Raw genomic sequence first — 57,671 nt, 5'->3', positions numbered from 1 at the left:
CAGCGTTTGACGGACCTCGACGCGCACCGCGAGATGCGCGGCGATGCCGTACGCCTGACGCGCGAGCGTGTCCGCGCTCTGCACGAGGGCAACGACTTCGTTCGGAATTCGCCGGTGGAGCGAGACGTACTCCTCGAAGAGGGCCAGCACGCGGCGCGACAGGACCTGAAGCGCCTCCGGGTCGTTCGTTTCGTCTCCGGCGTCGTCGTCGAACGCCGCGCGGAGGTAGCCGGCCGCGGGTATGTACCGCGTCACCCTGGCGCGGCGAACGCCTTCGACGAGAATGCGGGCGGTGCCGTTCGCCTGTCGCGTCGCCTGAACGATGCGCGCGACGACGCCGACGCGATGGAGATCGCTCGCCGCCGGTTCCTCGGTGTCGGCGCTCTTCTGCGCCACGAGGAAGAGCGTCCCGCCGTCGGCCGCCGCCGCCTCAATCGCGTTGAGCGATGCCTGCCGGCCGACGAGCAGCGGCATGGCGACGTACGGAAAGACGACGACGTCGCGCAACGGGAGCACCGCGGCCCGCTGTGCTTCGGCGGGATTTCCGGGACCCGTCGGATTGCTCGCGGAGGACGACGACGGCTTCGCTGACGTGCCGGTCGGAGAGGGAGGCGGGGGCAAAGCCATGTCGAAAAAATAGTGTGAGGCGATTGGCTTCGCCTCACACTTTTCGAGCGCCTCGCGGCACCGGGTCTAGGCGCCGTCCAAACGGCGCGTCAGGCTTCCTTCTTCTTTCGCTGCGGCGAGATCTCGAGGAGCGGCGCGGTGCCGTTCATTACCGAGCTTTCCGTCACCTTGACCTCTTCGACGTCTTCGCGCGTCGGCAGGTCGAACATGACCTCGGTGAGCAGCTCCTCGAGGATAGCCCGCAGGCCTCGCGCGCCGGTGCCGCGCTTGAGCGCCTTCTGGGCTACGGCGCGGAGCGACGAGTCCTCGAACGTGAGCTTCACTTCCTCGAGCTCGAAGAGCTTGGCGTACTGCTTGGTCAGCGCGTTCTTGGGCTCCTTGAGGATGCGGACCAATGCATCCTCGTCGAGCGCTTCGAGAGCGACCGCGACCGGAAGGCGGCCGACGAGCTCTGGTATGAGACCGAAGCGGAGCAGATCGTCTGGCTCGACCTCGGAGAAGGGGTTCTTGGCCTGGTGCGGCGTGCGAGCGTCGTCGCCCTTGTTGAAGCCGATCTGCCGGCGGCCGGTGCGCGCCTCGATGATCTTCTCCAGCCCGTCGAAGGCACCGCCGCAGATGAACAGAATGTCCTTCGTGTTGATCTGGATGTATTCCTGCTGCGGGTGCTTGCGGCCGCCCTGGGGCGGCACCGAAGCGACCGTGCCCTCGAGGATCTTCAGCAGCGCCTGCTGCACGCCTTCGCCCGAGACGTCGCGGGTGATACTCGGGTTTTCAGACTTACGCGCGATCTTATCGATTTCGTCGATGTAGACGATGCCCCGCTCGCACTCGGCGACGTTGAAGTCGCCCGCCTGGAGCAGCCGCACGAGGATGTTCTCGACGTCCTCGCCGACGTAGCCGGCTTCGGTGAGCGTCGTCGCGTCGGCGATCGTGAACGGCACGTCGAGGATGCGGGCCAGCGTCTGCGCGAGGAGCGTCTTGCCCACGCCCGTCGGGCCGATGAGCAGGATATTCGACTTGTCGAGCTCGACATCGTCGTCGCGGACGGACGACGAGTTGATGCGCTTGTAGTGATTGTAGACGGCGACCGACAACGCCTTTTTGGCCTTCTCCTGGCCGATCACGTACTGATCGAGGGTGTCCTTGATTTCCTGGGGCGTCGGGACCTGAGTGATCGCTTCGGCAACTTCGCGCTCTTCATCCTCGGCGAGGATCTCGTTGCAGAGCGCGATGCACTCGTTGCAGATGTAGACCGACGGTCCGGAAATGAACTTGCGGACCGAATCCTTCGACTTTCCGCAAAACGAGCAGCGAAGGTGTTTGTCGTGCGACATGACATCTCACTCAGCGGGTGACTTCAGGTGGTCGCGGGGCCCGGGGGTAGGGTGCCGCGCGACCGGCGGGAGAATGAACGGAAAGTCTAGCTGAGAGTTAAGGGCCGAACACGGGACAAGCAAGAGACGACTCAGCGAGACGAACGTTTTGTGACAGCCGCCGCCACGGCGGCTGCGGCTACTTCGTGACGGCGGCCAGCGCGCTCGGTTCCACCACCTCGCCGCGCTGCGTGATGACGTGGTCCACGATGCCGTAGTCCTTGGCCTCTTCGGCCGAGAGGTACCGGTCGCGGTCCGTGTCCCGTTCGATGCGCTCGAGCGACTGTCCCGTGTGCTTCGTCCAGAGCTGGTTCAGCTTGCCGCGGAGGTAGAGGATCTCCTTCGCCTGGATCTCGATGTCCGACGCCGACCCGCCGCCGCCCTGCTGTGAGGGTTGGTGAATCATGATTCGCGAATGCGGCAGCGTCGACCGTTTGCCCTTGCGGCCTCCGGCGAGCAGAAACGCGCCCATGCTCGCGGCGAGGCCCATGCAGATCGTATTCACCGGCGACTTCATGAACTGCATCGTGTCGTAGATCGCGAGGCCCGCCGACACGCTGCCGCCCGGGGAGTTGATGTACAGGAAGATGTCGCGGTCCGGATTGTCGGCCTCGAGGAACAGCATCTGGGCGATGACGATGTTCGCGACGTCGTCGTTGACCGGCGTGCCGAGGAAGATGATGCGATCCATCAGCAGACGGCTGAAGATGTCGTAGCTCCGCTCGCCGCGCGGCGAGCGCTCGATCACATACGGCGGATAGATGGTGGCCATGAGGCGATGTTTGGTATCGGGTGAGGACTAGGCGACTTCGTTTCGTTCCAGGAGCCACGCGAACACTTTGTCTTCCGTGATGCTCTGCTCGATCTCGCGCAGCCGGCCGGCCTTCTGCAGCGACGCGTACACCTGTCCCGGATCGGCGCCGCGCTTGGACGCCACGTCCGCGACGCGTTCGTCGATGTCGGCTTCGGTCGCCTTGAGCCCTTCCGTCTCGGCGATCGCGTCGATGATCAGGTCGCGCCGCACCTGACGCTCGGCCACGGGGCGGAATTCGGAACGGAACTTGTCGCGGTCCGACTCCGGCACCTGGTACGCCTGGGCGTAGCCGTCGATGAGCTGCGCCACCCAGCTGGGAGGCACGTCGAACGGGTTCGCGGCCGACAGCTGGTCGACGAGCTGCTGGCGCACGCCGGCGTCGGCGTCGCGATTTGCGTGATCCTCGAGATCCTTGCGCACGGTGCTCTGAAGCGCGGCGAGCGACTCGAAATCGCCGACTCCGCGGGCGAACGAGTCGTCGAGCGGCGGCAGCGTCTTTCGCTTGACCTCGAGCAGGTGCAGGCGCACCGGCTTCGTCTTGCCGCGCTGCGCTTCGTCGGGGAAGTCATCGGGCCACCGCACGGACTTCTCGAGCGTCTCGCCGGCGTTGAGCTCCATGATCACCTCTTCGACGCCGGGGATCGCCTGACCTGCGCCGAGCACGAGGGGGTATTCGCGCGGCTCGGGGAAGGCGCCCGTTTCATCGGCGGTGCTGAGCTCTACGCGGACCATGTCCCCGGGCGCGGGGCGCCCTTCGACCGGACTCCACGTGGCCTTCTGCTCGCGAATCTGCTCGACTTGATCGCGCACCGCGTCGTCGCCGACCTCGGGGCGTGTGCGCGTCACGCGGAAACCTTGCGTGCGCGCGAGCGAAACCTCGGGCCGCACTTCGACGTGAAGCTCGAAGCTGAGCGGCTGCCCGTCCTCGAACTTGAGGTCGTGCACGTGCGGCTGCGACGCGACCTTGAACTTCTCGCGGTCGAGCACTTCCTGGAACGCTTCCTGGACGAGCGACTCGATCACCTGCTGCCGGATTGCGTCCTTGAAACGCTTCTTGATCATCGCGGGGGGCGCCTTTCCGGGGCGGAACCCGGGGAGCCGTGCGCTCGACGCGTAGCGACGCGCCGCCTGGTCTTCGGCATCGCGGACGGTTTCGATCGGCACCCGAACCTCGATCAGCCGCTCCAGGCCATCGGTCTTTTTCGGGGTGATCTCGATGTTCATGCGCGAAAGCTAGCGGGGGCGTGCCGCGAGATGGGAGGCGGTTGACACGCGTGATGCGCGACACGGAACCCGCCCCGTGCAAGCGGTACCGATTGCGCCGTCCAACTCGTTACCGTTGAGGTCAGCACGACGCTTCGTCTTCAACTCCCATCTCTGATGCGACTCGTTTGATGCGATTCACCGCCGTCGTCGCCGCCGCGCTCGCCGCTGCCCTCGCCGCTCCTTTCGCGACCGCCCGTCTGGGCGCCCAGGCTCCGGCTTCGCGCGTCCGCGTGCCGATTCCGACACAGACGTACATCGGGTTCAATCCGCTCGGGCTTCCCGCGAACGTGTTCACCCTCGAGCTCGAAAACGCCGTGTCGTCCGGAATCACCGTCGGGGCGGTGGGGTCGTACATAGACTTCGATGACAAGCGTTTCACGACGGCCGACTTCAAAGTGCGATACTATCCGAGTGAAGCGGTGCTGCGCGGCTTCGCGATTGGGATCAGCGCCGGGGCCACTCGATACTCGAAGGTGGTGACCGCCACTCGGCAATCACTCTCCGCCCCGACCGCCGGAATCCTGCTCGACTACAACTGGCTGCTGGGACGAAGCGAACGGTTCCTCGTCGGCACCGGGATCGGCGCCAAGCGGATTCTCGCCTCGGAGAGCGAACGCCAGCGCGTTCGCGTGGATTATGCAACGGTGACCACACGCCTGATCCTCGGTTTCGCGTTCTAGAGTCCGGGTCAATTATCTTCCACTCGTCGGCGAGGGTGGCGGAACTGGCAGACGCACCAGACTTAGGATCTGGCGCCGAAAGGCTTGGGGGTTCGAGTCCCCCCCTTCGCATCCACCTCTACGCGGAGCGGTTCGTGCGGCGCATTGCGATGCTGCTGGTCCCCCTGTTGGTGGCTGCGTGCCTCTCGACGGAAGACTCTTCCCTGAGCCTCGATCCGACGGACACGAACGTCGCCGGATCCTTCGCGCTGTCGACGATCAACGGCGGGCCCCTGCCGGTGATCGCGACGGTCACGACGACGCAGGAGTTCGACCTGGCCTCGGACACCATTGCCATCGGATCGGACGGCACGTGGTCAGAGATCAGCGTCTACACGGTCACTCTGCTCGCCGACGGCACGAAGTCCACGACCGTGACCACGATCGCCGGCACGTACACGATCGCGCAGCAGCAGATCAACTTCGTCCAGACGACCGGCGGCGGGACGGTCTCCTTCGCCGGATCTGTAAAGGGAACGCGCCTGACGGTCGTGTTCGGGGGCAGCCAGTTCATATACAACCGCTCCACGTAGCGGTTCTCGGGGCCCGGCGGTCCCGGTATTCTGCTAGGTTCGCCGCAGATTGCGCGGGTCAGCAACCGATCATGAACGAAACGGGAGCCGAGACATAGGCTCCCGTTTTTTTCTTCTCGCCGATTCCCGTCGTAGAACCCCCTGGAGGGCAACGACATACAGAACTGTAAGATTTTGAGTATCTCCGCTTGGTGCGCGCGCGTCCACTAGCGAGCCCGGTGGTCAGTGTTTTGCCCCTAGGCCACATCACGAAAACCTGGTCGAGAAGCGGCAAGTAGCGCGGGGGCAACCGCAGCGAGGCCGCAGGTTAGCGACGCAGCTAAACACTTCACCGGAGTTGAACATGCGGAAGTTGGCCTTTGCAGGCGCTGCTGCCTGCGCAGTTGCCATCAGTGCACAGATCGCGGCGGCCCAGACGGGTAGCTGCTCGATCAATTCGACGGCGGCCTCCCCGGCGCCTTGCGTCGTGACCTCGACGCACTCGTTCACGATTCCGTCGTTGCTCACGCTGAACATGAGCGGCTTCACGGGCGCGGGAACGGCCATGAGCTTGAACGCGCCGACGACGATGGCGGACTACACGTCGAGCACGATTCAGATGCCGACGAACGGTCCGACGTACACCGTTTCGGCGAACCGCAATTACAAGGTGCAGATCAGCGCGGCGACCGCCGCGTTCACCGGCCCGTACGCCAAGCCGGCGAGCGACCTGCTTTGGTCGAACACGAACGGTAGCGGTTACGTGGGGCTCACGACGACGCCGACCGACATGACCTCGGGCGGCCCGACCACGGCCAGCGCGCCGGTCGGTGTGTTCTACAAGACGTCGTACAACATCGCGACTGACGTCCCCGGCTCGTATCAGATCGACGTCAAGTTCACGCTCGTCGCTCCGTAATCAGTTCAGGAGCGCGGGAATGGATTCTCGCATGTCACGCATAGCGCGCCGGCCTGGGCGGTTCATCGCCCTCGCCGGCGCGCTCGTTGCGCTCTCCAACGTCGCCGGCGCGCAGATCGCCGTCGACGAGCTCGAGCTGCACGTACCGCTCAAGCCCGGCGGGTCAGTCACCACGACCTTTCACGCGGCGAACCGCGGCATCACGCCGGCCAACGCGACGGTCACCATCCAGGATTGGGACCGCAGCGAGGTCGGCGAGAATCGGTATTATCCCACAGGAACGCTCCCGACGTCGTGCGGCGCGCATGTGACGGTGTTCCCGTCGGTGCTGCAGCTCGCGCCGCGCTCGGTTCAAACGCTTCGCGTTTCCGTGGACAGCGCGGCCGCGATCGGTCATGGCTGCTATGCCATTCTATTCATCGACAATCCTCCACCGCCGCGGACCGCGCAGTCGTCCGCCGTGCAATACAGCGTGCGGTACGGCGTGAAGGTGTACGTCGAGCCGGAAACTCCGCTCATCGCGGAGGTGACGGACGTCGGGGTCGTCGATGCGAAGCCCGCGATCTCGAGCGGCAAATTGAGCGCGCGGTCCAACGTGCGGTCTCGCCAGCTCGACATCACGTACAAGAACACCGGCGCACGGCAGACGATGGCCCACGGCGCCGTCGAGATTCGACGGCCGGACAATTCGGTCGTCTCGAAGATCGACATTCCCGAATTCCCCACGCTTCCCGGCGCGACGAGGCGCCTCGGCGTCGCACTTCCAAGTCTTCCTTCGGGGAGATACGTGCTACTTGCACTCCTCGATTACGAGGGGGCCGAGATCGCCGCTGGGCAGGTGGAACTGGATATCCCGTGACCCGGAGCGCCGCACGCGCGGCGGTCCTCGGCCTTGGACTTCTGGCCGCGATCGGCGTTCAAGCGCCGGCGCTTCGCGCGCAGACACAGACGACGACCCTCAGCGTCACTGGCGGCTCGACCACGACGTTCGCCCAGCCCGGCTTCGCTGACTATATCGCGGGCTACATCGATGGTCCGACGATCTCGTTCAACGTGTCGCTCGCGAATGGGCCGTCGGGCAAGAGTCACACGGTCACGGTCGAGATTTGCGCCGCGACCGCGACGCTCGGCGGTGCGAAGGCGATCTCGAAATTGATGTGGCAGCCGAGCGACGCGTCGAAGCCCTGGCAGTCGATGACCAGCAGTTGTGCGGGCGCGGTGGATCCGGCGCGCACCATCGTCGCGGCGACGATGAACAGGGGCGACTCGTTCTCGTCCGGCGTCAAGCTCCGCATGATCCTCGACTGGACCGACACCGCGCCGTCGTACGGGACGACGATCGCGATGACGGTCAACGTGAGCACGCCATGAGCCGGCGTCCGCGTTTCGTGCAGATCGCTCTCGCGGTGGCGGCTCTCGGAGCCGGTACGGCGAACGCGCAACAGCCGCGCGCGACGCTCGCCGCGAGCGTCGACCGAAGAACCGTGATGCGCGTCGACTCGACGCCTCGCGATCCGGGCGACGAACGCGAAGTGAGCGCGGTCGTCGTCGCCGCCGCGGCGCCGCGATCGTACCGAATCGTGAACGTGCCGGTGCCCGCGGAGCTGGCGGGCGCGGGAAAGGTCAGCTACGAAGTCGTCGCCAGCGGCAACGTTCCGCTGCTCGGCACGCGCACCGGCTCCCTCGCGCGCGGGGCGGCGGTCGTGCTCACCGTCGGCGTGCCCACGTCGGCCAACGCGGGGCTGACGCGAGCCGGATACGTTCGCTTCGTCGCCGCCGGCGGAGCAGTCGTGCGCGCGCCGATCGACGTCGCCATCGCGCGCATCGCGCGCATCGACGTCACGCCCACTCGTCCGATGCGCGGCGCCCACGCCGGCGATCGGCTGGAGCTCTCGTTCACGATTCTCAACGCCGGCAATCTTCAGGACACGCTCGACCTCGAGATCGACGCGCCGCGCACGTGGAACGCGCGATTGGAAGGCGCACCGGCTCTCGTGTTGGCGCGCGGCGAATCAATCGAACGGTCGGTGACCGCCACCATCCCGCTGCTCGCCGATCTCGGCGACGTCGCGGTGACGATGATCGCGCGCACCCGCTCCGGCCAGCGCGCCGTCGCGTCGGCGATCGTCGAGGTGACCGACCCTCTGAGAAGCGGCCGGCGCCCCGGTCCGGTCGTCACGCTCGGCGCGGGTTCGGTGATGAGCGCCGGTCTTCCGAGCCGGTCCGTCGAATCGGTCGCGATCGACGGTCCGTTGACGGACGAGCTCAGTGTCACCGGTCGCTTTTCGACGCCCACGCCGAACGATCTGGTGAACGGCCGCGCTCTGTCGTCGCTCGGCTACAACTCACAATCGAATTTCCTGACCGTCGGCACCCCGGGCTGGGGAACGACGATCGGAACGACCGGCCTGAGTCTCAGCGACCTCGCCGGTCAGAATGTGTTCGGGCGCGGCGCCTCGCTTCGGCTTGGCGCCGCCGAGGAGCGGCTGGACTTCCTGGCCGCGGGGCCTCTCGTCTCGCAAGGCACGTGGAACAAGCCCACGCTCTTCGCCGCGGGAGCGCACCAGCAACTCGGTTCCAGCATGTTCACGGCGTTCTTCTCGCATCTTCGCGATTCGACGTACCTCGTTCGCAGCGTCGACGCCGGCGGCGTCATGCTCGAGACGCAGCCGTGGACGAACGCGTTCGCGTCGGGAGCGGTTGCGAGCCGCTCGTACAGCGAGGGAAGCGGCATCGGCGCCGAAGCGGATTTCAGGGGACCGATGGCGGGAGGCGATTTCGCGTTTCGAGCCGTGCACGCGCCGGGTGGAACGCTCGCGTTCGCCCCGGCGCGCGACGCGATCTCGCTCGGAGCGGACCGCGCGCTGGGACGCGTGCGCACGAACGTCACGTACTGGTCGACGCATGACGGCGAATCGGGGCGTACGTCGATCGGTTCGACGGGTTGGTCGCTCTCGCCGACGTACGACCTCTTCTCGATGTTTTCGCTGGGCGCCGACGTAATGCGCTCCGGCATCACGTCGCGCGATTCGCTCGGCGGGTTCGGGTCGACCCAGCTCGACTACGGTCTACGAGCGCGTTTCCTGGCGGCCGGCTTCGACATCGCCGCCGACACGCGACTGACGAACGTGTCGCAGAGCATCGCCGACTCGGTCGTCTCGGTCGAAGACGGCCGCTCGAACCGCGTGGTCAACAGGCTGCGCATCGACCATGTCGGAGCGCGGGGCGTCGTCGGCGTCGGCGGTTCGATCGAGACGGCGAGCTTCGGCACGATGTCGAGTCCGCCGCAGTCGAGTTGGAGCGCGCACGTCGAGCGATTTCAGTTCTGGCCGCGGTTTCCGCGGTGGACGATGAGTGCCGCCGCGCAGCATCTACAGTTCGGCCCAGCGACCACGATGACGTCGCGCGCGGAGCTCGACGTCGACGTCTTCAGCTCACTGCGAATCGCGCTCGGCGCGGAGCGCGGCACGGCGCGCGACCAGTTCGGCGCGCTGCACACCATTATCACGCTCAAGGTCGAGCGCTCGTCGAACATCAGTGCCTTCGACCGGCGTCAGGAAACCGGCGTGGTCTACCAGGACCGCAACGCGAACGGCGTCCGCGATCCGGGCGAACCGGGCGTGCCCGGCATCGTCGTGCATCGTGGCTCCGAGACGGCCGTCACCGACGCCAACGGCGTCTTCCGTATGACGAGCGGGACTTCGACGCGCGCCGAGGTGGACGAGCGATCGCTGCCGAAAGCCTGGGAGCAAAGTCCCCGGCTTCTCGACCGCGAGAGCGACCCGCTCGTTCTCGGGGTCGTTCCGATCACCGCGCTCGACGTACGCATCGACGTCGCGAAGCTGGCCGACGGCACGGTGCCGTCGGTGCGCGTCGGAGTGGCGACGTTCTCACTGCGCGACTCGACGGGCCGCGAGTGGATCGCGCGCGCCGACGGCTCGCAACACGCGTCCTTCGACGCGCTGCCCGCCGGCCGCTACACGCTCACGATGGAGCTCGAGGGCTCGAGTGAGCCGCTGCTGATCGACGACATCCCGCCGGTCGAGATCGGAGCGACCCCGGGACGCCAGCGTTTCGTCGTGACGGTCAGGACGCGACCGATTCGGATCTTCAAGACGAAACAGCAAACGGAACAGCGCGACAAAGATCGGGGGATTCCATGAGCGCCGGTGGCCGCCTCTCGGGGCTGGTGCGTTTCGTGATCGCTTCGCTCGCGATCTGGGCGGCGCTCGCGCTGTCGACGCCAGCCGTCGCCGCGCAGACCGTTCTGACCTGCAGCGTCTCGGGCCAATCGGGGAAGTGTTCGCCCACGGTGACGCTCGACCAGCCGGCGACGATGGTGAATCCGGCGCTGCTGCAGCTTTCCGTCTCGCCCACTTCCTCGACGTACACCGCAGCCACGACCGACATGGACCAGGCCACGGGCGTCGCGACCTTCACGCCGGTTTCGCTCAGCGTAATGGCGAATCGCTCCTGGACGCTTCAAGTGAACGCCAACTTCGCGTTCTGGACGGCAAGCGCCGGCGCGTGGGGCAGCAAGCCGGCGAGTGACTTGATCTGGAGTCTCACGCCGGCCGGGCCGACGACGTCGGTCACCACGACCGCCACGACGCTCACAACGGGTTCCGCGGGCCCCGGTTCACCGACCGTACCGATCTACATTCGTCCTGTCGCTCACTGGCTGACCGACAAGCCGGGGAACTACTCGATCACCGTAACGTTCACCATGACGACCCCGTAAAAACGGGTTACCGGATGACCGGGCACCGAGATACCGGAACGGCGCGACGCGACGACTATTTTTCCGCAGTCGCGGTATCCCGGTTTCCCGGTATCCCGAACGAATGAAAAAGAGGAGCCGCTTTTCGCGGCTCCTCTTTTTTCGTTCGTCCAAAGTCTCTTACTGGATCTGAATGCTGACGATGCGGGTTTGGCAGGACCCGGTGCGCGGGTCAGGGTTCGCGCACACCTTGAACTGCACGACCTCGCCGGGCTTGAGCGAGCCGACGGCCGCCTGAAGGTCCTCGGCCGTGTGAATGTCGCGCTGCGCCGGCGCCATTTCTTTGAGGATGATGTCGTTCGGGAACAGGCTGCGGAACGCGGGGCCGCGGCCGCTGACCGCCGCCACGAATAGGCCGCTGCGATACTGCTGCTGCAGCTTGCTCTCCTGAAGGAAGTCCTGCGGAATCGCGTCCACGGTGACGCCGAGCTTGTCGTTCGACCGACCAGTGTTTCCGGTTGGGCGAACGGGGGCCGAGTTCTCTTCCTCGTCGGCCGCGACCTTCGTGTCAGAAGGCGGCTCGGCGAGCTTGACCTTGAAGTCCTTCTTTTCGCCGTAACGAACGACTTCCAGATCGACCACGTCGCCGGGCTTGTGGCCGCGGATGATGCGCTGAAGCGTGCTCACCTGATCGACCAACTTGCCGTCGGCGGCGATGATGACGTCACCGATCTGGATGCCGGCTTTCTCGGCGGGGCTGTCCTTCGCCGGGTTGAAATCGCCGACGAGCGCGCCACCGACCTGGGTCAGGCGGGCCGCCTTCGCGTCGGCCGGGCTCACTTCGCCGAGCACGACGCCGACGACCGCGCGGCGCACTTTGCCGAACTTCACGAGGTCATCCATCACCTGCTTGGCCAGCGTGATCGGAATCGCGAAGCCGTAGCCCTCGTAGCGGCCCGTTCCGCTCGCGATCGCGCTGTTGATGCCGATCACTTCGCCGCGGATGTTGAGCAGCGGACCGCCGGAGTTGCCGGGGTTGATCGCCGCGTCAGTCTGGATGTAGTCGGTGATCGCGTACGGATTCTGTCCGTTCGGGTTGAGCAAACCGGTCGCCTTGCGGCCCTTGGCGCTCACGATGCCCGCGGTGACGGTGAAGTCGAGCGTCAACGGATTGCCGATCGCCAGCACCCACTGTCCGACGCGCGCCTTCGAATCGTCGCCGAGCGACACATACGGAAGGCTGTTGCCCGCGTCGATCTTGATCACCGCGACGTCGGTCGTCGAGTCGCGGCCGATCACCTTGGCCGGGAATACGCGCTTGTCGAACAGCGTGACGTTCACGCGGTCCGCGTCGGCGACGACGTGGTTGTTGGTGAGGATGTATCCGTCTTCCGAAACGATGAAGCCGGAACCGCTCGCCTCTTCCGGCGTGTCATCCGGCGGCGCGTTCGGGTCGCTGAACTGACGGAAGAACTGCTCCATGCCCGGCGGGAGCTGTCCCTGTCCGCGCGGCCGCGTTTGGCGAACCGCGGGCTTCGCTTTCGCGAACTTCTCTATGTCGATCGAAACCACCGCCGGTCGCGCGTGGTCGGCGACCGCCTCGAACGCCGACTCGAGGTCGACGGCGGGGGCGACCTGCGACGCACTCGGCTTCGCAGCCGCGCCCGACGAACCGGCGCGCCCCTGCGCCCAACTGAAGTGCGTGAGGTCGAAACCCGACGCAAAGATCAGCCCGCAGAAAAACGCCACCACGACGGCGGCACTGAAGCGTGCGCGAGAGACGCGACTTGTCATAAGTCAGATCTACCTGCGAGAAAAGAGTGTGATATGGGTCCTACCCGCCGAGGTCGTGCAAGTTTCGAGCGCCCTCGGCTGCTCTGGTCGGCCCTTCGTCCTAATGACACGCGTGACCGGCTCGCGGTTTCTCCGCGAGCCGGTTCACCACAAAAACTTTACGGATGAAAGCTACTTTTTGCTCTCGTCCACGATCTCGTAGTCCGCTTCGACGACGTCTTCCTGCGGTTTCCCACCTGTCGAAGTTGAGCCGGTCGGTCCCGGCTCGCCACCCTGACCGCCTTCGCCGCCCGGTGGGCCCCCCGGGGGCGCCTGGTTCTGAGCATAGAACGACTGGCCAGCCTCGCTGTACGCGCGGCTCAACTCCTCCTGCGCCGCGCGGATCTCGTTCGCATCATCCCCGCGGATCGCCTTGCGCGCCCGCTCGACCGCCGCGTCGAGCTTCGTTTTGAGCTCGGCCGGCAGCCGCTCCGACCACTCCTTGGCGTTCTTCTCGACTTCGTACGTCATGCTGTCGAGACGATTGCGGGCGTCGATCTCCTCGCGGCGCTTCTTGTCCTCGGTCGCGTTCTTTTCGGCGTCCTTCACCATGCGATCGATGTCGTTGTCGGAGAGACCGCTCGACGCCTCGATGCGAATCTTCTGCTCCTTGCTCGTCGCTTTGTCCTTGGCCGACACGTGCAAGATGCCGTTCGCGTCGATGTCGAACGTGACCTCGATCTGCGGCATGCCGCGCGGAGCGGGTGGAATACCGGTGAGCTGGAACTTGCCGATGGTGCGGTTGTCCCGCGCCATGTCGCGCTCGCCCTGCAGCACGTGGATCTCGACCGTCGTCTGGTTGTCGTCGGCGGTGGAGAACGTCTCCGACTTTTTCGTCGGGATCGTCGTGTTGCGCGGAATGAGCACGGTCGTGACGCCGCCCAGCGTTTCGATGCCGAGCGAAAGCGGCGTGACGTCGAGCAGCAGCACGTCCTTCTGCTCGCCGGTGAGCACCGCGCCCTGAATCGCCGCGCCGATCGCCACGACTTCGTCCGGGTTCACCGAACGGTTCGGCTCCTTGCCGAAATAGTCCTTGACGACCTGCTGGATTTTGGGCATGCGCGTCGAACCGCCGACGAGAATGACCTCGTCGATGTCCTTGGGCTCGAGGCCGGCGTCCTTGAGCGCCTTCTTCATCGGCTCGATCGTGCGCTGGACGAGGTCGTCGACCAGCTGCTCGAGCTTGGCGCGGGTGAGCGTATAGTTGAGATGCTTAGGTCCCGACTGATCCGCCGTTATGAAGGGCAGATTGATGTCGGTCGACATCGTGGAGGAAAGCTCCATCTTGGCCTTCTCGGCGGCCTCCTTCAGGCGCTGGAGCGCCATCGGGTCCTTCGAGAGGTCGATCCCCTGATCACGCTTGAACTCGCCGACGATCCAGTCGATCACGCGCTGGTCGAAGTCGTCGCCGCCGAGGTGCGTGTCGCCGTTCGTGGATTTCACCTCGAATTGGCGGGAGCCCTCGACGTCGTAGAGCTCGAGAACGGAGATGTCGTACGTGCCGCCGCCCAAATCGAACACGGCGACCTTCTCGTCTTTCTTTTTGTCGAGGCCGTAGGCAAGCGCGGCCGCCGTCGGCTCGTTGATGATGCGAAGGACGTCGAGACCGGCGATCTTGCCGGCGTCCTTCGTCGCCTGCCGCTGCGCGTCATTGAAGTACGCGGGGACCGTCACGACAGCCTTGGAGACCGAGTGTCCAAGGTAGTCCTCGGCGGTCTGCTTCATCTTTTGCAGAATCATGGCGGAGATCTCGGGCGGCGTGTATCGCTTGCCCTGGACTTCGACGACGGCGAGATCACCGGGACCCGATACCACTTTGTACGGGACACGCTTGATCTCGTCGGGGACCTCGGCCATCCTGCGGCCCATGAAGCGCTTGATCGAAAAAACGGTGTTCTGCGGGTTGGTAACCGCCTGACGCTTGGCGACCTGGCCGACGAGACGTTCGCCGTCCTTCGTGAAGCCGACGACCGATGGCGTGGTCCGACCGCCTTCGGCGTTCGGAATCACGATCGGATCTCCGCCTTCCATGACCGCGACGACGGAGTTCGTCGTACCGAGATCGATTCCAATGACTTTGTCGGCCATTGCTTCCTCTTCGAGTACCGGGTTGTGGCAGACCAGATTTCGCCTGCCGTGAACGCCGTGGTTGAAGGCAAATGCGGGACCCAGTTCCTACGCCAACTTGGCAGGTCTCTGGCAATAGCGATTGAGCGGGGAGGGCAGCGGGCTGTCAGAGCGTCGTGCCATCTCGCTTCGCGACTCAACTCAGGCACATGATCCCGATCTCAGACGACAACCCGACCCTCCGAACGCCGGTGATGACCTGGCTCATCCTGGGCACCATGTTCGCGGTCTGGTTCCTGGTGCAGGGAGGGGGACTTCCGGGGAACGAGCTTGCCCTGGCGAAGAGCGTTTGCAACTACGGAATGGTCCCCGGGGAGCTGACTCACCGTGTGCCCGTGGGCACCGGATTCTGGATCATTCCCGGCCAACTCTCGTGCGTGGTCGACAACGACCGCATCAACATTCTCACGCCTCTCACGTCGATGTTCCTGCACGGCGGCTGGGGCCACATCCTCGGCAACGCGATCTTCTTTTGGGTCTTCGGCAACAACGTCGAAGACAGCATGGGCCCCGGCCGATTTCTGGCGTTCTACCTGATCTGTGGTTTGGTCGCCGCCGCGACTCAAGTTCTCTTGAACCCGACCTCGGCCGCGCCGACCGTGGGCGCGTCGGGCGCGATCTCCGGCGTGCTGGGAGCGTACCTGCTCCTCTATCCCCGCGTTCGTGTCCACATGCTGTTCATCTTCATCATCTTCTTCAAAGTCTTCCGGATTCCTGCCTGGATCGTCCTGCTGTACTGGTTCGGTATCCAGGTCGCGACCGCGTACATGACGCCGCTCCAGCCGGACGTGTCGGGCGGAGTGGCGGTTTGGGCTCACATCGGCGGCTTCATTGCAGGGATGCTCCTGATCAAGCTCTTCGAGAACCCGGACCTCGTGGCCGAGCGGAATCGCATCCGGAGCGAGGAACAGTGGACCCTGCGGAGCGCTTGACGCGGCCGACCCCGGCATGGGTTTCCGGGGTTTCCCGGCCGCGGTAAGTTCGGGGCGGAACAGACTCGGCGTGACGCGTCCGCTACACGTCCGCCTGGGCCGGCCGCTTCTCACCGGTCCACCCATCCACCCCGTCCACCCGTCCACCCATGCTCGGCCGGCTGCTTCCGCGAGACGACGAGTTCTTCGAGCTGTTCGATCAACTCGCTGCTCACCTCGTTACGACGGCGCGCATGCTCGACACGTTGTTCGGCGACGTGGTTCACGTGCACGACCACGTGAGGGCGATCAAAGACGTCGAGCATAAGGCCGACCTCCTGACCGCGACGGTGAATCAGCGGATCGACAAGAGCTTCATTACGCCGATCGACCGCGAAGACATTCATATGCTGGCGACCCGGCTGGACGACGTAATCGACCTGATCGACGGAACCGCGCGGCGATTCGAGATGCTCCACATCGCCGACGTGTTGCCGCCGGCCCGCCAGCTGAGCGGCGTGCTCGTCCGCGCCACCACTGAAATCCAAGCGGCAGTCGCCGAGATGCGTCGTCCGCCGACGGTGAATCAGCACGTCGCCCTGATCAAGCACCTCGAGGAGGAAGGTGACTCCGTGTACCACGAGGCGATGGGCGCGTTGTTCTCGGGAGAACCGAATCCGCTCGACGTACTCAAGTGGAAGGACATGTACGACACGCTCGAGGGTGCCATCGACAGCTGCATGGGCGTGGCGCAGGTGCTTCAGAGCATCTCGCTGAAAAACGGATGACGCGCCGCTCTCCCCGCGAGACCCCGTGATCGCCTACGTCGTCGCGATCATTTTGATCGCGTTCATTTTCGATTTCAGCAACGGCTTCCACGACTCGGCGAACTCGATCGCCACGATCGTCGGGACGCGAGTCCTCAGCCCGCTCGCCGCCGTCGTCTGGGCGGCCATCTTCAATTTCGCCGCCGCGTTCACGGGATCGCTCGCCGTCGCCAAAGCGGTCGGCGGCGGAATGATCGAGCAGAGCATCGTCAACCCGAACGTGATTCTCGCCGGGCTGCTCGGCGCGATCGCCTGGAACCTCATCACCTGGTACTTCGGGATTCCATCGAGCTCGTCGCACGCGCTCATCGGCGGTTACGCCGGAGCCGCGGTGGCACGCGCCGGCGCGGGGGCGATCACCTGGGGCACGAAGTGGGTGCAGACGCTGTCGTTCATCGTCGTGTCCCCGCTGCTCGGCATGCTCGCCGGCTACGTGTTCATGGTACTCATATTCTGGATTTTCCATCGCGTGTCGGCGTCGCGCGTCGATCGGTTCTTTCGCGCGGCGCAGCTCGCCAGCTCGGCGCTGCTGTCGTACTCGCACGGCGGGAACGACGCGCAGAAGACGATGGGAGTCGTCGTCGGGCTCCTCGTCTCGGTCCACGCGAGCTTCGCCACGCAGACGGGTTGGCTCCATGCGCTCTATCTGCCGAACAACAATACGATCCCGCACTGGCTCGAGCTCGGTGCCTACACGGCGATCTCGCTCGGCACGCTCTTCGGCGGCTGGCGCATCGTGCACACGATGGGGCAGCGGATCACCAAGCTCCGTCCGGTGAGCGGCTTCTGCGCCGAGACCGGAGGCGCTACCGCGATCCTGATCGCGACCCACTTTGGAATCCCGGTGAGCACTACGCACACGATCACGGGATCGATCGTCGGAGTCGGCGCGACTCAGCGCGCGTCGGCGGTACGGTGGGGAATCGCCGGCCGGATCGTATGGGCCTGGGTGCTCACGATACCGGCCTCAGCGGGGATGGCGTCGGTCCTCTATCTACTCCTCGCCGAGTTCGTGAAACTGTAGCCGTTTGGGGCCAAAGCTGCCGCTTAAGTGGCTTGCAGGCAATGAATTATGCCACTGAGTCCGGCGCCGGGGCGCACACGGTGACTGCTCACGCTGCTCGGTCCGAATGTTGCCAGTACCTTTTCAACATCCGGAAACGTGACTCCAACGTGACGTTCAACATCACAGATTCCTCTGGCCACCCCTGGCCGGAGCGGGGTAAGTACAAAGGGGGGCGGCAGCCCAGCGCCCCCCTTTTTTTTCCCAAGCTGAACCCATGATCGACGTTCGTCCCTCCTCGCTGTTCCTCAATCGAGAACTCAGCTGGCTGGCGTTCAACGCGCGAGTGCTGCAGCAGGCACTCGACGCGCGCGTTCCGCTGCTCGAGCGCGTCAAGTTCCTCGCGATCTTCAGCGCGAACCTCGACGAGTTCTACATGGTTCGCGTCGCCGGCCTCCGCCGCCAGGTGGCGGCAGGCGTCGTCCAGAAGCCGGCCGACGGTCTGACGCCGCAGGAGCAGCTCGACGCGATCGACGCCGAGGTCGCACGCCTGAGCGCGATGCAGCGCGGATGCCTCACGTCGCTTCTCGACGAGGCCGCTCGCCACGACATCCGTCTTCTCGGCGTGCGCGATCTGACGGCGGCCGAGTGGGGCGAAATCGACGAATACTTCGAGTCGCAGATTTTCCCGGTGTTGACGCCGCTCGCGGTCGACCCGGGTCATCCGTTCCCGTACATCTCGAACCTTTCGATTTCGCTCGCCGTCGAGATTCGCGACCCGGACACGGGCGAGATTCGCTTCGCGCGGGTGAAGGTCCCGAAGAGCCTCCCGCGTTGGATTCCCGTCCGCGCGCGCCCCAATCACTTCGTTCCGCTGGAGCAGGTGATCGGCGCGAATCTGACGGCGCTCTTTTCGGGCATGGAAGTCGTGGCGTCGTACGTCTTCCGCATCACGCGCTATTCGGACCTCGACATTCCGGTCGAAGAGCCGGAGGACCTGCTCGCGACGATTGAAGAGCAGGTCTTCCAGCGCCGCTTCGGCGAGGTCGTTCGCGTCGAAGTGCAGGACGACATGCCGGCGCATCTGCGCGCCCTGCTCCTCGAGGAATTGCGCGAGGACGACGTCGCCGAGAGCGGCCGTCTCAGCGAGCGCGACATCGTCGACGCGGGCAGACTGCTCGACCTCAGCGATCTGAGCGGGCTCGCGGCGCTCGACATTCCCGCGCTGCGCGACCCGCCGTTCGTGGCGGCGACGCCGGCCGAGCTGCGCGACGCCGAACGGAACATCTTCGACGTCATCCGCGAGGGCGACCTCCTCGTCCATCATCCGTTCGACTCGTTCGGCGCGTCGGTCGAACGCCTGCTGAAGGAAGCGGCGCGAGACGACCAGGTGCTCGCGATCAAGCTCACGTTGTATCGCACGTCGGGCGACACGGCCGTCGTGGCGGCGCTCGTCGAAGCGGCGCAGCGCGGCAAGCAGGTGGCCGTGATCGTCGAGCTCAAGGCGCGCTTCGACGAAGCGAACAACATCACGTGGGCGCGGCAGCTCGAGGACGCGGGCGTGCACGTCGCGTTCGGATCGGCGACGCTCAAGACGCACGCCAAGACGGCGCTCGTCGTCCGCCGCGAGGTGGACGGCATCCGCCGCTACATCCATCTTGGCACGGGCAACTACAACTCGCGCACGGCCAGGCTGTACACCGACGTCGGTCTGCTCACGTGCAGTCCGTCGATCGGCGCCGACGTGAGCGATCTGTTCAATTCGCTGACGGGCTATTCGCGCCAGCGCCTCTATCGCAAGCTGCTCGTCGCGCCGGTGAACATGCGCGCGCGGTTCCTCGAGCTCATCGCCCGTGAAGCCGAGCACGCGGCGGCGGGCCGGCCGGCGCGGATCGTCGGCAAGATGAACGCGCTCGTGGACGAGGAGACGATCGACGCGCTTTATCGAGCGTCGCAGGCCGGGGTCGAGATCGACCTCATCGTGCGAGGCATTTGCTGTCTGCGCCCGGGTCTTCCCGGCGTGAGCGAGAACATCCGCGTCGTGAGCATCGTCGGCCGCTTCCTCGAGCACTCGCGCCTCTGGCAGTTCACGAACGGCGGCGACGAAGAGTTTTACCTCGGCTCCGCCGACTGGATGCCGCGCAACTTCGACCGCCGCGTCGAGGCAGTGGCGCCGATCGAGACGCCGGCGCTGCACGAACGCGTGCGCATGCTACTGCGCACGTATCTGTCGGACGAGCGGATGGCGTGGGATCTCGGACCCGACGGCACGTGGACGCAACGCAACCCGGCAAGCACCGCACGGCCGTCGCACGAGGTGCTGATCAAGCAGCCGTGGGGGACGCCACGCGAGACCTCGCCGGCGAGAGAGATTCCGGCTGCCGAGAGATCAGGGGAGAGGACGCCGGTTCTCGGAGACTGACGGCGCGGAAACCCCGGGGCTGGTTTCGCACCAATTGGCGGGCGCTCATCCGTGGAAGCCAGACCGGATCGAGGGTGAGCATCGAGGGCGAGTGCTGAGAGCCGCGTTGAACTCCGTGCGCTCCGAATGGCTTGGGGTGCACACTCAGATCTCAGGACTGCCTCAGACCTGACTCCTGAGTTACTCCAACTCCTCCCCCCCCAAGCTGTCGGACGATAGTACATGCCCGTCCGGCGCCACGATCTCCACCGCCGTCCCCGCGACGGTCGCCAACAGCCCCGATTTTCGGTGAGCGCCCCACATCTCGAGCCTCATCGCTCCGCGCGGCCGCGGTGACGCGGGGACGGGAGTGATGCGAATCGCGCGCTGCGTCCAGCGGACCTTCACGCCCGCGACCGCGCTTACGTGGCCACGGTCAAGTCCATCCGCGATGCGCAGAATCGCCGACAGCCGGCGAATGCGGCGTCGCAGCGTTTTGTCGAGCATGCCGAAGTTGCGATGACGGCGCCGCGGCTCGGATCCGCGGTGGTAGCGCGAGACGTTCGCGATCACGACCTGCTCCGACGGCGGCATGCCGAGCAGATCGGCGTGGAGCACCAGATGGTACGAGTGCTTGTGGTGCCGTTCATAGCTGATGTGGTAGCCCGCGTCGTGCAGCAACGCGGCGTCGGCCAGCGCCGCCCGGTCGTCGCGCGTGCAGCCGAGCCGCTCGCCGAGCGCGTCGAACAGCGCGAGCGCGAGCACCTGAACGCGCGACGAGTGCGGCTCTTCGGCGTGGCAGCGCTGGGCGAGGTCGGTCACCGAGCGCGCGCGAGCGTCGCCGGGGTCGGCGATCGTCGGAACGACCCGCGCCGCCTCGAGGAGCAACCCCTCGCGAATTCCGTAACGCGACACCACGAGCTCGCGAGATTCGAGGCGTCGCAGCACTTCGGCCGCGACCGCGACGCCGGCGACGATGATGTCGGCTCGCTCGGGATTGAGCCCCGGCACCTCGCGTCGCTCGTCCGACGTCATGTCGGCGAGCATGTCGAGGATGTGCTCGAGATCCGCGCGCGGAATGTGCGCCGCGTGGACCGACCGCGCGGCCGTGAGGATTCCCTGCCGCGCCAGGTAGACACCGGCGAGGTTGGTGAACGTCCCGCCCGAGCCGATGAGTTGGGCGCCGCGCCAGTCGCGGCGAGGCACGTTGGCGCGGATCGCGTTGCTCACCGCTTTGCGAAGCTTGCGCACGCCGCGGGGCGTTACGCCGTGCTCGAAGAATTCTTCCGTCAACCGGATCGCGCCGAACGGCAGCGACACGAGACGTTCGATCACGCCCTCGGCGCTCAGCGCCAATTCGGCCGAGCCGCCGCCGATGTCGAGCACCACCGTGCGGCCGACTCCCATGTCGAAGTGCGCGACCGCGCTGCGGAAGCTGAGTCGCGCCTCTTCGGCGCCGTCCAGCACGCGCACGCGAAGACCGGTCACGCGCTGCACTTCGGTGATGAAGGCGGCGGCGTTGCTCGCGTCGCGGACCGCGCTCGTCGCGACGACGTCGATGCGCGCCGCGCCGAGCTCTTTGGCCAGCGTCGCCATACGCTCGACGGCTTCGATCGCCGCGCGGATCGCGATGTCCGAGAGCCGTCCGTTCGCGGCGAGCCCCGTCGCGAGTCTCGGCGCCGCCTTCATCTCGTCGACGACTTGAATGGTGCCGTCGGTGGAAACGTCGGCGACGATCTGGCGGATCGAATTCGAGCCGATGTCGATCGCGGCGACACGCCGGTGTCCCGGCGCCACCGCACGTCGTTGTGGGCGATCACTGCGCCCGACCGGGATAGTTACGGACAAGCGTGGCCTCCTGCGCTTGGGCGAACTGTCGTCGACCGCGCGTCGTCGCGGACGCTACACGGATACGAATATATGTTGGATGCCGCGCGCGAGTTCGACGCGCGCCGTGCCCGGCGTCACACGTGGGTAACGGCGGCAGCCGGAAAATGCGCGGTGATCGTCGTGCCTTGGCCGACGACGCTCTCCGCTCGCACCGATCCGCCGTGTGCTTCGACGAGGTGCCGCACGATCGCGAGGCCGAGGCCGGTTCCGCCTTCGTCGCGCGCGCGTCCCGCGTCGACGCGATAAAAACGCTCGAAGATGCGGCCGAGGTGCTCCGTCGGGATGCCGCTCCCCGTGTCGCGCACGCGGAGCGTCGTGCCGCCGCGCGGCGGCGCTTCGGCGCTCACCGTGACGCTGCCGCGCGCGGTGTGCCGCACCGCGTTCTCGATCAGGTTCCCGAGGACCTGACGCAGCGCGGTCGGATCCGCCTCAACGTGCTGCGCGTCGGGCGACGCTTGGAATCCGAGCGTGAGCCCCTTTGCGTCGGCGGCGCGGGCGATGCCGGTGAACACGTCGCTCACGACGCCGGCCAGATCGTTCGATACCACGTTCGGCCGCCAGCTGCCCGACTCGTACCGTGACAGGTCGAGCAAATCGTCGACGATTCGCTGCATGCGCCGCGTGTTCGCCTCGATGGTGTCGAGAAACCGCTCGCGGTTGTCCGACGGCAACTCGCGGTCGCGAAGCGTCTCGGCGAAGCCGGCGATGACCGTGAGCGGCGTCTTGAGCTCGTGCGACACGTTGGCGACGAAGTCGCGGCGGATCGTTTCGAGTCTCCGCCGCGTCGTGAGATCCTGCACGGCGACCACCGCGCCGCCGTCGGGGGGGGGAAGCGGGCGCGCCGAAACGAGCAACGTCCGGTCGGCGACGCCGATCTCGAGGGGGCCGGTGGCGACGCCGGCCATCGCGCCGCGCAGCGCGTCGCGCATGAGCCGGTGTTGCGGGAGCATGTCGGTCGAGAAGGGCACGTTGGCGCGCAGGTCGAGGAGCCGGCGCGCGCTCTCGTTCAGACGCACGACGCTGCCGCGCGCGCTGACGGCGACGATGCCCTCGTCGAGCGAATCGATCACCGCCGACAACAGCGCGTCTTCCGCCTGGAGCGCCGACAGTCGAGAGGAGAGCTGCTCGGTCATCCGTTGAAGCGCCGACGCGAGGTCGCCGACTTCGCCCGGCGCCGAAAGAGCAGGCCGGCGCTCGAGATCCCCGGCCGCGATCGCGGTCGCGACGTCGCGCAGCTCGATGATCGGCTGCGACACGGCGCGCGAGAAGCCGAACGCCACGATCAGCGTACCGGCGAGCGCGAGCAACCCGGCCGCGATCACGTCGTCGCGCGCTCCGTTGACGATCTCGCGGAACTTCGCGGTTCCGACCGACACGCGCACGGTGCCGAGCGGATGTTTGATGGCGAGGTAGATCTCGTCGTCGCCGGCGGACGGGCTGCGGCGGCGCGACCAGCCGATGCCGCGTTCACGCGCGTCGGCGACTTCCGGGCGGCCAAAGTGGTTCTGAAGTTGTTCCAGATCGTCGCCGCTGAACTCGGAGTCGCCGACGACTTTGCCGTCCGAACGAATGAGAGTCACGCGGCGGCCGAGCGCGGCACCCGCTGCGTCGGCGAGCGAGTCGTCGTTCATGCCGGCGTGCCATTCGCTGCCGACGAGCCGCGCCTCGCGCTCGAGCTCGTGCTGCGTTTCGGCGGCGAGGCGGTTGTCCAGGCGGTTGCCGGCGATCACGACGACGACCGCGACGAGAAGAACGACGATGACGAGCGATCCCACCAACAACCGCTTGGTGAGACTCACGTGCGACGTGCCTGTATGCTCTTGAGTCGGTAGCCGAATCCGCGAACTGTTTCGATCAGGTCGCCGGCCTCGCCGAGCTTCGTGCGCAGCCGCTGTACGTGCATGTCGACCGTGCGCGTTTGAATGTCGGGCGCGGCCTCCCAGACGGTCTCGAGCAGGTGCGCGCGTCCCTGAACACGACCGCGCCGCTCGGCGAGCGTCAAGAGGAGCTTGTATTCGGTCGGCGTCAGCTCGATCGCCCGTCCGTCCACCGCGACCCGGTGCTCGGCGCGGTCGATGGTGACCGGACCGATGGAAACGACGTCCGACGGCCCGACACCGCCGGCGCTCATGCGGCGCAGGATGGCGCCGACGCGGAGGACGAGCTCCTGAGGGCTGAACGGCTTGGTGAGATAGTCGTCGGCGCCGAGCGCGAGGCCGCGAATGCGATCCTGCTCTTCGCGGCGCGCCGTGAGCATCAAGACGGCGACGTCGCGTGTCGCTTCATGCGCTCGCAGCTGCTCGAGCACGTCGTAGCCCGACGCGCCGGGGAGCATGAGGTCGAGCACGATCAGCGCGGGGCGTTCCTGTCGCGCGGCCGTCAGCGCCTCCGGGCCGGTGGCGGCCGTGGACACGCGGTACCCCGCCTTCACCAAGTGGTACGCGACGAGGGCGACGATGTCCGCTTCGTCGTCGACGACGAGCACTCGCTCGCCGGTTACGGGGCGGGCATTGGGGGCTGTCACGTGGCGACCGCCGCGTCGAGCCGGCGCTGGATGTTGGAGACGATCATGTCGACCGCGACCGCGTTGTGGCCTCCGCGCGGCACGATCACGTCGGCGTAGCGCTTCGTCGGCTCGACGAATTCGAGATGCATCGGATGGACGGTGGTGAGGTACTGCTCGATGATTTCGTCGAGCGGGCGGCCGCGTTTTGTCGTGTCGCGGCGGATGCGCCGGATGAGGCGGAGGTCTGCGTCTGCGTCGACGAAGATCTTCACGTCGCAGAGTTCGCGGATGCGCGGGTCATTGAAGAGCAGGATGCCGTCGACGACGATCACGCGGGCCGCCGGGATGTGGACCGTGCTGTCGGTGCGCGAGTGCGTGACGAAGTCGTAGACGGGTTTCTCGATCGACTCGCCGCCGGCGAGCCGCTCCAGATGTGCAACCAGCAGGGGCCAATCGAACGCGTCCGGATGATCCCAGTTGACCTTCCGCCGCTCGTCGAGCGAAAGCCGCGAGAAGTTCATGTAATACGCGTCCATGTCGATGAACGCGACCGACTCGGCGCGGAGGGCCTGCGCGACGTGTCGCGCCACGGTCGATTTGCCGGACCCCGAACCCCCGGCGATTCCGACGATGAAGGGGTTCATTGAGGCCGCGCGACGCGCTCATTCGCCGCGAAGATTGGCGGCGCCAACCGGATAAAAAAAGTCGTCACACTGTCACAATCTGGTATCGGCGCCGGCACGATCGCTAGCTTCAGACGATGCGTATGCGTGGATTGCTGCTGCTCGCGCTGTTGTCGGCCGCGGCGTGCTATACGAGCATGACGTTGGGCGCCAATGGCCCTGTCGATCTCGTTGTCGCCGCGACGACCGACGTGCACGGGTACGTCGAGGGCTGGAATTACCTGACCGGCCGGCCGGACACGCTTCGCGGCCTCGCCCGGATCGCCACGATCGTCGATTCGATTCGGCGGACGACGGGCACGATGCCCATCCTGGTGGACGCCGGCGACATGCTGCAAGGAACGCCGCTGACGTACGTCGCCGCGCGCGTCGACACGACCGCGCGGCACCCGGTGATCGCCGCGATGAACGCGATGCAGTACGACGCCGCCGCGATCGGTAACCACGAATTCAACTACGGCCTTCCCACGCTCGACCGCGCGCTGCGTCAAGCCGAATTCCCGCTCCTCGCGTGCAACGTGTACGGACCGAACGGGCAGCGCCGGTTCGGCGCATGGACGGTCGAGATTCGGCGCGGCGTGAAAGTGGGAATCGTCGGCGCCACGACGCCGGGATCGATGGTATGGGACCGCGACAACCTCGCCGGCCGCCTGCAGGTGCGCGACATCATCCCCGACGTGCGCAGCTCGGTTCGTGACGCGCGAAACGCCGGGGCGGCGGTCGTGATCGCCGTCGTTCACTCCGGACTCGACGAGCCGTCGTCGTACGACACGATCGGCACGGGCGTGGCGAGCGAGAACGTCGCGGCGCGTCTCGCGCACGAGGTGCCGGGGATCGACGTGATCGTGTACGGCCATACGCACAAGGAGATGGCCGACACGGTCATCGCCGGGACGCTGCTCATGCAGCCGAAGAACTGGGCGACGAGTCTCGCCGTGGCGCAGCTTCGGCTCGAGCGCCGCAACGGTCGTTGGGCCGTGGTCTACAAGCGAGGGCGTCTGATCCCGGCCGCGCACCATCGCGAAGACTCTCAGGTGCTCGCGGTCGCGGCCGAGGGCCATCGTCTCGCCGTCCGGTATGCGGCGACGCCCATCGGCAGCACGCCGGTCGCGTGGCGCGCCGACTCCGGGCGCGTCATCGCGACCCCGCTGACCGACTTCGTGCTCGACGTGGAGCGCCGCGCGTCCGGCGCCCAGCTCGCGTCGACCGCCGTCTTTTCGCTCGATGCGTCGCTCGATGCCGGCCCGATCACGATCGCCCGCGTCGCCGCGCTCTACCCGTACGAGAACACACTCCGCGCCGTGCGCGTCACCGGCGCGCAACTGCGCGACTACCTCGAGTACAGCGCCCGGTACTTCCGCGCCGGCGCCAACGGCATCACAGCCGACCCGTCGATCCCCGGCTATAACTACGACGTCGTCGGAGGGGTCGACTACGAGATCGACGTGGCGAAGCCGATCGGCCAGCGCGTCACGCGACTGGAATTCCAGGGGAAGGCGGTGATGCCGTCCGATTCATTCACGATGGCGGTGAACAACTATCGCCAAGCGGGAGGCGGAGGGTTCTCGATGCTCCACGACGCCCCGGTCGTGTACGATCAGCAGCGAGAAATCCGAGACCTGCTCATCGACGAAGTGAAGAAGCGAGGAACGATTCGGCCGGAGCAGTTCGCCGGAACGCAGTTCAGAGTCGTGAACAGCCGAGCGGGCGCGAAATAGACACGAGCCTGGGGCCCCTTCTCACCGTTCGTTAGTTTCGCTCCGAGGCTCCGTCACGCCCGGGCTCCATCGCTCTTCGGCTCTTCCACTTCGGCTCCTTCGCCCTTCAGACTTTGCGCGTTTTCGTCAATTCTCGTCCCCTCGATCTTCCGTCCGGCTCGAGTGCCCTCGACGCCGTTCGCGCCTTCGACCAGCAAGAAGCGGCCGGAGTGAGCTCCGGTGTTCGCGTCATCACCGACAGCCGCGGACTGCCGCTCGCGCCCGCGACCGTGATGAGCGCGGGCTCGATCCTGCGCATCGTCTCGGCTCGCGCGCGTTCGGCGGACGAGCCGTGACCACGGTTCCTCCGATCACGTCGGAGCTGCTCCGCCGTTTGCCGAAAGCCGAGCTGCACTGCCACCTCGACGGTTCGCTTCGCCCCGAGACGCTGCTCGAGCTTGCGCACGAGTACAAGCAGCCGATTCCGCGCGACGACGCCGACGCGCTGCGCGAATTCATGCGCGTGGACGACGCCCAGAGCCTCGAAGATTATCTCGCCAAGTTCGACGTCACCCTGGCCGTTCTGCAGACGGCGGAGGCGCTCGAGCGGGTGGCCTACGAGCTGGCGATCGACGCGGGGCGCGACGGCGTACGCTATATCGAGGTGCGGTTCGCGCCGGTGCTGAACGTGCGCGGCGGTCTCTCGCTCGGTGAAACGGTCGAGGCTCCGCTGCGCGGACTCGAGCGCGCGGCGCGCGATGGCGGCGCGCACGGACGGATCATCATCTGCGGGCTTCGCCACTTGTCGCCCGACGTCTCGCTCGAGCTCGCGCGCCTCGCGGTCGCCTACCGCACGCGCGGCGTCGTCGGCTTCGATCTCGCCGGCGGCGAGCTCGGGAATCCCGCGTCGCCACACGCGGCGGCGTTCGCGTTCGCGCAGGAGCACGACCTCGCGTGCACGTGCCACGCCGGTGAAGGCGCCGACGCGTCGTCCGTGCGCGAGGCCATTCATCAGTGCGGCGCGCATCGTATCGGCCACGCGACGCGGCTCATCGAGGACGAGGCGCTCACCCAGTACGTGAACGACCGCCGCATTCCGCTCGAGATCTGCCTCACGAGCAACGTGCAGACGCGCGCCGTCGTCTCGTACGAGGCGCATCCGTTGCGCCGCTACTTCGACCGCGGGCTGAGCGTCGTGCTCAACACCGACAATCGTCTCATGAGCGGCACGACGCTCACCGACGAGTACCTCCACGCGGCACGCTCGCTCGACTTCTCCTTCGACGAGCTCGCCCGCGTCGCGCGGAACGGATTCGCGAGCGCCTTTCTGCCCTGGGAGGAGCGCTCGAAACTTCTCGCTGACTTCGACGCCGAGCTCGCGCGTCTCCGCTCGGGAGCGGCGGCGTGAGCCGGCACGGTTCGGCCGAAGCGCTGGCCGCGGCGAAAGAAGTTCGGGATCGCCTCGGCGCGTTCTCGCCTGCCGTGGCAATCGTCCTCGGCTCGGGGTTGGGCGGTCTCGCCGACGAGATCGAAGACTCGACGTCGATCAACTATCGAGACGTTCCGGGGTTTCCAGCGGCGACCGTCGCCGGGCACGCCGGGAAACTGATCGCCGGCTCATTGCGAGGCGTTCCGGTCCTCGCGTTGTCGGGGCGCTTCCATCTGTATGAGGGGCACGACGCCGCGCTCGCGGGCTATCCGGTGCGCGTGGTTCACGCGCTCGGTGCGCGGACGCTCATCGTCTCCAACGCCGCCGGCGGAGTCAACGCGAGCTTCGCCCCGGGCGACCTGATGCTGATTCGCGATCACATCAATCTGATGTTTCGCAATCCTCTCGTCGGGCCGCTCGAGCAAGGCGACCTCCGGTTTCCGGACATGTCGTCGCCCTACGACCCACGCCTCGCCCAAATCGCGCTCGACGTGGCCCGCGAGCAGGGCATCGTGTTGCGCGAGGGCGTCTACGCCGGGCTCCTCGGGCCGCAGTACGAAACCGCCGCCGAGGTGCGCATGCTCTCCGTGCTTGGAGCCGATGCGGTGGGAATGTCGACGGTACCGGAGGTGATCGTCGCGCGCGCGATCGGCATGCGCGTGCTCGGTTTCAGCTGCGTGACCAACCTCGGCACCGGGCTCACGACGTCGCCGCTGACGCACGCCGACGTCCTCGCGACGACGGCGCGTGCCGCGGATGCTTTCGTTCGGCTCGTGTCCGGCGTCGTCGAGCGGTTAAAGGGACGCGGGCCTACCGCCGACCCGTTCGCTGGGCGGGCGGAGGCGGAAGCGCGCGAACGCGGGCCCTGAAATCCTGGAACGCCGGCGAATCTTTCGTCAGCGACCGGATGATCGCCGGATTGATCTGCGCGATCTGGGTCTGCGTGTCGTGGACGCGGTCTTCCTCGAGCGGGTGGTCGGTGAACCACTGGTCGACCGCCGTGGGTCGCGCCTGCCGCTCGGCAATCAGCTTGTCGAACATCTGCGGCATGCCCGTCGGGTCGATGCCAGCTCGGACCAACTCGCTGATCCCGGCGGCGTCGGCCTCGGCCTCGTCACCGCGACTGAACTTGGCGAACAGCAACCCTCCGCCGACCTGGACGCCGGCGCCGCCGATGCCGTTGCAAACGCTCGTGAGGGTGCACAGCACCGCCGCGCCGACGTTGGCTCCCTGCATCTGCTGCATCTGCTTCACCGAGTGACGCAGCGCGACGTGTCCGATCTCGTGCGCCAAGACCGACGCGAACTGGTCCATCCGGTCGGACCGCTCGGCGACGCCGCGATTGATGTAGACGTAGCCGCCCGGAAGAGCGAAGGCGTTGAAGTCGTTCGTGTTCACCAGGAAGAAATGCCACACCAGATCGGAGCGATTCGTGACGCGCGCGATCGAATCTCCGAGATTGTTCAGGTACTGGTTGATGGCCCGGTCCTGGACGATCGGCAGCTGCGAGTTCACTTGCTGGGACTGCTCGGCGCCGATCTGGATTTCCTGCTGCTGCGAGATCGCGCACGCGGAAAGTCCGGCTACCACGGCGGCCGCCGCGGCCGCACCAAATCGTCTCATTGTTTGCGTTTCCATCAGGCTGAAGAGTTCACATCGCCGTAGGGCAAGACATATTCCGACTACCCGCCGAGCCCGCCCTCGTCTTGTAGGCGACCTGTTGCATTTTCGTCCAGCGATTACACCGTAAAAACGTGCGTCTCCTGACCCTCGCGCGCGACCTCCGGCGACGGAAGGCTCGCGAACGACACCAACTTTTCGTCGCCGAAGGCGTTCGCGCGGTGGAGGAACTGGCGCGCTCGCCCTTGGTAGTTCGAGGCGTGCTCACTGCCCCTCAATTGGATGAGACACCCCGCGGAGGGTCCCTCCTCGCCGAGCTCGGTGCTCGAGGGATTGCCACGGAACGCGTGGACCACCACGAGTTCGCCAGCGCGGCCGAAACGGAGTCGCCGCAGGGCATTCTCGCCGTCGCCGAGGTGCCGGACCGTTCTTTGGCGTCCCTGACGAGTCGCGCCTCGCTTCGTCTCCTGGTCCTGGACGCGGTCCAGGACCCGGGCAACGTCGGCACGATAGTTCGCACCGCCGCCGCCCTCGGCGCGGACGCAACGGTGGCCTTGCCGGGGACCGTTGACCTCTGGAATGCCAAAGTCGTCCGTAGCGGGATGGGGGCACACTTTCATCATCTCTGTCTTGCTGGTACCTGGGACGACCTGGAGGCGTTCCGCCGCCGGGGCCCTCTGGACGTTTGGGCCGCGGATGCGGCGGGCGAGGTCCTGTCGGCCACGGTGCCGCCGGCGCGCGTCGCCATCGTCGTGGGGAACGAGGGGGGCGGCCTGTCGCCGGCAGCGCGCGAACGCGCCGACAAACTCGTTGCCATTCCGATCGTCCGGCCGATAGAGTCGCTCAACGTCGCGGTGGCCGCCGGCATTCTCCTACACGAGCTCTCGCGGTGACGCCGTCCCTAATAGTTCAGGCGTACGCGTTCATGGTCGGCGCGTGCGTTGGATCGTTTCTGAACGTCTGCATCGTCCGCTGGCCCAACGAGCGGTCGATCGTGCGTCCTCGCTCCCGTTGTCCCAAGTGCGGCAACCAGCTGGCGTGGTTCGAGAACGTGCCGATCGTGAGTTGGCTCGCGTTGCGCGGACGTTGCCGTTGCTGCGACGAACCGATTTCGGCGATGTACCCGGCGATCGAGCTGGCGGTGGCGCTCGGCTGGTTACTCGCGATACGTCATTATGGAGCGACGTTCACCGCGTTTCGCGTGGCGGTGTTCGGCACCGTGCTGCTCGGCGTGGCGATGACCGACGCCCGCCACTATCTGATCCCCGACGGCTTCACGCTTTTCGGAATGGTGTTCGCGCTGCTCACGGCGCTGATCGGCTTTTTTCAGAACGAAACCGGCATCTTTGCCGGGCCGTACGACGCATTGATCGGCGCGTGCACCGGCGCCGGCATGATCGCCATCGTCGGCTGGCTCGGTGAAGTCGTGACCAGACGCGAGGCGATGGGCCTCGGTGACGTGACGCTCATGGCCTTCATCGGCGCCGCGCTGGGACCGACGCGCGCGCTCATTACGATCTTTCTCGGAGCGACGCTCGGTGCTCTGGCGTTCGGTGTCGTCGTGATTCCAGTCGCGATGCTGCGGCGCGGTCAGACCCGCGAGCAGACGGAGCTGGCGCTCGGCAGCATGCCGCTGGAAACGCCGCTCGTGCCGTTCGGAGTTTTTCTTGCGCCCGCGGCGGTGCTCACGTTGTTTTGGGGCGACGCTCTTCTGTCCTGGCTCGTACGGTAGATCGATGCAAGGGCTGGCCACTGGCCTAGCCGGGCAAATGGGAACACAGATGCCGCGGATTCAACAACAATGCCGCAGATGAAGACTGAAGGTGCCCGTTATGCGGCCCCGTTCTCACGATCCGCGGCTGTTGCCTTTCAAGTCTGTGTCTGCGTTGAATTCCTCCTGCCGTCGCCAATGGCCGGCTCGCCATGCCAGCCGCCGCCAGTGGCCTGCGCGGCAAAGTAGCTTTCGCCAATGATCGGCGAATACCTGAGAAACGAGGCCGCTGGCGGTGCGCTGGCGCGATTCACCACGGACCTGACGGCCGCCGCGCGAGCGGGCCGGCTCGAGCCCGTGCGCTGCCGCGACGACGAGGTTTCGCGGGTCATCGACATCCTGCTCCGCCACGGCAAGAACAACCCGACGCTCGTCGGGCCGGCGGGCGTCGGCAAGACGGCGATCGCCGAAGGACTCGCGCAGCGGATCGCGCAGGAGCGCGTGCCGCTCGTCCTCAAACCGGTGCGTTTGCTCTCGCTCGACCACGTGGCGCTGCTCGCCGGCACGACGTACCGCGGCCAGTACGAGGAGCGCATCCGCGGCATCGTCGCCGAGACGACCGCGGCGAGCGACGTGATCCTGTTCATCGACGAGCTGCACAACCTGATCGGGCAGGGCACGGCGATCGGCGTCGCGATGGACGCGGCCAACATGCTCAAGCCAGCGCTCGTGCGCGGCGACTTCCGCGTCATCGGCGCGACCACGAGCGACGAATACGAGAAGTGGGTCGGTGGCGACCCCGCGCTCGAGCGCCGATTCCAGAAGGTCGTCGTCCGCGAGCTCGGCGAAGCGGAAACGCTCGAGATCCTCCAGGCCCGGAAGGAGCGTCTCGAGCGCCATCATAACGTGCTCATCTCCGACGACGCGATGCGCGCCGCGGTCAAGCTCACCGATCAATATGTGACGGACCGGATGCGTCCCGACAAGGCGATCGACGCGGTCGACGAGGCCTGCGCGCACATGCAGGCGATCATTAAGTACTCGCCGCGCACCGAGCAGCTCATCGAGCGGCGTATCGCCGCGCTGAAGGAGCAGGCGCGCACCGACAAGGAGCAGGAAGAAGAGCGCCGCGACAACGAGGCGGCGACGCGGCCACCGAGTAACGCGTTCGAACGGTTCGGCGCCGAGCTGGAGGCGCTCTTCGTCGGCGCGCCCGTCGCCACCGGACCCGGCGACCGCGAGGCCAACGGCGCCGCGAGGCCGTCCGTCGTGCCGCCGCTCGCTCCGATCGAAGCGGAGCTCGCGCATCAATTGATGGAAGAGGGCATCGTCATCCGCGGCCACGACGTTGCGCGCGTCGTCGGCTTGATGGCCGGCGTCGACGTGAAGTGGGACGAGAGCGCGCCGATTCCATGATCACCTCCGCGATGCGACACCGTTTTGCGTCTCTTCTGATCGGCGGGCTTTCCGCGCTCTCGTTGGCCGCGTGCCGCCGCGGCGAAGCGGCCGGCGACGGTCCGTACGCGGACAAGGTCGCCGCCGACGTTCCGAAGATCGAAGCCGCGCTCGGCGTCAAATTCAAGACGCCGCCCAAGCTCGAGATCCGCTCGCGCGATGAAGTCCGCAAGTTCCTCGTCGCCAAGCTGGAAGAGCCTGGCGTGCAAAAGCAGCTCGCGAACCAGGAAGCGATCTACAAGATGCTCGGCCTCGTTCGCGACACGATGCGCCTCGCCGACTTCTACGTGAAGGTGCTCACCGAACAGATCATGGGATTCTACGATCCCAAGACGAAGGTGCTGTACGTCGTGAACGGAGCGCCCGAGGAGTACGTGGGCATCACGATCATGCACGAACTGATTCACGCGCTCCAGGATCAATACGCGAATCTGGATTCGCTCGAGCACATCGAGGGCGACGACGACCGACAGCTTGCCGCGCAGGCCGTCGTCGAAGGACAGGCGACGTACGACCAGATGTACATCATGGCCGGCGGCGGCGGGAACATCGCTGCCCAACTGCCCGGCGGCTGGGAGTCGATCCGCCAGACGATCCGCGACGCGCAAAAGACGCAGCCGGTCTTCGCGTCCGCGCCGATGGTGATTCAGGAGACGCTGCTCTTTCCGTATATCAACGGCTCGGATTTCGTTCGCCGGTTCAACGCGCGCGGGAAGATCGGCGAGCTTCCGCTCTCCGACCTCCCCGCATCGAGCGAACAGCTCATGCACGACTCGGCGTACTTCGTGCAGCCGCGCGACGTGCCGAGCGAAGTGACGCTGCCCAAGATTCCGGGCACCGTCGACGTAAACGACTTCGGCGAATTCGGCACGCGACTCCTCGTGTTCGCGCACACGCACGACCAGGACGCGTCGATCCGCGCCTCGAACGGATGGGACGGGGATCGCTACGCGCTCGTGAAGACGCCTGCCGGCTACTCGCTGGCCTGGGTCACCGTGTGGGATCACGCCGGCGACGCGGCCGAGTTCGTGTCGGCGATGGATCAGGTCATGCGAGAGCGCTTCAACGTGCGACCTCGCGTCACCGGTGAACGCCGCCACTTCGACACGCCGGCACGGACGATCGAGATGGACGTCCGCGAAATCGCCGGGCGCCCCGTCGTGCTCTATGTAGACGTTCCGAACGGGTCGCCCACCGACCTCGTCGATCTCGGCAAGGTCAAGGTGGTTCCGCGGTGACGAGCCCGGCGCAGAAGAACGCGCCCCCGCCCGTGCAGTCCACGGCCGAAACGCCGCCGCCGGCGACGCCGCGTCTGTCAGGCCCGGCTCCGGCGCCCGTCGGCGTCGGACCGCTTGCGCCGTCGGCCGCGAACGGCGGACCGCGCGCCATGCAGATCCTGCACGACGAGGCGACACGACAGGCGCAGCTCGATGCGATGAAGCGCCGCGCGACGTTGTTGCTCGTCGGCGCCACGGTGCTCTTCATCGTGACGCGCGCGCTCGAGACACGTTGGGCCTGGCTCGGTTACGTTCGCGCAACGATGGAAGCGGGAATGATCGGCGGCCTCGCCGATTGGTTCGCCGTGACGGCGCTCTTCCGGCATCCGCTCGGCATTCCGATTCCGCACACGGCGATCGTGCCGGCGCGCAAGGATCGTGTCGGGCGCACGCTCGGCGCGTTCGTCCAGCGCAACTTCCTCTCGCGCGAGGTGATCGAGCACCGCATGCGGACGCTCGAGGTCGGGCGGCGCATCGCGGAGTGGCTCGCCGAGCCGGAGAACGCGCGGACGATCGCGCGGAGCGCCGCCGAGGCGATGAGCTCCGCCGCGCAGATGCTGCGCGACGAAGACGTGCAGGACGTGATCGACCGGAGTCTTGCGCAACGCGTCCGGTCGATGCACCTCGCGCCGCTGCTCGGCAAAGTGCTGGGCGTGATCACGGAGGGCGACCGGCACCAGGAGCTGCTCGACGAGGTGATCGTGCTCGCGGCGCGCACGGTGAACGACAACAGCGAGCTGATTCGCCAGCGCATCGAGCAGGAAACGCCCTGGTGGATTCCGTCGGCGGTCGACGAGAAGATCTTCAAGCGGGTGCTGCGCGCGATCCAGCGGCTGCTGAGTGAGCTGAGTCAGGATCCGGATCATCCGCTCCGCGCGCGCTTCGACGACGGGCTGCGCCGCTTCGTCGACCGGCTCAACAACTCGCCCGAGCTCGCCCAGCGCGTCGACGCGTGGAAGGAGGAGTTCCTCGACAACGAAGCGGCCCGACGCTTCTCGCTCTCGCTTTGGCAGGAAGCGAAGGACGCGCTGGCGCGTTACGTCGACAATCCGGAATCCTCCGCTCCCGGCGCGATCGAGCATGGGCTGACGACGTTCGGGCAGAAGGCCGTCAACGACGACGAGCTCTTGGCGAAGCTCGACGAATTGGCGGTGAACGTCGCCGTCTACCTCGTCGCGCGCTACCAGGACGAGGTCGGCGAACTGATCGCGTCGACGGTTGCGTCCTGGGACCCCGAGCTCACGTCCCGCCGCGTCGAGCTGGCAATCGGCCGCGACCTCCAGTTCATCCGCATCAACGGCACGATCGTCGGCGGATTGGCCGGGCTACTGATCTACGTGATCTCGTCGTTCTTCAAATAGTTGAAGAGCACTGCGGTAGAGCTGGTTTCCCCAGCCCGGCCCCGGTGCCGTTCCTTTAGTCCGACCCGATCACCGTCTCCGTTTCCGGCGCCACGCGATCAGCCGGCGCGATGCTCGGTGTGATCACCGTCGCGGCGTCCGGCGGGGGCTCGACATGATCGGCCAGCTCGCTGCCGACCGGGTGCAGGAGCGCGAGGTGGAGAACCTCGTCCATCCGCTCGACGAAGAAGAAGACCATGTTCTTTCGGACCTCGTCGGGCACCTCGCGCAGGTCTTTTTCGTTCGACTTGGGCATGATCACCTGACGGAGCCCGGACCGGTACGCGGCGAGCACCTTTTCCTTCACGCCGCCGATCTCCAGCACCTTGCCGCGCAGGGTCACTTCGCCGGTCATGGCGAGGTCGCGGCGCACGGGGCGGCCGCTCAGCGCGCTGGCGATCGCCAAGGAGAGCGTGATGCCCGCGCTCGGACCGTCCTTCGGGATGGCGCCCGCCGGCAGGTGGATGTGGAGATCACTCTCTCTAAATACTGAATCTTCAATGCCGAGGTGGGCGGCGCGCGAGCGGACGTAGGAGTACGCGGCGTCGACCGACTCGCGCATCACGTCGCCGAGCTGGCCGGTCACCGTGAGCCGGCCGCTGCCCGGCATGCGCAGCGCCTCGATCAGCATGATGTCGCCGCCGGTCGACGTCCACGCCAAGCCCGTGACCACCCCGACCTCCGGCACCTTCTCCGCTTCCTCGGCGGCGAAGCGCGGGACGCCCAGCACTTCCTCGACCTTCTCGACGTCGACGATCCACGCGCCCTCTTCGCCTTCGGCCTTGGCGCGAGCGCGCTTGCGCATGATCGCCGCCAGGTTGCGCTCGAAGTTGCGAAGCCCGGCCTCGCGCGAGTACCGGTTCGAGATGAACGACAGCGACTCGTCGGTGAACTGGAGATCCTTGTCGGTGATGCCGTGCTCGTCGAGCAGACGCGGCAAGAGATAGCGCCACGCGATCTCGACTTTTTCCTCGACGGTGTAGCCCGCGATCTTGATGATCTCGAGCCGGTCGCGCAGCGGCGCCGGGATGTCGAACAGATTGTTCGCCGTGCAAATGAACAAGCACTGCGAGAGGTCGAACGGCAAATTCAAATAGTGATCGACGAACGTGTTGTTCTGGCTCGGGTCGAGCACCTCGAGCATCGCCGCCGTCGGGTCTCCGGAGGGTCCCCCGCCGGACATTTTATCAATCTCGTCGATCATCAACACCGGATCCTTCACCGCCACGCGGCGCAGCGCTTGGATGACGAGCCCCGGCATCGCGCCGACGTAGGTACGACGATGGCCGCGAATCTCGGCCTCGTCGCGCACGCCGCCGACTGAAATCCGGTAGAACTCTCTGCCGATCGACTTGCCGATCGCCTCGCCGAGCGAGGTCTTGCCGGTACCCGGCGGGCCGACGAAGCAGAGGATCGGTCCGTGCGGATCGCCGCCGCGCAGCTTTCGCACGGCGAGGTACTCGATGATGCGCTCCTTCGCCTCGTCGAGCCCGTAGTGCCGCTGGTCGAGCGCCTCTTCGACTTTCTTCAAGTCGATCAGCTCTTCGCCCGTGCGCTTGTTCCAGGGAAGCGACAGAATCCAGTCGAGGTACGTGCGAACGACGTGATACTCGCTCGACGCCGGCGAGAGCATGCGCATGCGCTCCGTCTCGCGCCGCGCTTCCTGCCCGACTTTTTCCGGGAGCTTCGCGTCGTCGATCTTCTTGAGCAGGTCGATCGCTTCCTTCTCGCCGGGATCGGCCTCGCCCAGCTCGGCCTGGATCGCGCGCAGTTGCTGGCGGAGATAGAACTCGCGCTGGTGCTGCTCGATCTTGATCTCCGTCTGCTTCTTGACGTCCTCCATCACGCGCGCGCGCGCGACTTCGCGCTCGAGCCGCCCGAGGATGAAGCGGAGCCGCTGGCCCACGTCGAGCCGCTGCAGCACTTCGTCCTTGTCGGCGATGCGCAAGTTCATGTTCGTCGCCGCGAGGTCGGCAAAGCGACCCGGATCGGAGACGTTCATCTTCAGGATCGCCGGCACTTCGTCGGGAATGCGCTCGACGAGCTCGGCCAACGTCTCGGCCGACGACACGACTCGCGTCACGAGATCGTCGATCTCGTTCGGATCGGCGGGCGTCTCGCGCGCCGCGCGGACGTTGGCGATCGGGTACGGCTCCAGCTGCGCCATGTCGTCGATGACGATTCGTCGCAGGCCTTGGAGCGTGATCTGGACGGTGTCGCCCGGCAGATTGATTCGCTCGTGCACCCGGGCCGCCACGCCCACTCGGCCGCGGAAACGCTCATTGTCTATCGGTTCGTCGTGGTCACCGCTCGCAACGACCAGCGCCACGATCAACCCCGAGTGCTCGTTGGCGCGAAGGAGCGCCAGGTTCTCCGGTGCGCCCATCTGCACGGCGATCGTGCCCAGGGGGTAGACGATCGTTGACCGAAGCGCCATCAGCGGAAGTGAGGGCGGCAGCTCCGATTTGAGGATATCGTCCTTGCGTTGGGTCTTGGCCATGAGGTGGACGGGTGGACAGGCGGACGGGTGGACGGGCACTCATGCCTGACGATTGGCGGCTGACGGCTCGGTAGTTCCCCGTCCACCTGTCCACCGTCCACCGGTCCACCCATTCGCGGCCTAAGTATAACGGGGCAAAGCCAATAGCGCACAGGCGTTTGCTTGAACGAACCCCGCCTCTCCGCTACCTTTCCCAGTCTATGTTCGACGAGCTTTCCGAAAAACTGGAGGCCACGTTTGCCCGGCTGCGCGGCCGGGGCGTCCTCACCGAAGCCGACATCAAAGAAGGGCTTCGCGAGGTCCGCCGCGTCCTGCTCGAGGCGGACGTCAACTTCCAGCTCACGCGCGAATTCCTCGAGCGCGTCGAGAAGAAAGCCGTCGGCGTCGCGCAGCTTCGCACCGTTTCCCCCGGCCAACAGCTCGTCAAGGTCGTCTACGACGAGCTCGCCGCGATGCTCGGCGAGACGCGCGAGGGACTCAAGCTCAGCTCCGTTCCGCCCACCATCGTGATGATGGTCGGACTTCAGGGATCGGGAAAGACGACGACCGCCGCCAAACTTGCCCGCCGACTGAAGGCCGAAGCGCGGCCGACGCGTCTGGTCGCTTGCGACGTCTACCGCCCGGCCGCCATCGATCAGCTCGAGACGCTCGGCACACAGCTCGACGTTCCGGTCTACGCCGATCGATCGACGCAGGACGTCGTGAAGATCGCCAAGGCGGGCATCGACGCCGCGCGCCGCGGGCGCGACCGCGTCGTCATCATCGACACCGCGGGACGCCTGCAGATCGACGACGACATGATGGCCGAGTTGGAGAAGCTCAAAGCGGCGATCCATCCGGACGAGATTCTGCTCGTCGCCGACGGCATGACCGGCCAGGACGCCGTCAAGATCGCGCAGGGATTCGATCAGCGGCTCCACATCACCGGCGTCATCCTCACGAAGCTCGACGGCGACGCCAGGGGCGGCGCCGCGCTCTCGATCTACGGCGTCACCAAGAAGCCGATCAAGTACATTGGCGTCGGCGAAAAGCCGGACGCGCTCGAGGAGTTCCATCCGGACCGAATGGCCGGACGCATTCTCCAGCAGGGCGACATCGTGTCGCTCGTCGAGAAAGCGCAGACCGCCTTCGATGCCGACGAGGCCAAACGCCTCGAGAAAAAGGTCCGCAAGGAAGGGATGGACTTGGGCGACTTCCTCACCGCCATGAAGCAGATCGAGCGCCTCGGGCCTCTCGAGGGCCTGCTCAAGATGCTTCCCGGCGTGAACGGCAAGATGCTCAAGCAAATCAAGGCCGCCGACCCGAAGCGCATGCGTCACCTCGAAGCGATCGTGCTGTCGATGACGCTCGAGGAGCGCAGGCATCCCGAGATCATGAACGGCTCGCGGCGCGCGCGGGTCGCGAAGGGCTGCGGACGCCCGATCAGTGAAGTGAACCGGCTGCTCGAGCAGTTCCGCGAGATGCAGAAGATGATGAAAAAAGCTCGGAACCTTCCTGGCGGCGGCGGGAAATTTCGGTCTAATATGTTTGGGATGAGGTAACTGGCTCTGTCGGTGTCCGGTCTCAGGTCACCGATATCCGGAATGCCGAGGACTCTGACCTGAGTCGTTCCGGTGACCGGTGACCGGCGACCGGCGACCGGTGACCGGTGGCCGGAGATCGGTGACCGGTGACCCGCAGTACCGGGTGCGGCTAGTCGGTTGACTAGTGCGCGATGAGCCCGGAGTGGTTTACAAACCCTGATGAGGAATCAGAAATGTCCGTCAAGATCCGTCTCCGCCGAACCGGCCGCAAAAAGCAGCCGCTCTTCCGCATCGTCATCGCCGACTCGCGCAGCCCGCGCGACGGGAAGTTCATCGAGGTCGTCGGGCAGTATTCGCCGCGTCAGGGTGACAACGCGCTCAACCTCAAGACCGAGCGTGTGAACCACTGGCTCGACAACGGCGCGCAGCCGACCGACACCGTGCGCTCGCTCCTTCGCCGGGCCGGCGTTCTCAAGACGCGCCACGAGACCCGGCTCGGACGCACACGGGCCGCCGCCGCGGTGCCGCTGGCGGAACAGTCGGAATCCGGCACGGCGTAACGGCCTCCGGCTGGCTGGTTCGTGGGCACGCCGCGCGCGCCGCGCGAAACGGCGCCTTCTCCGATCATCGTCGGAAGAGTTCGCAAGGCGCACGGCGTGCGTGGGGACCTCGTCGTCGAGCCGCTGACCGACGATCCCGACGCGGTTTTCTCGCCGGGTCGGCGGCTTCTGGCCGGGACCGCAACCGGCGAGCCGGCGCGCGACGCCGCCGAGTTGCACATCGACTCGGCGTATCCGTTCAAGGGCGGTTTCATCGTCCACTTCGCCGAAATCGGCGATCGTAGTGTCGCCGAGACGTGGCTCAAGCGCTTTCTGCTCGCGCCCGCCGACGAGCTCTCGGAATTGGCCGATGGCGAGGTGTATGTGCACGACCTCATCGGCATGCGTGTGGAGCTCGCGTCAGGCACGGCGGTCGGATCGGTCGCCGAGACGTACGACTTGCCGCAGGGACTCGCGCTCGATGTCGCTCGCGAGGGGCGCGGCTCGGTGATGATTCCCTACGACCGCGTGGTGACGAGCGTGGATCGGGAGCGGCGCGTGATTCGCATCGATCCGCCGGCCGGGTTGCTCGATGACTGAACCGCGCACCGTCGATGCCGGCGCGCGAGAGACCCCGCTTCGGATCAACGTCGTCACGATCTTCCCAGAGTTCTTCGCCGGTCCGCTCGCCCTCAGCATTCCGGCCCGCGCGCGCGCCGCGGGCGGCGTCGAATATCGCGTCGTCGATCTGCGCGACTTCACGCACGACCGGCACCGCACTGTCGACGACTATCCGTACGGCGGCGGCGCGGGGATGGTGATGAAGCCCGAGCCGTTCTTCGAGGCGGTGGAATCGCTCGCCGTATCGGGACCCGTCGTCCTCATGTCGGCGCGCGGTCGCCAGTTCGCGCAGGCCGATGCGATCCGCTTTGCCGGCGGCGCGGAGCTGACCATCCTCTGCGGCCACTACAAGGACGTGGATCAGCGCGTCGCCGACTTTCTCGCCACCGAGGAACTGTCGGTCGGCGAGTTCGTGTTGAGCGGCGGGGAACCGGCCGCCCTCGCCGTGATCGACGCGACGGTGCGGCTCCTGCCGGGCGCGATGTCCGACTTGGACAGTGCGCGCAGCGATTCGTTCTTCGACCGCGACGTGAGCGCGCCGAGTTACACTAGACCTCCGGATTTTCGCGGTCACTTGGTGCCTGAGATTCTTCTTTCCGGCGACCACAAGAAGATCGAGGCGTGGCGACGCGCCGAGGCCGAGCGGCTCTCTCGCCTGCGCCGCGAGCGGTAATCCGATGGGAGGGCGCAAGGGCCCGGCGCGTCGGTCGCGCAAAAGGGTGAAGGCGCCGCCCGTCGCGCCGACAGTCGTGTGGCCGGAGCAAGCCGTGCTGGCACCGCTCCCGCGGCGGGTGTGGGTCGGCCTCCTTGGCGTGATACTCGCGACGCTTGCCGCGTTCGCGCCGGCGATCCGCGCGCCCTTCGCGTTCGACGACGTCGGGAGCATCTCGGCCAACTCGACGATCGAGCACGTCTTCCCGCTCGCGACGTCGCTGCATCCGCCGCCGCGGCTCGCCGTGTCCGGTCGACCCGCCGTCAACGCGTCGCTCGCCGTCGATCACGCGGTGAGCGCCGCGTTCGGCATCGACGCGGACGGCGACTCCGCCACCATCGTCTATCGCATCACGAACGTGATGCTGCACCTGCTCTGCGGTCTTCTGCTCTTCGGCGTCATGCGGCGGACCATGTCGCTCGCCTTGCTGGGCACGTGGGCCAACCAGAGCGCCGGCATCGTGGCGCTCGTTTCCGCGGGACTCTGGTTGCTCCATCCGATCCAGAGCGAAGCGGTCGACTACGCGATCCAGCGCACGGAGCTCCTCGTATCGGCGTGCTATCTCGCGACGCTGTACGCGTCGATTCGCGCGTGGGACGCGTCCGCCTGGGATCGCCGCACCGCGTGGCTGATCGGCGGCGTCGCGGCGTGCGTCGTCGGCATGGCGAGCAAAGAGGTGATGGTCACCGCGCCGTTCGTCGTCGCCGCCTACGACCGCGTCTTTCGCGTTTCCTCGTGGCGCGAGCTCTGGAACGACCGCGCGCGCCGGCGGTTCTATGTCGGACTCTTCGCGTCGCTCGCGCTCCTCGCGGTGCTCGTCGCCGGCGGAGGGCGCGCTGACTCGGTTGGATTCGGCCTCGGCCTCCCGTGGTACCGATATCTCTACAGCCAGGGTTGGGCGATCGCGCACTATCTGCAATTGCTCGTCTGGCCGGTGGACCTTCGTTTCGACTATGGCTCGGCGCCGATTCACGGACCCGCGCCGCTCGTCGGTGGATTGTTGGTCCTCGCGGCGGCGAGTGCCATCGTCGTGGTCGCGGTCAGGCAAAAGCGATGGTGGCTCGCCTTTCTCGCGTTCTGGTTTCTCGCGATCCTCGCGCCGTCTTCCAGCATCGTACCGATTCAGACCGAGATCGCGGCAGAGCGGCGCGTGTATCTGGCGAGCGCCGCGGCCATCGTCGGCGCCGTCGCGGCCGCGGGCTATTTGCTGCGCGCGCGTCCGCGCTGGTTCGTCGGCGCGTCGGCTGCGGTCGCGGCGACGTTGCTCGTCATGACCCTGCGTCGGAGCGCGCTCTACGCCGATCCGGAAGCGCTGTGGCGCGACGCGATCGCCAAGCAACCCGAAAACCCGCGCGCATACGACAACCTCGCCGCCGTCATCTACAAAAAGGACCACCGGCGCACAGCCGAGGCGGAGACGTGGTGGGGGCGCGCGATCGCGATGGATTCGACGTACATGCCGTCGTGGTCGAATCTCGCCCAGGTCCGCCTCGACGAGGGGCGCATCGACGACGCGCGCGCGCTGCTCGAGCACGCTCTACGGATCAATCCCGACTACGTCGACGCCACACGGCGCCTCGGCGGCCTGCTCGCATCACAACGCGACACGAAGTCGATCGAGTATCTCGAGCGCATGGCGAGCTTGCCCGACACGACCGACGAGCTTTTTGTCGCGCTCGGCCAGGCCTACGTCGACGCCAATCGCCTCGACGACGCGGCCGCCGCGCTCGGGCGCGCGCTCGCGATGAATCCGCGCCGCGCCGATGCGGCGGCGCTCCTCGGCGGACTGCTGGCGGAGCAGGGGACGATGGCCGACGCGCTTCCATATTTGGCGAGCGCGGTGGACAACGGAGACCGCAACCCGATGACGTTCGCTCTGCTCAGCCTCGGCTACGCCCAACAGCACCGAGTCGAGGAGTCCGTGAAGGCCGCGAGCCAGGCTGCGACGCTGGGCGGTTCCAACGCACAGGTCGATCTCACGATTGGCCGGGCGATGATGGACATCGGGCGGCTGGACGAGGCGGAGACTTACTTGACCCAGGCGACCCGGGCCGCGCCAAACAACCCCGAAGGCATCACCCGATTGGGCCTACTTCGGGCCGCTCGAGGCGACATGCGGGCTGCCGTCGAGCTGTTCAAGCGGGCACTGGCCGTCTCGCCGGGTTACCCTCCGGCGCTCCAAGCCTTGACCAAGGCGGGCGCTAAGTAGATTGGTGGCGAGGGCGAAACCCCAACCCCTCCCTAGACTTCGACCGCCTGTTTGCCTAACCTTAAAGGTCTGTATCCGACTTCGATCCCGCCTTCCCGCGTACCGCCAGCGGAGCGTCATATGCATGCATTCATCGAAACCCAAAAAGAGTGGCTCCGCGACGTGCCGCCGTTCCGTCCCGGTGACACCCTTCGCGTCAACGTTCGTGTAAAGGAAGGGGAGAAGGAGCGCATTCAGGCCTTCGAGGGCATCTGCATCGCTCGTCGCGGCAGCGGCGTGAGCGAGACCTTCACGGTCCGCAAAATCTCGAACGGCGTCGGCGTCGAGCGCATCTTCCCGGTGCACAGCCCCATGCTCGCCGAAGTGAACGTCGTTCGCCGCGGCCGCGTCCGTCGCGCCAAGCTCTACTATTTGCGCAACGTCACCGGCAAGGCGACGAGAATTCGCGAGAAGAAGACGCACATCTCCGTTCCGGAAACCAGCACCACAGCAGAGTAGGCGCCGCGCATCATGGGTGATCGGTGGAAGCCGATCGAACGTGATCTCCGACAGACCGCCGGCCCGCTGATCGCCGGCGTGGACGAAGTTGGACGGGGCCCCCTCGCGGGCCCCGTCGTCGCGTGCGCGTGCATCATGCCGCCCGGCGAACGCGCGATCCGCGGCGTCGACGACTCCAAGCAACTGACCGCCGCCGAACGCGAGAAGGTACTCGTCAAGATTCGGGAGCGCGCGATCTGCATTTCGGTCGGCGCCGCGTCGGTGCGCGAAATTGATCGGCTGAACATCTATCATGCGACGGTGTTGGCGATGCGGCGCGCGCTCACCCGACTGTCGCAACGCCCGAATCACGTCCTCATCGACGGCAAGGCGATTCGAACGCTCGGCATCGAGCACACGGCGATCGTGGGCGGCGACGACAAGTGCTACTCGATCGCGTGCGCGTCGATCGTCGCCAAGGTCACGCGCGACCGCGTCATGCATTCGCTCGCGTCGCGCTATCCCGGATACAGCTGGGAAACCAACGTCGGCTACGCGACCGCGGCGCATCTGGACGGCCTTGGCGCCGCCGGACTCACGCCGCACCATCGCCGCTCGTTCGTGCCGGTTCGACAGCTGTCGCTCGACTTCAGCGGCGCGCTCGCCGACGTCACTGGCGCGGAGAACGAGCGCGTCGAGGTCGACGTCGCGGCGCTGACGATGCTCGTCCAAGCCGAACTCGACTCGGCGGTCGAACTGCAATAGATCCGCCGTCGCAGCGAGGAGTTTCTCGCGCGGCACGAGGCGACGGTTGAGGTGGCTCCTTCTTGCGCCTCCCGCGAGCGACGCGTACAATCGCCTCGCGCTCTCCCGAATCCCACTCCCCACCGGGCTCCCGTCTTTTCGCCGCCTCGAGCCCCCGCAGCGGCCGTGTCTCGCCGTGATGAGTCAGTGACGCCGGGATGAGCTGATCTCGACTTGTCGGTTCAGCTGCACGCTAGATCGTCGTCGACCACGGGACATTTCAATCTCCATCGAGGGCTCGATGCTCCAAGCCCCATAGCTGTTTTGCGCGCCCCGCACCACCCCGCGGGGGGGCGCTTTTTGACGCACACCCTGTCCACCACCAGGAGAGCGTTGTCATGAGAACAGTCGCACGGAATCGTTCCGGTCGTTGGCTATCACGGGCCCTCGGCCTCTCGCTGCTCGTCGCGCCGTACGCCGCTCGCGCGCAGCAGGCCGTCATCACCGGCAGAGTGTCGGCCGCCGAGTCGAATGAAAACCTCGCCGATTCGCGGGTGATGATCGTGAACTCGAGCACGATCACGCTCACGAACTCCGAAGGGCGCTACACATTCCGCAACGTGCCGACGGGAACGATCGAAGTCCGCGTGATTCGCGTCGGATATCAGGAGCAGAAGAAATCGGTCACGGTCGCGCCCGGGGCGTCGGTGACGCTCGACTTCTCGATGAAGTCGGCGATCGTGCAGCTGCAGGAAGTCGTCACGACAGCCACGGGCGATCAGCGCAAGGTCGAGATCGGCAACGCGCTGTCGACCATCAGCGCGCCACAGAACGTCGAGCAGACCGCCGTCTCGAACCTTGCCGATCTCCTCGTTGCAAAGGCCCCCGGCGTCATCATGGCGCCGCCCAACATGAGCGGCTCCGCCCCAGTCATTCGAATTCGCGGGTTGAACTCGCTCAGCCTGAGCAACGCGCCGATCATGATCGTCGACGGCGTGCGGTTCTCTTCCGGCTCGTTCGACCCCGGCGTCGGCGGGACGCGACAGAGTTTCATGAACTCGCTCTCCCCGGAAGAGATCGAGGACATCGAGATCGTGAAGGGTCCGTCGGCAGCGACTCTGTACGGAACGGACGCCGCCAACGGCGTCATCGTCGTGACGACAAAAAAGGGGCGTGCCGGGGCATCGCGCTGGAATTGGTTCGCGTCCACCCAGCGGGTCGAAGACCGAAACAACTACCCGGCGACCTACGCGCTGTGGGGCCACAACCCCGCCACCGGCAAGATCGCCCGCTGCGAGCTCGCGACGATGACGCCGACCACCTGCGTCGTCGACAGCACGACGTCGTTCGATCTGTCGGCGACGCCGGGCATCACGCCGATCACGAACGGGCTGAACACGAACTACGGTGGACAGGTATCGGGTGGCAGCGACGCCATGCGGTTCTTCGTGGCCGCTGACCTGTTCAACGAAGTCGGACCGTACAAGATGCCGGGATTTGCGCAGCAGTGGCTTGCGGACACCGCCAAGGCGAGCGTGCGCGACGAGTGGATCCACCCGGAAGCATTCCAGCGCCAGAACATTCGCGCCAACCTCAACGCGAGCGTGTCGCCCAAATTCGACGTCAACGTCGCGACCGGATTCTCGAAGTCCGACCAACGGCTGCCGCAGGTCGACAACAACGTCAACGGCATCGGCGGCATGATGTACTTAACGTACGGCACCAACCACGCGGGCTTGGACTACAACCCGGTCGGGTCGCTCGGCGAAGATCTGCACGGCTACGCGCGTTGGACCCCGGCATCAGCGTTCCAATATGTGAACGAAACGGGCATTCAGCGCATCACCGGCAGCGCCGACGCGCAATGGCGGCCGTTCAATTGGTTGCAGAATCAGGCGGTCGTCGGCATGGACCTCGCGGACGAGATCTACTTCAGCATCTGCCGCTTCACCGAATGTCCCGCGTTCGGTTCCAACCGCGCCGGATTTGTGCAAGACGAACACGACAACGATCGGCTGTTCACTGTGAAGCTGGTGAGCAACGCGTCGTGGAGCGCCAAATCCTGGCTCAACCTCAAGACGACCGGCGGCGCGGATTACCTCAACAACGAGAACGATTTCTCCCGCGCAACTGGAAGCACTCTACCGCCGGCCGCGCAGACGACGTCGGCTGGCGCAGTTCAGACCGCGCGCGACGGCCAGCAGAGTGTGGTCAAGACGCTCGGATTCTACATCCAGGAGCAGGCATCGTTGCGCGATCGGATGTACATCACAGCGGCCGTCCGGTCGGACCAGAACAGCGCGTTCGGAACGAAATTCTCCAACGTGGTCTATCCGAAAGTGAGCCTCTCGTGGATCCTCTCCGACGAGTCGTTCTTCCCGAAGTGGAACTTCGTCAACCAATTCCGTCTGCGCTCGGCGTATGGCCAGTCGGGTGTGCAGCCGGGAGCGACCGATGGGCTGCGCCGCTTCACGACGACCACGGTCGCGATCGCGAACATCGATACGCCCGGACTCATCGAGAACGCGCTTGGCAATCCCAATCTCAAGCCGGAAACCTCCGGTGAGTTCGAGGGTGGCTTCGAGACGCGCGTGTGGGGCAATCGTGCGAACATCGACTTCACGTACTACAACAAGAAGACGAAGGACGCGCTGATCTCGCTGCCGATCGCGCCCTCGGCGTCGCCCTCGGCGACGAGCGTTCGCACGAACCTCGGCGGCGTGCAGAACTCGGGAATGGAAGCGCAGATCAACGCGACGCTCATGGACACGCGCCGCTTCGGCTGGGACGTCACGATCTCCGCGTCGCACAACAGCAACAAGGTGCTCTCGCTCGGCGTCGACCCGGCCGGAAATCCCAACAAGACCATCGGCACCGGCAGCACGCGCGACTCGGTCGGCTTCCCGGTGAACGGTGTTTTCCTGCGGCCGTACAAGTTCACCGACGCGAACGGCGACGGGATCATCCAGACGACCGAGCTCACCGTCGATACAGGCGTCGTGTACCGCGGGTACTCCTTCCCTCGCGATCTGCTGTCGATCCAGAACGGCATCGACCTGTTCTCGCGCAAGCTGCGCGTGCAGGCGATGGTCGATTACAAAGGCGGCTTCAACCTGTTGAACAACACGTGGCAGTTCTTCTGCCAGCAGGCGCCGCAGGCGTGCGAAGAAAACGAGATCGCGTCGACGCCGCTGTGGAGACAGGCGCGCGCGGTCGCGAACCTGTACGGCACGACGGTGAACGGCACGAAGTTCACATCCCCCGGCGGCTATTGGGAGAACGGGCAGTTCTGGCGCCTTCGCGAGGTCTCGGCCTCGTTCACGCTGCCCAACAAGTGGGCGAGCCGTTTGCGCGCGCGCGACGCGAGCGTCGTGTTCGCCGGCCGCAACCTGCACGTGTGGACCAAGTACACCGACATCGATCCGGAAGCGAACTACTCCACCGGCGACGTGCAGACCGATTTCATCACCACGGGACCGCCGACGTACTTCGAGTTCCGACTCAACCTCCACTACTAACCGACGGGGACGACTCACATGATGAATCGCATGAATCGCCCTCGCTGGGCTTGGGTCGCGGCAGCCGCCGCGTTGGTCGCGACGGCCGGCTGCGACTGGAAAGAGGAACTGCTGGCGCCGCAGAATCCAAGCGTCATCGACCCCGCGTCGGTCAACTCGCCGGCGGCCGCCGAAGCGGTGCGCGTCGGCGCGTTCGGCCGCCTCAAGTCGATCACGGCCGGCAGCGAGAGCATGTGGCTCTACGGCGGATTGCTGACGGACGAATGGAAGTCGAGCGACACCTTCTCGCAGCGCAACGAGACGGACCAACGCTCGGTACAGACCAACAATGCGAACGTTCAGACCGCGTACACGACCGTTCAGCAGTCGCGCGGGTTCATTCGAACGGCGATCGACCTGCTCAACAAGTACACGCCCGACTCGACGCGCAACATCGGCCAGATGTACCTGGCGGCGGGGTTCGCCGAGCTGACGATCGCCGAGAACTTCTGCAGCGGCGTCCCGGAGACGTACACGACGAACGGTGTGTACGTGTACGGTCCGCAGCTCACCACCGACTCGATCTTCAAGCGCGCGGCGTTCTTCTTCGACAGCGCGCTGGTGCGGAGCCAAGGAAGCGACGCGCTGTCGGTGGCGCAGAAGCAGGCGCTGCTCGTCATGCGTGCGCGCGTGCTCGTTGATCAGGGGCAATTCGCCCAGGCGGCGGCGCTCGTGCCGGCCACCGCCGTGCCGACCAACTTTCAGTACCTGCTCACGTTCGACCAGGCGACCGGCGACAACCAGCTGTGGAGTCTCAACATCAGCGCGGGTCGATATACGGTGGGTGACAGCGTCGATTTGACGGGAGTCGTCAAGAACGCGCTGCCCTTCGCGTCCTCGGGCGATCCGCGCGTCGCGGTCGCGAACCCGAAGAAGGTCGGCTTCGACGGCACGACCAGCTTGTTCAACCAAGGCGTGTTTGCCCAGCGCACCGATCCCGTTCCACTCGTCTCGGGCATCGACGCGCGGCTGATGGAGGCGGAGGCGAAGCTCAACGCCAACGACATCGCTGGGATGATGACGATCCTCAACGCGCTGCGCACGAGCGCCCAGAAGCTCGGGAACTTGAACGTCGCGGCGATGGCGGCGATCGCGACGACGCCGGCGACGAAGGACGCCGCGGTCACGCTCTTCTTCCGTGAGAAGGCGTTCTGGACGTTCGGTCGTGGCCAGCGGCTCCAGGACGAGCGGCGTCAGGTGAGACAGTATGGCCGCACGCAGGACCAGGTGTTCCCGGTCGGATCGTTCTTCAAGGGAGCGTCGTACGGCACGGACGTGAACTTCCCGGTGACGGACAACGAGAAGACGAACCCTGAATTCAAGGGATGTCTCGATCGGAAGGCCTAGAGAGAACTGCCGAGCTCCGAGACTGCCCAAGTCCGAGACTGCCGGAGTCCGAAACTGCCGTACTCCGAGACTGCGAAACCACCATAAACCCGAGGGCTGCCATACGAGAACTTCCGAACTCCGAACTGACGCTCGCCCCGCCTCGGGATGCTTCGGAGTACAGCAGTTTTCGGAGTTTGGCAGTTTTGGAGTCTGGTCGTTTCGAAGTCTCGGGTATGGCAGTTTCGGACTCCGGCAGTCTTTGGGGTCCGGCAGTCTCGGAGTCAGGCCCTTTTCGGCCCGGCAGATCCGCGTCCCGTCCGGGAACCGCCGCCTTGCGTGCGTGCTTCCCGGGGCGTAAAATCGCAGGCTGAGCCGCAGGATTTTTCCCACCCGAGCGGCGCTCAGGCGAGCCTAGTCAGGCAGCTGTTTCGTCCCATCCCGCGGTTCGGGGAACGCGGACGAACAATTCATGGTTTGTCTCAGCGCGAAGTACGGTCGGTCCCTTAGGGATATCGTATACAGTCCCCCGCAGGGCGAGTGGGCACAGGGTCTTAGCGCGCTTCACAAACAAGCGTTTGCCGCCGAGTCACATGTGACGTCTCGGCGGCACCATGGGTTAGATCGTCGAGCACGTTCCTCCCTGCGCCGATCCCGGTCGTCGCAGGGCGCAATTCGTTGGACGCGCAGGACGCACCGCTTCAGGTGCCGAAGGACGCACCACCCACCGTTGGGCGAAGTTCTGCTCGCAGTCCGTTCATGGAAGTCGTGGACGCTCGTAGTTCAAACTCCCTAAGGGGCGAACCAATGCGATTTACTCCCTCGAAGCGCGCAGGATCCGGACTCGTTCCGATCCTCGCCGCCGCCACACTCCTCGTGATGCCCGCGGTGCTGCGGGCTCAGGGAACCATCACGGGGCGGGTGACGACTGCGGAAACGAACGAGCCGCTCAGTGACGCTCGCGTCATGGTGGTCAACACCAGCGTGATCGTGCCGACCGGTGCCGACGGACGCTATACGATCCGGAATGCGCCGACCGGCAACGTTGAAGTCCGCGTGCTTCGCGTCGGCTACCAAGAGCAGAAAAAAGCGGTGGCGGTGAGCGCCGGCGCTTCGGTGACGGTCGACTTCCAAATGAAGCCGGCGGTCGTCCAACTTCAAGAAATCGTGACGACGGCGACGGGTGACCAGCGCCGCGTCGAAATCGGCAATGCGGTGTCGACCCTCGGCGACGTCAATCAGAAAGTCGAGACGACGCCGATCACGAACATCGGCGACCTCCTCGTCGCGAAGGCTCCGGGCGTCGTCGTGTTGCCCGGCGCCATGACGGGCGCGGCGCCGGTCGTGCGCATCCGCGGCCTCAACTCGCTCGCCACGAACGGCAGCGGCATCAGCAACGCCCCGATCTACATCGTCGACGGCGTCCACATCTCGGCCGGCACGATCAACCTCGGTACCGGCGGAACCACCGCGAGCTTCCTCAACGACCTCGATCCGAACGAGATCGAGGACATCGAGATCGTGAAGGGCCCGTCGGCGGCGACGCTCTACGGCACGAACGCGTCGAACGGCGTCATCGTCATCACGACGAAGAAGGGAAAGGCCGGCTCGACGCGCTGGACGTGGTACGGTGAAGGCGGCGCGGTCAGCGACCGCAACACGTATCCGACCACGTACGCCTCGTGGGGCCACGACTCGACCGGCAAGCTCACGCGCTGCACGCTCGTGAGCGAGAGCCAGGGCTCGTGCCTCCTCGACAGTCTCACGTCGTACAACGTACTCATGAATCCGTTGACGTCGCCGATTCACCTCGGTCACCACGACGGCTACGGCATGAACGCGAGCGGCGGTTCGGACCAGGTTCGCTTCTTCGTCAGCGGTGACATGACGAACGAGATGGGCCCGATCTTCATGCCGCAGTTCGCGCGCCGCACGCTCGACTCGCTCGGCACGCCGGCTCGCGATGAGTGGATTAACCCGGAGCAGTACCAGCAGTACAGCATGCGCGCGAACCTGAGCGCCGCGTTCTCGCCGAAGTTCGACTTCAACGCGAACGCCGGCTTCTCGAACCTGAACCAGCGCATTCCGCAGACCGACAACAACACGTTCAGCTTCATCTACAGCGCGTTGAACAACCCGGGCTTCAACCACAACGGCCCGACGGGCAGCGCCGGTCTGGGTTACAACGAGCTCGGTACGCTCAAGGAATACCGCAACGGCTACGGCGGCTTTAGCCCGGCGCAGACGTTCCAGGTCTTCAATACGAACGGCACGCAGCGCTTCCTCGGGTCGGCCGACGCCACGTGGCGCCCGCTCCCCTGGATGACCAACCAGGCGACGACGGGCCTCGACCTCGCCGACAACGTCTTCGTCGGCATCTGCCGCTTCGCCGAGTGCCCGAACTCCGGTGCCACGCGCCAGGGCCGCATCAGCGACACGCAGACGAACCTTCGCAACTTCAGCGCGAAGATCACGAGCAACATGACGTGGCAGTTCTCCTCGACGGTCAACTTCAAGACGACCCTCGGCACGGAGTACGGCCAGAACGAGCAGGACGGCGTGAACGACACCGGAACGAACCTTCCGCCAGGCGCGCAGACGGTCGGCGCGGGCGCGGTCGTCACGGGCGGCAACACGCTCCAGACCACGACGAAGATCCTCGGCTACTACGGGCAGGAGCAGGCCTCGATCCGCGACCGCCTCTTCCTCGTCGTCGCGGCCCGCACGGACCAGAACAGCGCGTTCGGTACGAAGTTCCAGCGCGTCGTCTATCCGAAGGCGAGCCTCTCGTACATCATCTCGGACGAGAGCTTCTTCCCGCACTTCGACTGGATGAACCAGCTGCGCCTCCGCGCGGCGTTCGGCAAGTCGGGCAACCAGCCTGGCAGCACGGTCGCCCTCCAGACCTTCAACGCGAGCGTCGCGAACATCGGCACGGCGGGCGGCACCGCCGGCGCCGACTCGCCGGGCCTTCTCGCCGCGGCGCTGGGCAACCCGAACCTCAAGCCCGAGCAGTCGAAAGAGACGGAGCTTGGCTTCGAGACGAGCGTGTTGAACAACCGCGCGCACTTTGACGTCACGTACTACACGAAGTCGACGAGCGACGCCCTCGTGTCGCAGCCGATCGCCGCTTCGTCGGGTGCCTCGACCCTCTCGGTCGTGAAGAACCTGGGCTCCGTGTCGAACAGCGGTCTCGAGCTCTCGGTCAACGCCACGCTGCTCGATCGCCGGGCGCTCGGCTGGGACGTGACGCTCGCGGCGTCGCACAATTCGAACAAGATCAACGACATCGGTAAGGACGCGGCGGGCAACCCGCTGCCCACGATCGGCACGGGCACGACGCGCGACTCGGTCGGCGCGTCGATCAACGGCTTCTTCGCCCGCCCGTACACGTACGCCGACGCGAACGGCGACGGGATCATCACGCCGAACGAAGTGACCAACCAGGCGAACTTCGTGTACGTCGGCTACTCGGTTCCGCGCGACATCTTCTCGATCACGAACGGCATCGACCTGTTCAACCGCAAGCTGCGCCTCACGGCGCTCGCGGACTACAAGGGCGGCGCCAGCCTCTACAACCAGTCTGGCCAGTTCTACTCGCAGAACTTCGCGACGTGGTACGAGAACAACCTCAAGAGCACGCCGCTCTCGCAGCAGGCCCGCGCGGTCGCCAACTCGAGCGCCAAGAACCCGAACGCCTCGGTGCTCGGCTACCTCGAGAACGGTCAGTATTGGAAGCTGCGTGAAGTCTCGGCGGCGTTGACGCTGCCGAACTCCGTCGCCTCCAAGATCCGCGCGCGTGATGCGCAACTGGTTTTCTCGGCGCGCAACCTCCACACGTGGACGAGCTACACCGGCACGGATCCCGAAGCGAACTACAGCGGCGGTGATACACAGACCGACTTCTCCACGACGGCGCCGCGCACGTACTTCCTGGTGCGCGCGAACCTCCACTACTAAACCGAGTCCGAGGACGATTCTGATATGAAGAGACTTAGAGATCGTGCCGGGCGGGCGACTACCGCGATCGCGGTGGTCGCCGGGAGCATGCTCCTCGGCGCGTGCAGCGTGAAGCAAGAATTGCTGGCGCCGCAGAACCCCGGCGTCATCGACCCAGGAGCCGTGGCCAACACGGCGGCGGCCGACGCCCTGTTTGTCGGCGCGCTGGGCCGTTGGAAAGCCTCAATGAACGGCGGCGGCAACAACACCGAAGCGCTCTGGAACTGGCAGGCGCTGTTCACCGACGAGCTCCAGTCGGGCGACACGTTCTCGCAGCGCAACGACGCGGACTCGCGCAATCTGGCGACGAACGACGGCGTGCTCACGCCGATCTACCAGGCGGCGCAGCAGGCTCGCGGCCGCGCGCGCGACGCCATCAATGGGCTCGTCGCGTTCGACCAGTCGGCCGCCGGCAAGCAGCACGTCGGCGAGATGTATCTGATGATGGGCTACATCGAGATGGAGCTCGGCGAGTCGTTCTGCAACGGCATTCCGCTCGGCGAGACCGTGGGCGGCGTACCGCAGTACACGCAGCCGCTCACCGATGCCGACGTCTTCAAGACGGCGTTGGCTCGCACCGACACGGCGCTCACGTTCCTCACGGCGACGGATGCCGCGACGGTCGCCATCAAGCAGGCCGTGTTGGTCACCCGCGGTCGCATCAAGGTGGACCTCGGCGATTTCACCGGTGCCGCCAGCGAGGTATCGTCGACCGCCGTTCCGACGAGCTTCCAGTACAACTTCGATTACTCCCAGACCACGTTCGACAATGAGTGGTGGATCATGGGGACGAGCGTAAAGCGGTACACGCTCGGCGACAGCGTCAGCATCTCGGGGCCGATCAACAACGCGATTCCCTTCGCGCGGCTCAACGACCCACGCGTCAAGGTCGTCAACTCGGGCGCGCCGGGCGAGGACAATGTCACGATCTTCATCGATCAGGGGAATTGGGGTCGCGACGATCCGATTCCGGTGCTCTCGGGCATCGACGCGCGTCTCGTCGAGGCGGAGGCGAAGCTCAATGCCAACGACATCGCGGGCATGATGACGATCCTGAACGCACTTCGCACTTCCCCTCAGACGCTCGGTCTGTTCAAGGTCGCGGCGATGTCGGCCCTCGCCACGCCGGCGGACAAGAACACGGCGACGGATCTGTTCTTCCGCGAGAAGGCGCTCTGGCAGTTCGAGCGTGGCTTCCGCATGGGCGACCTGCGCCGCCTGGTTCGTCAGTACGGCCGCACGCAGGACAAGGTCTTCCCGACGGGAACGTTCATTCGCAACGGCACGCCGTCCGGCACGTACGGATCGCAGGTCGCGTTCCCGGTTCCGGATCACGAGTTGAACAACCCGAACTTCCACGGCTGCCTCGACACGAAGGCGTAGGCGTCGCGGGGCTCAATGACTTCGGGGGGAGTGCCAACCGGCGCTCCCCCCGTTTTCGTCTCCGAGCTTGCGAGATCTAGATCGCTGAAATAGTGATACGAGAAGCTGGTTTGGGCCTGGCCGAAGCCGGTCGAGCTCGAGTCGAATAAAGCGAGCCGATCTGGGAAGGCCGAATGTCGAGATTTCGGTCCATCGTCGTTGCATGGGGGAGTACGCTGTTCTTGTCGCGCGCGGCGGTCGCGCAGCTGTCGGATACTTCAAGTGCGCCGCCAGCATTCGATCCACGAACGCTGTCGTCCGATTCGCGTCTGATGCTCTATGCGGCGTACGCACCCCGGGCGGATCCATCGAGCCGGCCCGCGACCGCGCCGCACCTGACGTCATCGCTGAAGCGACAGGCCGAGGATCAGAAGCGCTACTGGCCATATTTCACCCTCGGTGGCGCGCTGATCGGCGGCGGAGCGGTCGCGGGCCTCGCCGTCGCGAACTGCCACCAGGATTGCCAGGACGATGGATCGCTGTCTTTCCTGCCGGGCTACATCGCCGCGGGTGCCGCCGTGGGAGCGGCCGTCGGCACTGTGATCGGCCTGATCGTCGACGCCAGTAGATCACCCGGGCCTTGAGTGATCTCAAACCTTTAAGGGCAGGCACGCCCATCCACGGACCCCGGACCGCGCCTGTGAACCAGGAAACCACCCGGCACACGCACTGGCCATACTTCGCCATCGTCGTAGGGACGGCCGGGCTGGTCGCCGGGGCCTGCTATGAGGGCGGCTCGGCGCGTGACTGCTTACGGGACTCACTCACGCTTGGCGACCGACCTCGCGGAACTCTTACGCGCCGTCGCAGTCGAGCGCCCGCTGGCCTTCGATGTCGCCGGCGCCGTTACAAACGGTGGACCGAGAGACAACAGATCGGCCGGATCGATTGTCAAAGCTCCAAAGCGCGCGCTCCAGTGCAGATGCGGTCCGGTCACACGCCCTGTCGCGCCAACCTTCCCGATCTCCTGTCCCTTCTCGACCGTGTCGCCGATCGCCACCTCCGGCTGGCTCATATGGAAGTAGCCCGTGACGAGGCCGTTGCCGTGGTTGATGTACACGACGTTCCCGGCGAGGAAGAACGTGTCCACCAGCGCGACCACGCCGCGGTTCGCCGCGTAGATCGGATCGCCGAGCGCCCCGCGATAGTCCACGCCCAAGTGGCTGCTCGATACGCGACCGTTGAAGACCCGGCCGCTGCCGAACTTGCTCGTCACCTTGGCGCTGCGGGGGCGAGCGAACGCTGCCTCCCAGAGCGCCGGCGTGTCCTGCGCCTTGCGACCGACATCGCGCGCCAGCTCGTTCTCGTGCTCGACGCGCGCCTCGGTGGCAGAGTCGGGACGGGCAGTGAAGCGCGGGTCCACGCGCAGGCGACGCGCGCCCGGCGCGCGTCCTCTCGACCCCATCGGCGGCGGCGGTGGCGCATGGTGCGGATACGGGAGCTTGAGTCGGAGAGTATCCGACTTCCCCGACGCTCGCGCGATCACCACATTTGCGACGACGGAGTCCGACACCTCGACAGGAATGGCCCCCAGCGCCTGGAGCTTTTCCTTTCCGGCGTCCAGGAAATGCAGGGGCTCGCCGGCCATCTCTCCCACGACGGACACGACCGAGTCGGCGTGCCCGTCGAGTCGGTCGATCGTCAAACGAGTAAGCGTCCCACCGCCGGGTCGGCTCGGCGTCATCGAAAGACGCGGCGTTTGCGCAACCCCGCGAGTTCCCACCAAGGCCGTCGCCGCCAGTACCAACGCAACAAGCCGGTTGATCAGCGGACCGGTCCACCGGTCCACCAGTCCACCAGTCCACATGTTAAGTGTTGTCATCGTGTAGAATTGCACGGTACTAGCATAGACGGGGCGCCGAGCGGTTCGGCAACCCGACAGCCCGCCATGGGTACGAACCAACGATGGACGTAGTTCGCCGCTTTTCCCTCCTCGTCACGGCTGCTCTGTTCGTCGCCGCCCTCATCCTCGGCGCGATGCATCAGCGGCCCTCCATCGACGCCGACGCCGCCTCGCAACTCATGAGGTCGACGTCGTACTTCGATTCCACGATCGTGCTCGCGCGAAACGCGAGCCCGCGCGGGGCTCGCGGCGACGCGCTCACGATTGGCCTCAACTACCTGGAGCGTCTCCGGCTGGGCCTCGGCAGCCCGTTCCGCCTCGTGGATCAGGCGTTGGACGACCCGCGCCTCGACGCCGACCCTGCGCTTCGTACACGCGTCGTGTGGGCGCTGTTGGGGCGGCTACGCCGCGGTGACGCGTACGTCGTGGACTCCGCGGCACTCGAAGGTCTCGGACCTTGGGACGCGGACGGACACGGC

The 57,671-nt window shown here is 66.1% G+C and carries 46 protein-coding genes and 1 tRNA gene (1 of these 47 running past the window's edge); 34 read left to right on the top strand and 13 right to left on the bottom strand.

What is annotated here, in order from left to right; all coding sequences use genetic code 11:
• The 4 genes from lon (VGQ44_12125) to tig all read right to left on the bottom strand — a co-directional run.
• Positions 1-627, bottom strand: partial view of an endopeptidase La gene (lon, locus tag VGQ44_12125; GenBank protein ID HEV8447565.1) — the start only. Its footprint begins 1,833 nt before the window's first position; 627 of the gene's 2,460 nt are visible here — the first part of the coding sequence; it begins with the start codon at positions 625-627; the stop codon falls past the left edge of the window.
• Between the two features lie 89 nt (positions 628-716).
• Positions 717-1,961 carry an ATP-dependent Clp protease ATP-binding subunit ClpX gene (clpX, locus tag VGQ44_12120; protein HEV8447564.1) on the bottom strand — a complete coding sequence of 415 codons (1,245 nt, stop codon included), beginning with the start codon at positions 1,959-1,961 and terminating at the stop codon, positions 717-719.
• A 178-nt stretch (positions 1,962-2,139) separates the two neighbouring features.
• Positions 2,140-2,772, bottom strand: coding sequence for an ATP-dependent Clp protease proteolytic subunit (locus VGQ44_12115; protein ID HEV8447563.1), 633 nt, complete (start codon positions 2,770-2,772; stop codon positions 2,140-2,142).
• 27 nt (positions 2,773-2,799) lie between these two features.
• Positions 2,800-4,038: a trigger factor gene (gene tig / locus VGQ44_12110; protein HEV8447562.1), complete on the bottom strand. Its 1,239-nt coding sequence runs from the start codon at positions 4,036-4,038 to the stop codon at positions 2,800-2,802.
• Positions 4,039-4,208: 170 nt separating this feature from the next.
• On the opposite strand from tig, the gene VGQ44_12105 reads away from it, so the two are divergent.
• The 8 genes from VGQ44_12105 (at position 4,209) to VGQ44_12070 (ending at position 10,971) form a co-directional block, all read left to right on the top strand.
• Positions 4,209-4,760, top strand: coding sequence for a hypothetical protein (locus tag VGQ44_12105; GenBank protein HEV8447561.1), 552 nt, complete (start codon positions 4,209-4,211; stop codon positions 4,758-4,760).
• A gap of 29 nt (positions 4,761-4,789) precedes the next feature.
• Positions 4,790-4,871, top strand: a tRNA-Leu gene (locus tag VGQ44_12100).
• A gap of 23 nt (positions 4,872-4,894) precedes the next feature.
• Entirely contained in the window at positions 4,895-5,332 is a 438-nt protein-coding gene (locus VGQ44_12095; protein ID HEV8447560.1) for a hypothetical protein, read from the top strand.
• A 466-nt stretch (positions 5,333-5,798) separates the two neighbouring features.
• Positions 5,799-6,230, top strand: coding sequence for a hypothetical protein (locus VGQ44_12090; GenBank protein ID HEV8447559.1), 432 nt, complete (start codon positions 5,799-5,801; stop codon positions 6,228-6,230).
• 31 nt (positions 6,231-6,261) lie between these two features.
• Complete coding sequence (locus VGQ44_12085; protein HEV8447558.1) at positions 6,262-7,089, top strand: hypothetical protein; 828 nt, start codon at positions 6,262-6,264, stop codon at positions 7,087-7,089.
• Positions 7,086-7,601: a hypothetical protein gene (locus VGQ44_12080; protein HEV8447557.1), complete on the top strand. Its 516-nt coding sequence runs from the start codon at positions 7,086-7,088 to the stop codon at positions 7,599-7,601. Before VGQ44_12085 ends, VGQ44_12080 begins: the two co-directional genes overlap by 4 nt.
• Complete coding sequence (locus tag VGQ44_12075; protein ID HEV8447556.1) at positions 7,598-10,393, top strand: hypothetical protein; 2,796 nt, start codon at positions 7,598-7,600, stop codon at positions 10,391-10,393. The genes VGQ44_12080 and VGQ44_12075 overlap by 4 nt, the downstream gene beginning before the upstream one ends.
• Positions 10,390-10,971, top strand: a complete 582-nt coding sequence (locus tag VGQ44_12070; GenBank protein ID HEV8447555.1) for a hypothetical protein — start codon at positions 10,390-10,392, stop codon at positions 10,969-10,971. Before VGQ44_12075 ends, VGQ44_12070 begins: the two co-directional genes overlap by 4 nt.
• A 159-nt stretch (positions 10,972-11,130) precedes the next feature.
• Here VGQ44_12070 and VGQ44_12065 read toward each other — a convergent pair whose 3' ends face one another.
• A complete protein-coding gene (locus VGQ44_12065) occupies positions 11,131-12,744 on the bottom strand; it encodes a trypsin-like peptidase domain-containing protein (protein HEV8447554.1) in 1,614 nt (537 codons plus the stop codon).
• Between the two features lie 171 nt (positions 12,745-12,915).
• Positions 12,916-14,871, bottom strand: a complete 1,956-nt coding sequence (gene dnaK / locus VGQ44_12060; protein HEV8447553.1) for a molecular chaperone DnaK — start codon at positions 14,869-14,871, stop codon at positions 12,916-12,918.
• Positions 14,872-15,059: 188 nt separating this feature from the next.
• On the opposite strand from dnaK, the gene VGQ44_12055 reads away from it, so the two are divergent.
• From VGQ44_12055 to ppk1, 4 genes are all read left to right on the top strand, one after another.
• Positions 15,060-15,842, top strand: coding sequence for a rhomboid family intramembrane serine protease (locus tag VGQ44_12055; protein HEV8447552.1), 783 nt, complete (start codon positions 15,060-15,062; stop codon positions 15,840-15,842).
• 149 nt (positions 15,843-15,991) lie between these two features.
• Positions 15,992-16,609: a DUF47 family protein gene (locus tag VGQ44_12050; GenBank protein HEV8447551.1), complete on the top strand. Its 618-nt coding sequence runs from the start codon at positions 15,992-15,994 to the stop codon at positions 16,607-16,609.
• A 25-nt stretch (positions 16,610-16,634) separates the two neighbouring features.
• Entirely contained in the window at positions 16,635-17,672 is a 1,038-nt protein-coding gene (locus VGQ44_12045; protein HEV8447550.1) for an anion permease, read from the top strand.
• Positions 17,673-17,928: 256 nt separating this feature from the next.
• Positions 17,929-20,073: a polyphosphate kinase 1 gene (gene ppk1, locus VGQ44_12040; protein ID HEV8447549.1), complete on the top strand. Its 2,145-nt coding sequence runs from the start codon at positions 17,929-17,931 to the stop codon at positions 20,071-20,073.
• A gap of 180 nt (positions 20,074-20,253) precedes the next feature.
• On the opposite strand, the gene VGQ44_12035 is transcribed toward ppk1, so the two are convergent.
• The 4 genes from VGQ44_12035 to udk form a co-directional block, all read right to left on the bottom strand.
• Positions 20,254-21,849, bottom strand: coding sequence for a Ppx/GppA phosphatase family protein (locus VGQ44_12035; GenBank protein ID HEV8447548.1), 1,596 nt, complete (start codon positions 21,847-21,849; stop codon positions 20,254-20,256).
• Positions 21,850-22,016: 167 nt separating this feature from the next.
• Complete coding sequence (locus VGQ44_12030; protein ID HEV8447547.1) at positions 22,017-23,741, bottom strand: ATP-binding protein; 1,725 nt, start codon at positions 23,739-23,741, stop codon at positions 22,017-22,019.
• Positions 23,738-24,466: a response regulator gene (locus VGQ44_12025; protein HEV8447546.1), complete on the bottom strand. Its 729-nt coding sequence runs from the start codon at positions 24,464-24,466 to the stop codon at positions 23,738-23,740. Before VGQ44_12025 ends, VGQ44_12030 begins: the two co-directional genes overlap by 4 nt.
• A complete protein-coding gene (gene udk, locus VGQ44_12020; GenBank protein ID HEV8447545.1) occupies positions 24,463-25,092 on the bottom strand; it encodes a uridine kinase in 630 nt (209 codons plus the stop codon). The genes VGQ44_12025 and udk overlap by 4 nt, the downstream gene beginning before the upstream one ends.
• A 116-nt stretch (positions 25,093-25,208) precedes the next feature.
• Between udk and VGQ44_12015 the strand changes: the two genes are divergently transcribed.
• From VGQ44_12015 to VGQ44_12000, 4 genes are all read left to right on the top strand, one after another.
• A complete protein-coding gene (locus VGQ44_12015; GenBank protein ID HEV8447544.1) occupies positions 25,209-26,849 on the top strand; it encodes a 5'-nucleotidase C-terminal domain-containing protein in 1,641 nt (546 codons plus the stop codon).
• A 113-nt stretch (positions 26,850-26,962) separates the two neighbouring features.
• Entirely contained in the window at positions 26,963-27,184 is a 222-nt protein-coding gene (locus VGQ44_12010; GenBank protein HEV8447543.1) for a hypothetical protein, read from the top strand.
• Positions 27,181-28,236, top strand: coding sequence for an adenosine deaminase (gene add / locus VGQ44_12005; protein ID HEV8447542.1), 1,056 nt, complete (start codon positions 27,181-27,183; stop codon positions 28,234-28,236). Before VGQ44_12010 ends, add begins: the two co-directional genes overlap by 4 nt.
• Complete coding sequence (locus VGQ44_12000) at positions 28,233-29,126, top strand: purine-nucleoside phosphorylase (GenBank protein HEV8447541.1); 894 nt, start codon at positions 28,233-28,235, stop codon at positions 29,124-29,126. Before add ends, VGQ44_12000 begins: the two co-directional genes overlap by 4 nt.
• On the opposite strand, the gene VGQ44_11995 is transcribed toward VGQ44_12000, so the two are convergent.
• Positions 29,068-29,880 (bottom strand): M48 family metallopeptidase, encoded by an 813-nt coding sequence (locus tag VGQ44_11995; GenBank protein ID HEV8447540.1) that lies wholly within the window; start codon positions 29,878-29,880, stop codon positions 29,068-29,070. The genes VGQ44_12000 and VGQ44_11995 overlap by 59 nt on opposite strands.
• 131 nt (positions 29,881-30,011) lie before the next feature.
• Here VGQ44_11995 and VGQ44_11990 point away from each other — a divergent pair, with 131 nt between their 5' ends.
• The 5 genes from VGQ44_11990 to VGQ44_11970 all read left to right on the top strand — a co-directional run bounded on the left by VGQ44_11990 (position 30,012) and on the right by VGQ44_11970 (position 35,681).
• Positions 30,012-30,770, top strand: a complete 759-nt coding sequence (locus VGQ44_11990) for an RNA methyltransferase (protein HEV8447539.1) — start codon at positions 30,012-30,014, stop codon at positions 30,768-30,770.
• The gene (locus VGQ44_11985; GenBank protein HEV8447538.1) at positions 30,767-31,609 is read left to right on the top strand and encodes a prepilin peptidase; all 843 of its coding nucleotides are present in this window, start codon (positions 30,767-30,769) and stop codon (positions 31,607-31,609) included. Before VGQ44_11990 ends, VGQ44_11985 begins: the two co-directional genes overlap by 4 nt.
• 237 nt (positions 31,610-31,846) lie before the next feature.
• Positions 31,847-33,004, top strand: a complete 1,158-nt coding sequence (locus VGQ44_11980) for an AAA family ATPase (protein ID HEV8447537.1) — start codon at positions 31,847-31,849, stop codon at positions 33,002-33,004.
• 11 nt (positions 33,005-33,015) lie between these two features.
• Positions 33,016-34,281 carry a hypothetical protein gene (locus VGQ44_11975; GenBank protein ID HEV8447536.1) on the top strand — a complete coding sequence of 422 codons (1,266 nt, stop codon included), beginning with the start codon at positions 33,016-33,018 and terminating at the stop codon, positions 34,279-34,281.
• Positions 34,278-35,681 carry a DUF445 family protein gene (locus VGQ44_11970; protein ID HEV8447535.1) on the top strand — a complete coding sequence of 468 codons (1,404 nt, stop codon included), beginning with the start codon at positions 34,278-34,280 and terminating at the stop codon, positions 35,679-35,681. Before VGQ44_11975 ends, VGQ44_11970 begins: the two co-directional genes overlap by 4 nt.
• 55 nt (positions 35,682-35,736) lie before the next feature.
• Here VGQ44_11970 and lon (VGQ44_11965) read toward each other — a convergent pair whose 3' ends face one another.
• On the bottom strand, positions 35,737-38,220 hold the full coding sequence (gene lon, locus VGQ44_11965; GenBank protein ID HEV8447534.1) for an endopeptidase La: 2,484 nt from the start codon (positions 38,218-38,220) through the stop codon (positions 35,737-35,739).
• Positions 38,221-38,420: 200 nt separating this feature from the next.
• Between lon (VGQ44_11965) and ffh the strand changes: the two genes are divergently transcribed.
• The 12 genes from ffh to VGQ44_11905 all read left to right on the top strand — a co-directional run bounded on the left by ffh (position 38,421) and on the right by VGQ44_11905 (position 55,933).
• Positions 38,421-39,761 (top strand): signal recognition particle protein, encoded by a 1,341-nt coding sequence (gene ffh / locus VGQ44_11960; GenBank protein ID HEV8447533.1) that lies wholly within the window; start codon positions 38,421-38,423, stop codon positions 39,759-39,761.
• Positions 39,762-39,976: 215 nt separating this feature from the next.
• Positions 39,977-40,303, top strand: coding sequence for a 30S ribosomal protein S16 (gene rpsP, locus VGQ44_11955; GenBank protein HEV8447532.1), 327 nt, complete (start codon positions 39,977-39,979; stop codon positions 40,301-40,303).
• Between the two features lie 21 nt (positions 40,304-40,324).
• Positions 40,325-40,882 carry a ribosome maturation factor RimM gene (gene rimM / locus VGQ44_11950; protein ID HEV8447531.1) on the top strand — a complete coding sequence of 186 codons (558 nt, stop codon included), beginning with the start codon at positions 40,325-40,327 and terminating at the stop codon, positions 40,880-40,882.
• Positions 40,875-41,576: a tRNA (guanosine(37)-N1)-methyltransferase TrmD gene (trmD, locus tag VGQ44_11945; protein ID HEV8447530.1), complete on the top strand. Its 702-nt coding sequence runs from the start codon at positions 40,875-40,877 to the stop codon at positions 41,574-41,576. The genes rimM and trmD overlap by 8 nt, the downstream gene beginning before the upstream one ends.
• A 94-nt stretch (positions 41,577-41,670) precedes the next feature.
• Positions 41,671-43,824, top strand: coding sequence for a tetratricopeptide repeat protein (locus VGQ44_11940; GenBank protein ID HEV8447529.1), 2,154 nt, complete (start codon positions 41,671-41,673; stop codon positions 43,822-43,824).
• 120 nt (positions 43,825-43,944) lie between these two features.
• Positions 43,945-44,322: a 50S ribosomal protein L19 gene (rplS, locus tag VGQ44_11935; GenBank protein HEV8447528.1), complete on the top strand. Its 378-nt coding sequence runs from the start codon at positions 43,945-43,947 to the stop codon at positions 44,320-44,322.
• A 12-nt stretch (positions 44,323-44,334) separates the two neighbouring features.
• Positions 44,335-45,066, top strand: coding sequence for a ribonuclease HII (locus VGQ44_11930; protein ID HEV8447527.1), 732 nt, complete (start codon positions 44,335-44,337; stop codon positions 45,064-45,066).
• A 377-nt stretch (positions 45,067-45,443) separates the two neighbouring features.
• The gene (locus VGQ44_11925; protein ID HEV8447526.1) at positions 45,444-48,563 is read left to right on the top strand and encodes a SusC/RagA family TonB-linked outer membrane protein; all 3,120 of its coding nucleotides are present in this window, start codon (positions 45,444-45,446) and stop codon (positions 48,561-48,563) included.
• A gap of 30 nt (positions 48,564-48,593) precedes the next feature.
• On the top strand, positions 48,594-49,949 hold the full coding sequence (locus VGQ44_11920) for a hypothetical protein (protein ID HEV8447525.1): 1,356 nt from the start codon (positions 48,594-48,596) through the stop codon (positions 49,947-49,949).
• Positions 49,950-50,735: 786 nt separating this feature from the next.
• Positions 50,736-53,888, top strand: a complete 3,153-nt coding sequence (locus VGQ44_11915) for a SusC/RagA family TonB-linked outer membrane protein (GenBank protein HEV8447524.1) — start codon at positions 50,736-50,738, stop codon at positions 53,886-53,888.
• 24 nt (positions 53,889-53,912) lie between these two features.
• Positions 53,913-55,310, top strand: coding sequence for a hypothetical protein (locus tag VGQ44_11910; protein HEV8447523.1), 1,398 nt, complete (start codon positions 53,913-53,915; stop codon positions 55,308-55,310).
• A 173-nt stretch (positions 55,311-55,483) separates the two neighbouring features.
• Positions 55,484-55,933, top strand: coding sequence for a hypothetical protein (locus VGQ44_11905; GenBank protein ID HEV8447522.1), 450 nt, complete (start codon positions 55,484-55,486; stop codon positions 55,931-55,933).
• Positions 55,934-56,109: 176 nt separating this feature from the next.
• On the opposite strand, the gene VGQ44_11900 is transcribed toward VGQ44_11905, so the two are convergent.
• Positions 56,110-57,171, bottom strand: coding sequence for a M23 family metallopeptidase (locus VGQ44_11900; GenBank protein ID HEV8447521.1), 1,062 nt, complete (start codon positions 57,169-57,171; stop codon positions 56,110-56,112).
• 83 nt (positions 57,172-57,254) lie between these two features.
• Here VGQ44_11900 and VGQ44_11895 point away from each other — a divergent pair.
• On the top strand, positions 57,255-57,671 hold a 417-nt coding region (locus VGQ44_11895), incomplete at its 3' end, for a hypothetical protein (protein HEV8447520.1).

The sequence above is a fragment of the Gemmatimonadaceae bacterium genome (genome assembly GCA_036003045.1).
Classification (GTDB): Bacteria; Gemmatimonadota; Gemmatimonadetes; order Gemmatimonadales; family Gemmatimonadaceae; genus JAQBQB01.
Note: the sequence above shows the minus strand (reverse complement) of the source record. Positions and strands in the feature narration are given on the sequence as shown.

Coding starts and splice junctions, on each gene's coding strand:
- VGQ44_11930 (HEV8447527.1), top strand. CDS start 44,335: ATGGGTGATCGGTGGAAGCCGATCGAACGTGATCTCCGACAGACCGCC.
- VGQ44_12065 (HEV8447554.1), bottom strand. CDS start 12,744: ATGACAAGTCGCGTCTCTCGCGCACGCTTCAGTGCCGCCGTCGTGGTG.
- VGQ44_11915 (HEV8447524.1), top strand. CDS start 50,736: ATGCGATTTACTCCCTCGAAGCGCGCAGGATCCGGACTCGTTCCGATC.
- VGQ44_12070 (HEV8447555.1), top strand. CDS start 10,390: ATGAGCGCCGGTGGCCGCCTCTCGGGGCTGGTGCGTTTCGTGATCGCT.
- VGQ44_11920 (HEV8447525.1), top strand. CDS start 48,594: ATGAATCGCCCTCGCTGGGCTTGGGTCGCGGCAGCCGCCGCGTTGGTC.
- VGQ44_12050 (HEV8447551.1), top strand. CDS start 15,992: ATGCTCGGCCGGCTGCTTCCGCGAGACGACGAGTTCTTCGAGCTGTTC.
- VGQ44_11980 (HEV8447537.1), top strand. CDS start 31,847: ATGATCGGCGAATACCTGAGAAACGAGGCCGCTGGCGGTGCGCTGGCG.
- VGQ44_12055 (HEV8447552.1), top strand. CDS start 15,060: ATGATCCCGATCTCAGACGACAACCCGACCCTCCGAACGCCGGTGATG.
- udk (HEV8447545.1), bottom strand. CDS start 25,092: ATGAACCCCTTCATCGTCGGAATCGCCGGGGGTTCGGGGTCCGGCAAA.
- clpX (HEV8447564.1), bottom strand. CDS start 1,961: ATGTCGCACGACAAACACCTTCGCTGCTCGTTTTGCGGAAAGTCGAAG.
- VGQ44_12075 (HEV8447556.1), top strand. CDS start 7,598: ATGAGCCGGCGTCCGCGTTTCGTGCAGATCGCTCTCGCGGTGGCGGCT.
- tig (HEV8447562.1), bottom strand. CDS start 4,038: ATGAACATCGAGATCACCCCGAAAAAGACCGATGGCCTGGAGCGGCTG.
- lon (HEV8447534.1), bottom strand. CDS start 38,220: ATGGCCAAGACCCAACGCAAGGACGATATCCTCAAATCGGAGCTGCCG.
- VGQ44_12015 (HEV8447544.1), top strand. CDS start 25,209: ATGCGTATGCGTGGATTGCTGCTGCTCGCGCTGTTGTCGGCCGCGGCG.
- VGQ44_11910 (HEV8447523.1), top strand. CDS start 53,913: ATGAAGAGACTTAGAGATCGTGCCGGGCGGGCGACTACCGCGATCGCG.
- VGQ44_11905 (HEV8447522.1), top strand. CDS start 55,484: ATGTCGAGATTTCGGTCCATCGTCGTTGCATGGGGGAGTACGCTGTTC.
- VGQ44_11900 (HEV8447521.1), bottom strand. CDS start 57,171: ATGACAACACTTAACATGTGGACTGGTGGACTGGTGGACCGGTGGACC.
- dnaK (HEV8447553.1), bottom strand. CDS start 14,871: ATGGCCGACAAAGTCATTGGAATCGATCTCGGTACGACGAACTCCGTC.
- trmD (HEV8447530.1), top strand. CDS start 40,875: ATGACTGAACCGCGCACCGTCGATGCCGGCGCGCGAGAGACCCCGCTT.
- VGQ44_11975 (HEV8447536.1), top strand. CDS start 33,016: ATGCGACACCGTTTTGCGTCTCTTCTGATCGGCGGGCTTTCCGCGCTC.
- VGQ44_12085 (HEV8447558.1), top strand. CDS start 6,262: ATGTCACGCATAGCGCGCCGGCCTGGGCGGTTCATCGCCCTCGCCGGC.
- ffh (HEV8447533.1), top strand. CDS start 38,421: ATGTTCGACGAGCTTTCCGAAAAACTGGAGGCCACGTTTGCCCGGCTG.
- rpsP (HEV8447532.1), top strand. CDS start 39,977: ATGTCCGTCAAGATCCGTCTCCGCCGAACCGGCCGCAAAAAGCAGCCG.
- ppk1 (HEV8447549.1), top strand. CDS start 17,929: ATGATCGACGTTCGTCCCTCCTCGCTGTTCCTCAATCGAGAACTCAGC.
- VGQ44_11925 (HEV8447526.1), top strand. CDS start 45,444: ATGAGAACAGTCGCACGGAATCGTTCCGGTCGTTGGCTATCACGGGCC.
- VGQ44_11995 (HEV8447540.1), bottom strand. CDS start 29,880: ATGAGACGATTTGGTGCGGCCGCGGCGGCCGCCGTGGTAGCCGGACTT.
- rplS (HEV8447528.1), top strand. CDS start 43,945: ATGCATGCATTCATCGAAACCCAAAAAGAGTGGCTCCGCGACGTGCCG.
- VGQ44_12115 (HEV8447563.1), bottom strand. CDS start 2,772: ATGGCCACCATCTATCCGCCGTATGTGATCGAGCGCTCGCCGCGCGGC.
- VGQ44_12105 (HEV8447561.1), top strand. CDS start 4,209: ATGCGATTCACCGCCGTCGTCGCCGCCGCGCTCGCCGCTGCCCTCGCC.